This window comes from Aestuariivita sp. (assembly GCF_049276915.1).
Lineage (GTDB): Bacteria > Pseudomonadota > Alphaproteobacteria > Rhodobacterales > Rhodobacteraceae > Aestuariivita.
In genome coordinates this window covers 1-48803 of the sequence record NZ_JBASXK010000106.1, presented here as the reverse complement: position 1 = coordinate 48803, position 48803 = coordinate 1, and the positions used below count along the sequence as shown (strand labels likewise).

The 48803-nt window shown below is 60.6% G+C and carries 64 protein-coding genes and 1 tRNA gene; 50 read left to right on the top strand and 15 right to left on the bottom strand.

The annotated features are described in order from the left end of the window. The 23 genes from WAO69_RS11750 to rpmD all read left to right on the top strand — a co-directional run. On the top strand, window positions 1-76 hold a 76-nt coding region (locus WAO69_RS11750), incomplete at its 5' end, for a hypothetical protein (RefSeq protein ID WP_422177154.1). A 155-nt stretch (window positions 77-231) separates the two neighbouring features. Further along, complete coding sequence (gene rpsJ / locus WAO69_RS11745) at window positions 232-552, top strand: 30S ribosomal protein S10 (protein WP_100164040.1); 321 nt, start codon at window positions 232-234, stop codon at window positions 550-552. 16 nt (window positions 553-568) lie between these two features. Continuing rightward, window positions 569-1435, top strand: coding sequence for a 50S ribosomal protein L3 (gene rplC, locus WAO69_RS11740; protein ID WP_422179287.1), 867 nt, complete (start codon window positions 569-571; stop codon window positions 1433-1435). Beyond that, entirely contained in the window at window positions 1435-2052 is a 618-nt protein-coding gene (gene rplD / locus WAO69_RS11735; RefSeq protein WP_422179285.1) for a 50S ribosomal protein L4, read from the top strand. Before rplC ends, rplD begins: the two co-directional genes overlap by 1 nt. After that, window positions 2049-2345: a 50S ribosomal protein L23 gene (locus tag WAO69_RS11730; protein ID WP_422179283.1), complete on the top strand. Its 297-nt coding sequence runs from the start codon at window positions 2049-2051 to the stop codon at window positions 2343-2345. The genes rplD and WAO69_RS11730 overlap by 4 nt, the downstream gene beginning before the upstream one ends. Before the next feature lie 218 nt (window positions 2346-2563). Continuing rightward, window positions 2564-3481: a DMT family transporter gene (locus tag WAO69_RS11725; protein ID WP_422179281.1), complete on the top strand. Its 918-nt coding sequence runs from the start codon at window positions 2564-2566 to the stop codon at window positions 3479-3481. A 274-nt stretch (window positions 3482-3755) separates the two neighbouring features. Further along, entirely contained in the window at window positions 3756-4598 is an 843-nt protein-coding gene (gene rplB, locus WAO69_RS11720; RefSeq protein ID WP_422179279.1) for a 50S ribosomal protein L2, read from the top strand. A gap of 3 nt (window positions 4599-4601) precedes the next feature. Then, complete coding sequence (gene rpsS / locus WAO69_RS11715; RefSeq protein ID WP_422179277.1) at window positions 4602-4880, top strand: 30S ribosomal protein S19; 279 nt, start codon at window positions 4602-4604, stop codon at window positions 4878-4880. A gap of 3 nt (window positions 4881-4883) precedes the next feature. Further along, a complete protein-coding gene (gene rplV / locus WAO69_RS11710) occupies window positions 4884-5264 on the top strand; it encodes a 50S ribosomal protein L22 (RefSeq protein WP_422179275.1) in 381 nt (126 codons plus the stop codon). Continuing rightward, window positions 5264-5974: a 30S ribosomal protein S3 gene (gene rpsC / locus WAO69_RS11705; protein WP_422179273.1), complete on the top strand. Its 711-nt coding sequence runs from the start codon at window positions 5264-5266 to the stop codon at window positions 5972-5974. The genes rplV and rpsC overlap by 1 nt, the downstream gene beginning before the upstream one ends. Before the next feature lie 12 nt (window positions 5975-5986). Then, on the top strand, window positions 5987-6400 hold the full coding sequence (gene rplP / locus WAO69_RS11700) for a 50S ribosomal protein L16 (RefSeq protein WP_422179271.1): 414 nt from the start codon (window positions 5987-5989) through the stop codon (window positions 6398-6400). 143 nt (window positions 6401-6543) lie between these two features. After that, window positions 6544-7164 (top strand): TIGR02466 family protein, encoded by a 621-nt coding sequence (locus tag WAO69_RS11695; protein WP_422179268.1) that lies wholly within the window; start codon window positions 6544-6546, stop codon window positions 7162-7164. Between the two features lie 157 nt (window positions 7165-7321). Next, window positions 7322-7525 (top strand): 50S ribosomal protein L29, encoded by a 204-nt coding sequence (gene rpmC / locus WAO69_RS11690; RefSeq protein WP_422179266.1) that lies wholly within the window; start codon window positions 7322-7324, stop codon window positions 7523-7525. Window positions 7526-7536: 11 nt separating this feature from the next. Next, window positions 7537-7767 (top strand): 30S ribosomal protein S17, encoded by a 231-nt coding sequence (gene rpsQ / locus WAO69_RS11685; protein WP_422179264.1) that lies wholly within the window; start codon window positions 7537-7539, stop codon window positions 7765-7767. A 76-nt stretch (window positions 7768-7843) separates the two neighbouring features. Continuing rightward, window positions 7844-8212 (top strand): 50S ribosomal protein L14, encoded by a 369-nt coding sequence (rplN, locus tag WAO69_RS11680; protein WP_025045929.1) that lies wholly within the window; start codon window positions 7844-7846, stop codon window positions 8210-8212. Further along, complete coding sequence (gene rplX, locus WAO69_RS11675; protein ID WP_422179262.1) at window positions 8212-8517, top strand: 50S ribosomal protein L24; 306 nt, start codon at window positions 8212-8214, stop codon at window positions 8515-8517. The genes rplN and rplX overlap by 1 nt, the downstream gene beginning before the upstream one ends. Further along, on the top strand, window positions 8517-9080 hold the full coding sequence (rplE, locus tag WAO69_RS11670; RefSeq protein ID WP_422179260.1) for a 50S ribosomal protein L5: 564 nt from the start codon (window positions 8517-8519) through the stop codon (window positions 9078-9080). The genes rplX and rplE overlap by 1 nt, the downstream gene beginning before the upstream one ends. 21 nt (window positions 9081-9101) lie before the next feature. Beyond that, window positions 9102-9407 carry a 30S ribosomal protein S14 gene (rpsN, locus tag WAO69_RS11665; protein ID WP_422179258.1) on the top strand — a complete coding sequence of 102 codons (306 nt, stop codon included), beginning with the start codon at window positions 9102-9104 and terminating at the stop codon, window positions 9405-9407. Window positions 9408-9420: 13 nt separating this feature from the next. Continuing rightward, window positions 9421-9813: a 30S ribosomal protein S8 gene (rpsH, locus tag WAO69_RS11660; RefSeq protein WP_422179257.1), complete on the top strand. Its 393-nt coding sequence runs from the start codon at window positions 9421-9423 to the stop codon at window positions 9811-9813. Window positions 9814-9823: 10 nt separating this feature from the next. After that, window positions 9824-10357 (top strand): 50S ribosomal protein L6, encoded by a 534-nt coding sequence (gene rplF / locus WAO69_RS11655; RefSeq protein ID WP_422179255.1) that lies wholly within the window; start codon window positions 9824-9826, stop codon window positions 10355-10357. Window positions 10358-10368: 11 nt separating this feature from the next. Beyond that, window positions 10369-10728 (top strand): 50S ribosomal protein L18, encoded by a 360-nt coding sequence (rplR, locus tag WAO69_RS11650; RefSeq protein WP_422179252.1) that lies wholly within the window; start codon window positions 10369-10371, stop codon window positions 10726-10728. 179 nt (window positions 10729-10907) lie between these two features. Further along, entirely contained in the window at window positions 10908-11489 is a 582-nt protein-coding gene (rpsE, locus tag WAO69_RS11645) for a 30S ribosomal protein S5 (protein WP_422179250.1), read from the top strand. A 5-nt stretch (window positions 11490-11494) separates the two neighbouring features. Further along, window positions 11495-11683: a 50S ribosomal protein L30 gene (rpmD, locus tag WAO69_RS11640; protein ID WP_422179248.1), complete on the top strand. Its 189-nt coding sequence runs from the start codon at window positions 11495-11497 to the stop codon at window positions 11681-11683. Between the two features lie 162 nt (window positions 11684-11845). Here the strand turns inward: rpmD and WAO69_RS11635 are convergent, their stop codons facing one another. Continuing rightward, window positions 11846-13102: a DEAD/DEAH box helicase gene (locus WAO69_RS11635; RefSeq protein ID WP_422179246.1), complete on the bottom strand. Its 1257-nt coding sequence runs from the start codon at window positions 13100-13102 to the stop codon at window positions 11846-11848. A gap of 330 nt (window positions 13103-13432) precedes the next feature. Between WAO69_RS11635 and WAO69_RS11630 the strand changes: the two genes are divergently transcribed. Further along, window positions 13433-14641, top strand: a complete 1209-nt coding sequence (locus WAO69_RS11630) for a cytochrome P450 (protein ID WP_422179244.1) — start codon at window positions 13433-13435, stop codon at window positions 14639-14641. Continuing rightward, on the top strand, window positions 14641-15282 hold the full coding sequence (locus tag WAO69_RS11625) for a 2-hydroxychromene-2-carboxylate isomerase (RefSeq protein ID WP_422179242.1): 642 nt from the start codon (window positions 14641-14643) through the stop codon (window positions 15280-15282). The genes WAO69_RS11630 and WAO69_RS11625 overlap by 1 nt, the downstream gene beginning before the upstream one ends. 9 nt (window positions 15283-15291) lie before the next feature. On the opposite strand, the gene WAO69_RS11620 is transcribed toward WAO69_RS11625, so the two are convergent. Together WAO69_RS11620 and WAO69_RS11615 are read right to left on the bottom strand one after the other, a co-directional pair. Further along, complete coding sequence (locus WAO69_RS11620) at window positions 15292-16017, bottom strand: vWA domain-containing protein (RefSeq protein WP_422179239.1); 726 nt, start codon at window positions 16015-16017, stop codon at window positions 15292-15294. Between the two features lie 32 nt (window positions 16018-16049). Continuing rightward, a complete protein-coding gene (locus WAO69_RS11615; protein ID WP_422179237.1) occupies window positions 16050-16964 on the bottom strand; it encodes an ABC transporter transmembrane domain-containing protein in 915 nt (304 codons plus the stop codon). A gap of 230 nt (window positions 16965-17194) precedes the next feature. On the opposite strand from WAO69_RS11615, the gene rplO reads away from it, so the two are divergent. From rplO to WAO69_RS11525, 18 genes are all read left to right on the top strand, one after another. After that, window positions 17195-17668, top strand: a complete 474-nt coding sequence (rplO, locus tag WAO69_RS11610) for a 50S ribosomal protein L15 (RefSeq protein ID WP_422179235.1) — start codon at window positions 17195-17197, stop codon at window positions 17666-17668. 109 nt (window positions 17669-17777) lie between these two features. Beyond that, entirely contained in the window at window positions 17778-19145 is a 1368-nt protein-coding gene (gene secY / locus WAO69_RS11605; protein WP_422179233.1) for a preprotein translocase subunit SecY, read from the top strand. Next, window positions 19142-19786, top strand: a complete 645-nt coding sequence (locus WAO69_RS11600; RefSeq protein ID WP_422179231.1) for an adenylate kinase — start codon at window positions 19142-19144, stop codon at window positions 19784-19786. The genes secY and WAO69_RS11600 overlap by 4 nt, the downstream gene beginning before the upstream one ends. Window positions 19787-19790: 4 nt before the next feature. Next, window positions 19791-20156 (top strand): hypothetical protein, encoded by a 366-nt coding sequence (locus tag WAO69_RS11595; protein ID WP_422179229.1) that lies wholly within the window; start codon window positions 19791-19793, stop codon window positions 20154-20156. Between the two features lie 200 nt (window positions 20157-20356). After that, the gene (gene rpsM / locus WAO69_RS11590) at window positions 20357-20725 is read left to right on the top strand and encodes a 30S ribosomal protein S13 (RefSeq protein ID WP_422179227.1); all 369 of its coding nucleotides are present in this window, start codon (window positions 20357-20359) and stop codon (window positions 20723-20725) included. Window positions 20726-20738: 13 nt separating this feature from the next. Further along, window positions 20739-21128, top strand: a complete 390-nt coding sequence (rpsK, locus tag WAO69_RS11585) for a 30S ribosomal protein S11 (protein WP_422179225.1) — start codon at window positions 20739-20741, stop codon at window positions 21126-21128. Window positions 21129-21243: 115 nt separating this feature from the next. Continuing rightward, window positions 21244-22260, top strand: a complete 1017-nt coding sequence (locus WAO69_RS11580; RefSeq protein WP_422179223.1) for a DNA-directed RNA polymerase subunit alpha — start codon at window positions 21244-21246, stop codon at window positions 22258-22260. 148 nt (window positions 22261-22408) lie between these two features. After that, on the top strand, window positions 22409-22837 hold the full coding sequence (rplQ, locus tag WAO69_RS11575; protein WP_422179221.1) for a 50S ribosomal protein L17: 429 nt from the start codon (window positions 22409-22411) through the stop codon (window positions 22835-22837). Between the two features lie 223 nt (window positions 22838-23060). After that, the gene (locus tag WAO69_RS11570; protein ID WP_422179219.1) at window positions 23061-24443 is read left to right on the top strand and encodes a trypsin-like peptidase domain-containing protein; all 1383 of its coding nucleotides are present in this window, start codon (window positions 23061-23063) and stop codon (window positions 24441-24443) included. 3 nt (window positions 24444-24446) lie between these two features. Then, a complete protein-coding gene (locus WAO69_RS11565; protein ID WP_422179217.1) occupies window positions 24447-25754 on the top strand; it encodes a replication-associated recombination protein A in 1308 nt (435 codons plus the stop codon). 31 nt (window positions 25755-25785) lie between these two features. After that, the gene (crcB, locus tag WAO69_RS11560; RefSeq protein WP_422179215.1) at window positions 25786-26166 is read left to right on the top strand and encodes a fluoride efflux transporter CrcB; all 381 of its coding nucleotides are present in this window, start codon (window positions 25786-25788) and stop codon (window positions 26164-26166) included. Beyond that, on the top strand, window positions 26163-27209 hold the full coding sequence (locus tag WAO69_RS11555) for an RluA family pseudouridine synthase (RefSeq protein WP_422179212.1): 1047 nt from the start codon (window positions 26163-26165) through the stop codon (window positions 27207-27209). The genes crcB and WAO69_RS11555 overlap by 4 nt, the downstream gene beginning before the upstream one ends. Then, complete coding sequence (locus WAO69_RS11550; RefSeq protein WP_422179210.1) at window positions 27206-27889, top strand: HAD-IA family hydrolase; 684 nt, start codon at window positions 27206-27208, stop codon at window positions 27887-27889. The genes WAO69_RS11555 and WAO69_RS11550 overlap by 4 nt, the downstream gene beginning before the upstream one ends. Then, window positions 27886-28590 carry an ATP12 family chaperone protein gene (locus WAO69_RS11545; RefSeq protein ID WP_422179208.1) on the top strand — a complete coding sequence of 235 codons (705 nt, stop codon included), beginning with the start codon at window positions 27886-27888 and terminating at the stop codon, window positions 28588-28590. Before WAO69_RS11550 ends, WAO69_RS11545 begins: the two co-directional genes overlap by 4 nt. Before the next feature lie 228 nt (window positions 28591-28818). Then, on the top strand, window positions 28819-29835 hold the full coding sequence (locus WAO69_RS11540) for an amino acid ABC transporter substrate-binding protein (protein WP_422179205.1): 1017 nt from the start codon (window positions 28819-28821) through the stop codon (window positions 29833-29835). A gap of 130 nt (window positions 29836-29965) precedes the next feature. Next, window positions 29966-31180 (top strand): amino acid ABC transporter permease, encoded by a 1215-nt coding sequence (locus tag WAO69_RS11535; protein ID WP_422179203.1) that lies wholly within the window; start codon window positions 29966-29968, stop codon window positions 31178-31180. Window position 31181: 1 nt separating this feature from the next. Continuing rightward, a complete protein-coding gene (locus WAO69_RS11530) occupies window positions 31182-32477 on the top strand; it encodes an amino acid ABC transporter permease (protein WP_422179201.1) in 1296 nt (431 codons plus the stop codon). A gap of 12 nt (window positions 32478-32489) precedes the next feature. Continuing rightward, window positions 32490-33257, top strand: a complete 768-nt coding sequence (locus WAO69_RS11525; RefSeq protein ID WP_422179199.1) for an amino acid ABC transporter ATP-binding protein — start codon at window positions 32490-32492, stop codon at window positions 33255-33257. A 72-nt stretch (window positions 33258-33329) separates the two neighbouring features. Here the strand turns inward: WAO69_RS11525 and WAO69_RS11520 are convergent, their stop codons facing one another. From WAO69_RS11520 to ttcA, 9 genes are all read right to left on the bottom strand, one after another. Then, window positions 33330-33824: a SixA phosphatase family protein gene (locus WAO69_RS11520; RefSeq protein WP_422179197.1), complete on the bottom strand. Its 495-nt coding sequence runs from the start codon at window positions 33822-33824 to the stop codon at window positions 33330-33332. After that, the gene (locus WAO69_RS11515) at window positions 33821-34474 is read right to left on the bottom strand and encodes a ferredoxin (RefSeq protein ID WP_422179195.1); all 654 of its coding nucleotides are present in this window, start codon (window positions 34472-34474) and stop codon (window positions 33821-33823) included. Before WAO69_RS11515 ends, WAO69_RS11520 begins: the two co-directional genes overlap by 4 nt. Beyond that, window positions 34471-35265 (bottom strand): sterol desaturase family protein, encoded by a 795-nt coding sequence (locus WAO69_RS11510; RefSeq protein ID WP_422179193.1) that lies wholly within the window; start codon window positions 35263-35265, stop codon window positions 34471-34473. Before WAO69_RS11510 ends, WAO69_RS11515 begins: the two co-directional genes overlap by 4 nt. 57 nt (window positions 35266-35322) lie before the next feature. Next, on the bottom strand, window positions 35323-36198 hold the full coding sequence (gene argB, locus WAO69_RS11505; RefSeq protein ID WP_422179292.1) for an acetylglutamate kinase: 876 nt from the start codon (window positions 36196-36198) through the stop codon (window positions 35323-35325). Window positions 36199-36277: 79 nt separating this feature from the next. Continuing rightward, window positions 36278-36931, bottom strand: a complete 654-nt coding sequence (gene yihA / locus WAO69_RS11500) for a ribosome biogenesis GTP-binding protein YihA/YsxC (protein WP_422179191.1) — start codon at window positions 36929-36931, stop codon at window positions 36278-36280. Further along, window positions 36928-37680, bottom strand: coding sequence for an MOSC domain-containing protein (locus WAO69_RS11495; RefSeq protein WP_422179189.1), 753 nt, complete (start codon window positions 37678-37680; stop codon window positions 36928-36930). The genes yihA and WAO69_RS11495 overlap by 4 nt, the downstream gene beginning before the upstream one ends. Continuing rightward, window positions 37680-39509, bottom strand: coding sequence for a membrane protein insertase YidC (gene yidC, locus WAO69_RS11490; RefSeq protein WP_422179187.1), 1830 nt, complete (start codon window positions 39507-39509; stop codon window positions 37680-37682). The genes WAO69_RS11495 and yidC overlap by 1 nt, the downstream gene beginning before the upstream one ends. Window positions 39510-39650: 141 nt before the next feature. Continuing rightward, window positions 39651-41186, bottom strand: coding sequence for a putative bifunctional diguanylate cyclase/phosphodiesterase (locus WAO69_RS11485; RefSeq protein ID WP_422179185.1), 1536 nt, complete (start codon window positions 41184-41186; stop codon window positions 39651-39653). 56 nt (window positions 41187-41242) lie between these two features. After that, window positions 41243-42115, bottom strand: coding sequence for a tRNA 2-thiocytidine(32) synthetase TtcA (ttcA, locus tag WAO69_RS11480; protein WP_422179183.1), 873 nt, complete (start codon window positions 42113-42115; stop codon window positions 41243-41245). Between the two features lie 138 nt (window positions 42116-42253). On the opposite strand from ttcA, the gene WAO69_RS11475 reads away from it, so the two are divergent. From WAO69_RS11475 to WAO69_RS11465, 3 genes are all read left to right on the top strand, one after another. Then, on the top strand, window positions 42254-42781 hold the full coding sequence (locus WAO69_RS11475) for a DUF3833 domain-containing protein (protein WP_422179181.1): 528 nt from the start codon (window positions 42254-42256) through the stop codon (window positions 42779-42781). A gap of 153 nt (window positions 42782-42934) precedes the next feature. Next, window positions 42935-43492 carry an alpha/beta hydrolase gene (locus WAO69_RS11470; RefSeq protein WP_422179179.1) on the top strand — a complete coding sequence of 186 codons (558 nt, stop codon included), beginning with the start codon at window positions 42935-42937 and terminating at the stop codon, window positions 43490-43492. Window positions 43493-43507: 15 nt separating this feature from the next. Beyond that, window positions 43508-43903, top strand: a complete 396-nt coding sequence (locus WAO69_RS11465; protein WP_422179177.1) for a hypothetical protein — start codon at window positions 43508-43510, stop codon at window positions 43901-43903. Here the strand turns inward: WAO69_RS11465 and yidD are convergent. The 3 genes from yidD to rpmH are packed head-to-tail and all read right to left on the bottom strand — an operon-like array spanning window position 43900 to window position 44700. Continuing rightward, window positions 43900-44136: a membrane protein insertion efficiency factor YidD gene (yidD, locus tag WAO69_RS11460; protein WP_422179175.1), complete on the bottom strand. Its 237-nt coding sequence runs from the start codon at window positions 44134-44136 to the stop codon at window positions 43900-43902. The two genes, WAO69_RS11465 and yidD, sit on opposite strands and share 4 nt — an antisense overlap. Continuing rightward, window positions 44133-44543, bottom strand: coding sequence for a ribonuclease P protein component (gene rnpA / locus WAO69_RS11455; RefSeq protein WP_422179173.1), 411 nt, complete (start codon window positions 44541-44543; stop codon window positions 44133-44135). Before rnpA ends, yidD begins: the two co-directional genes overlap by 4 nt. A 22-nt stretch (window positions 44544-44565) precedes the next feature. Next, window positions 44566-44700: a 50S ribosomal protein L34 gene (gene rpmH, locus WAO69_RS11450; RefSeq protein ID WP_008554144.1), complete on the bottom strand. Its 135-nt coding sequence runs from the start codon at window positions 44698-44700 to the stop codon at window positions 44566-44568. A 399-nt stretch (window positions 44701-45099) separates the two neighbouring features. Here rpmH and WAO69_RS11445 point away from each other — a divergent pair, with 399 nt between their 5' ends. From WAO69_RS11445 to WAO69_RS11430, 4 genes are all read left to right on the top strand, one after another. Further along, window positions 45100-45765 (top strand): TVP38/TMEM64 family protein, encoded by a 666-nt coding sequence (locus WAO69_RS11445; protein ID WP_422179290.1) that lies wholly within the window; start codon window positions 45100-45102, stop codon window positions 45763-45765. Between the two features lie 3 nt (window positions 45766-45768). Then, complete coding sequence (locus WAO69_RS11440) at window positions 45769-47187, top strand: dihydrolipoyl dehydrogenase family protein (RefSeq protein ID WP_422179169.1); 1419 nt, start codon at window positions 45769-45771, stop codon at window positions 47185-47187. A 16-nt stretch (window positions 47188-47203) separates the two neighbouring features. After that, window positions 47204-48589, top strand: coding sequence for a sensor histidine kinase (locus WAO69_RS11435; protein WP_422179167.1), 1386 nt, complete (start codon window positions 47204-47206; stop codon window positions 48587-48589). Between the two features lie 58 nt (window positions 48590-48647). Then, window positions 48648-48724, top strand: a tRNA-Arg gene (locus WAO69_RS11430). The last annotated feature ends 79 nt before the right edge of the window (window positions 48725-48803 follow it).

Here is a 48803-nt window from a genome sequence, read left to right as displayed (position 1 = left end):
ACAAGGCCTGCGCTTTGCCATCCGCGAAGGTGGCCGCACGGTTGGTGCCGGAGTTGTGTCCAAAATCACCGACTGATTTTGACACCGCAGACGGGCAGGGCGATTTCCCAAAAAATCGCCCGGAGCCCGGCTGGCAAGACATAGGGGCATTTGCCCGAAACGGTTCGATGAAGGGCGGCGGTGGTCGTCGTTCTTCCTCTCAACTGACAGACCCGAAAAGGGAATGAGACCATGGCCGTTCAAAGCCAAAACATCCGTATTCGGCTGAAGGCGTTTGACTACCGTGTGCTGGACGCCAGCACGCAGGAAATCGTCAACACAGCCAAACGGACCGGCGCGCAAGTGCGCGGGCCGATTCCGTTGCCAAACAAGATCGAGAAGTTCACCGTTCTGCGTGGACCTCACGTTGACAAGAAATCCCGTGACCAGTTCGAAATCCGCACGCACAAGCGCCTGCTGGATATCGTTGATCCGACCCCCCAGACCGTGGACGCGCTGATGAAGCTCGACCTGGCCGCTGGTGTGGATGTCGAGATCAAACTGCAATCGTAAATCGGAGGGCTTGGATATGTTGCGCTCTGGTGTGATCGCCAAGAAAGTGGGCATGACCCGCTTGTTCATGGAAGACGGACGGCAGGTGCCCGTGACCGTTCTGCAGCTTGATAAGCTGCAGGTCGTGGCACAACGCACAACCGAAAAGGATGGCTATACAGCTGTTCAGCTTGGTGCCGGTACGTCCAAGGTTAAACGTGTAAGCCAGGCCATGCGGGGGCATTTCGCCGCCGCCAAGGTCGAGCCCAAGCGTAAAATGGCCGAATTCCGCGTTGATCCGGAAAACCTGATCGGTGTGGGTGAGGAAATCACCGCTGACCACTACTTTGCAGGTCAGTATGTTGATGTTGCGGGTACATCGATCGGTAAAGGTTTTGCCGGTGCGATGAAGCGGCACAACTTCGGTGGTCTTCGTGCCTCGCACGGTGTGTCGATTTCACACCGTAGCCACGGCTCGACCGGTCAGTGTCAGGACCCCGGCAAGGTGTTCAAAGGCAAGAAAATGGCCGGCCACATGGGTGCTGCCCGTGTGACCACTCAGAACCTCGAGGTTGTCCGCACGGATGCCGACCGCGGTCTGATCATGGTCAAGGGTGCCGTTCCCGGCTCCAAGGGTGGTTGGGTGACAATCAAGGACGCGGTCAAGAAGCCGTTCCCTGAAAACGCCATCCTGCCCGCTGCTCTGAAATCGGCCGCAGAAGAAGCCGCGAAAGCCGCTGAAGCCGCCGCCGCAGCCGCCGCCGCCGAGGCAGAAGCCGAAGCCAAGCGTCTGGCCGAAGAGCAAGCCGCACAAGAAGCCGCCGCGACCAGCGAGGCCGAGGCACAGATCGAAGCCGATCAGTCGGGCGATGCGCCTGCTGAGAAAAAAGAGGGTGACGAATAATGAAACTCGACGTCATCAATCTGGACGGCGGCAAAGCAGGGTCTGTGGAACTTTCCGATGACCTGTTCGGCCTTGAGCCGCGTGCGGACATCCTGCACCGTGTGGTCCGTTGGCAGCGCAACAACGCGCAGGCCGGTACCCACAAGGTCAAGACCCGCTCCGAAGTCAAATACTCGACCAAGAAGATCTATCGCCAAAAGGGCACAGGTGGCGCACGCCACGGCGCGCGTTCGGCACCGATCTTCCGCGGTGGTGGTGTTTACAAGGGACCGGTTGTCCGCAGCCATGGGCACGACCTGCCGAAGAAATTCCGCAAGTTGGGTCTGAAACACGCTCTGAGCGCCAAGGCGAAAGCCGGTGAACTCGTTGTGATCGAAGCCGCAGAAGCCATGGGTAAAACCTCGGCACTGGCCAAGCAGGTGAAAAACCTGGGCTGGAAGCGCGCGCTGATCATCGACGGTGCAGCCGTGAACGAAGCGTTCGCCCAAGCCGCTCGCAACATCGAAGGCCTGGATATCCTGCCAACGATGGGCGCAAACGTCTATGACATCCTCCGCCGTGACACCCTGGTGATCACCAAAGCGGGTGTCGAAGCACTGGAGGCTCGCTTGAAATGAGTGCCAAGGCAGAACATTACGACGTGATCCGTAAGCCGATCATCACCGAGAAAACCACAATGGCCTCCGAAAACGGTGCCGTGGTCTTCGAAGTGTCGATCGACGCGAACAAACCGCAGATCAAAGAGGCTGTCGAAGCACTCTTCGGTGTCAAGGTGAAGGCCGTGAACACGACCATCACCAAGGGCAAGGTCAAGCGGTTCCGCGGCCAGCTGGGCAAACGCAAAGACGTCAAGAAAGCATATGTGATGCTCGAAGAGGGCAACACGATCGACGTGACCACCGGTCTTTAAGACGGTCACTTCGGATTGAAACAGACCCCGGCTTCGCAAGAGGCCGGGGTTTTTTCTTTGCGCGGGTGCAGGGCGCGCAGCTGTGCCGCCCCCATGCGCGGTCACGGCGAGCCGGGGCGGGCGGGGTTACCCAGCCGACACGAAATGGTCGCAAACGGTCGGCCCGCGGTGTCCTTGGCTTGTTAGGACAGGGCGGTGAACTCTACCGGGAGTGCCCCATGTCCAGCGTCGCCTTTGCCTCTGACACCGATATCAGCCACCGGCGTGGACTGTTTTACGTGTTCTCTGCAGGTGTGCTTTGGTCAACGGTCGGTCTGGGTATCCGCCTGATCGAAGAGGCCAGCGTCTGGCAGATCCTACTCTATCGCTCGATCGCGCTCAGCGTGTTCCTTTATGTCGTGATCCGTCTGCGCAGCGGTATCAGCCCATTTGCCCAGGCCCGCCGGGCCGGTCTGCCATCCGTGGTCGCCGGGCTGGCGCTGGTCGCGGCCTATCTGGGCGGGATCTATTCGATCCAGGTCATTCCCGTGGCCAATGCGCTCTTGCTGTTCGCCACCGCGCCCTTCATGACTGCGATCCTTGGCTGGATCGTTTTGCGCGAACGCGTCCGATCTGCCACATGGATTGCGATTGCGGTGGCTATCGGGGCCATCGGCATCATGGTGTCGGGGCAGACCGCTGCTGCGGCGGCAGACGGCACTCTGGCGGCCCTTGGCTCGGCCTTTGGTTTTTCGGTATTCACCGTGGCGCTGCGTTGGGGCAAATCCGGAGAAATGCTGCCTGCGGTATTCCTGTCCGGGCTGTTTGCGATCGTCATCACCTCGGCCGTCTGCCTCCTTCTGGGGCTGTCGTTTGTGCTGTCGCCGAATGATGGCGGCATCGCCTTGGGTATGGGGGTGTTCCAGGTCGGCGCGGGGCTGGTCTTGTACACGCTTGGATCGCGCACCTTGCCGGCCGCGGAACTGACCCTGCTGTCCCTTGCCGAAGTGATGCTGGGCCCGTTCTGGGTCTGGCTGTTTCTGGGAGAAGAAGCCTCTGCCCGCACGCTGATCGGAGGCTCGTTGCTGCTGGCGGCGATCGCGGGCAATGCCCTGTCCGGCGCGCGGCGCAAACCCCCGCCTGTCAGCCGGGTCTGAACCCCCGGCGTAATCTGCGCGCCGGGGTGCATTGCGCCGCGCGGAATTGGCCGGTTCCTGCGATCCTTTGGCAAAACGCGCGGAACCGCTTGACCTGAACCGTCGGTCTTTATAGGAGACACCATCGGCTTGGCCCCGGATTCGTCCGGGGCTTCGCTTTTGTTCGTATAGAACAGCTAACCCGGGCACCTAAGGGGGCCTATACCATGGGCGGCATTGCCGTCCTCACATATCGGTGGGGAAACCCACCTGAGCTAAACGGAAGACAGAAAGCATGGCACTCAAGTCGTACAAACCTACGACGCCGGGCCAGCGCGGGCTGGTGCTGATCGACCGTTCGGAGCTGTGGAAAGGACGTCCTGTCAAATCCTTGACCGAGGGTTTGACCAAGTCGGGCGGCCGGAACAACACCGGACGGATCACATCACGCAGGCGTGGTGGTGGGGCGAAACGCCTTTACCGGATCGTAGACTTCAAACGGAACAAAATGGATGTGGCGGCGACCGTCGAACGGATCGAATATGACCCGAACCGGACCGCCTTCATCGCTCTGATCAAATACGCGGACGGCGAACAGGCCTATATCCTGGCGCCACAGCGTCTGGCGATCGGCGACCAGGTGATTGCTGCGGCCAAGGCCGACATCAAGCCCGGTAACGCGATGCCCTTCTCGGGCATGCCGATCGGTACCATCGTGCACAACATCGAGATGAAGCCCGGCAAGGGCGGGCAGATCGCACGCGCTGCGGGCACCTATGCCCAGTTCGTGGGTCGTGACGGTGGCTATGCGCAGATCCGTCTGTCCTCGGGCGAACTGCGTCTGGTGCGTCAGGAATGCATGGCTACTGTTGGTGCGGTGTCCAACCCCGACAACAGCAACCAGAACTTCGGCAAAGCCGGCCGCATGCGTCACAAGGGCATCCGCCCGTCTGTGCGTGGTGTGGTCATGAACCCGGTCGACCACCCCCACGGCGGTGGTGAAGGCCGGACCAGTGGCGGCCGTCACCCGGTGACCCCATGGGGCAAGCCGACAAAGGGTGCAAAGACCCGCAACAAGAACAAGGCGTCGTCCAGGCTCATCCTGCGCTCGCGCCATGCCAAGAAGAAAGGGCGCTAACACATGAGCCGCTCTGTTTGGAAAGGCCCCTTCGTCGACGCTTATGTCCTGAAAAAGGCAGAAGCTGCGCGTGAGTCGGGCCGCAATGATGTGATCAAGATCTGGTCGCGCCGCTCAACGATCCTGCCCCAGTTCGTGGGTCTGACGTTTGGCGTGTACAACGGTCAAAAGCACATTCCCGTCAACGTCACCGAAGACATGATCGGTCAGAAGTTTGGTGAATATTCGCCAACTCGGACCTATTACGGTCACGCGGCTGACAAAAAAGCGAAGCGGAAATAAGCCATGAGCAAGGACAAGAATCCCCGGCGCGTGGCAGATAACGAAGCAATGGCGAAACTGCGCATGCTCCGTACATCCCCGCAAAAGCTGAATCTGGTGGCCGCAATGATCCGTGGCAAGAAGGTGGACAAGGCTCTCAATGACCTGACCTTCTCGAAAAAGCGGATCGCGCAGGACGTGAAGAAATGCCTTCAGTCCGCAATTGCGAATGCTGAAAACAACCACAACCTTGATGTGGACGAGCTGATCGTGGCCGAGGCCTGGGTCGGAAAGAACCTGACCATGAAGCGCGGTCGCCCGCGTGCCCGTGGCCGGTTCGGCAAGATCGTCAAGCCGTTTTCCGAGCTTACCATCAAAGTGCGTCAAGTTGAGGAGCAAGCCTAATGGGTCATAAAGTCAATCCAATTGGCATGCGCCTGCAGGTCAACCGCACCTGGGACAGCCGCTGGTATGCCGACACCAAGGATTACGGCGATCTTCTGCTGGAAGATCTCGCGATCCGCGACTTCATCAAGGAAGAATGCAAGCAGGCCGGCGTGGCCCGCGTGATCATCGAACGTCCGCACAAGAAGTGCCGCGTCACGATCCACACGGCGCGCCCCGGCGTCATCATCGGCAAGAAAGGCGCGGATATCGAAACCCTGCGCAAGAAAATCGCCGCGATGACCAAAAGCGAGCTGCACCTCAACATCGTTGAAGTGCGCAAGCCCGAGCTGGACGCGCAACTGGTCGCCGAGTCGATTGCTCAGCAGCTGGAACGCCGGGTGTCCTTCCGTCGCGCCATGAAGCGCGCCGTGCAGAACGCCATGCGTATGGGTGCCCTTGGCATTCGTGTGAACGTTGCGGGCCGTCTTGGTGGTGCCGAGATCGCGCGGACCGAATGGTATCGTGAGGGCCGTGTGCCGCTGCACACGCTTCGCGCGGATATCGACTATGCAACCGCCGAAGGTATGACCGCTTATGGCATCATCGGCATCAAGGTCTGGATCTTCAAAGGCGAGATCATGGAGCACGATCCAAGTGCCCGCGATCGCAAAGCCCAAGAGCTTCAGGATGGCCCGGCACCTCGCGGTGCTATGGGCGGCCGCCGGTAAGGAGACAGACAAATGCTTCAACCAAAGCGTACGAAGTTCCGCAAGCAGTTCAAGGGCCGGATCAAGGGCGAAGCCAAAGGCGGCAGCGACCTGAACTTTGGCACCTACGGACTCAAGGCGACCGAGCCAGAGCGTGTGACCGCGCGTCAGATCGAGGCAGCCCGCCGCGCGATGACCCGCCACATGAAACGGCAAGGCCGCGTCTGGATCCGGATTTTCCCGGATGTACCCGTCACCTCCAAGCCGACCGAAGTGCGGATGGGTAAAGGTAAGGGCTCCGTGGATTACTGGGCCTGCAAGGTCAAACCAGGCCGCGTGATGTTCGAGATCGACGGCGTCAACGAGGACATCGCCCGTGAGGCCCTGCGCCTTGCCGCGATGAAACTGCCGGTGAAAACCCGCGTCGTTGTCCGCGAAGACTGGTAAACGGAGCGCCCGGCGCACCGCACACGGTTACGAACCCATAACCCCCGTCGGGAAACCGGCGGGGGTTATGCCATTGTGATGATATTGCGGCAGCGATCATTCTTTCCTCGCCCGCCGCACAAGAGCAGGGTAAACACAGCCCCATGTCGACAATCTCCTCCCTCTTCGTGACCCGCCTTTACCGTGCGGCCTTGTCTGATCACGGCACGCCGCTTGACCCTGCCGAATTGGAAGCCTCGTGCTATTCCATCGCCGAAGATGATGACGCGGGTCAGACCTGGTCCGAGGAGAACGGCTATCCCGGCTATACCTCCTATGCGTCGCTGACCGACCTGCCGTGGCGCTTCCCGATCTTTGCCGACATGGTCACCGCTCTGGATCAGCATGTGGCCGATTTTGCCGGAGATCTCGAATTCGATCTGGACGGTCGCGCGCTCAAGCTTGAAGACATCTGGATCAATATCCTGCCCGAAGGCGGTTCGCACAGCTCGCACATTCATCCTCATTCGGTGATCTCGGGTACGACATATGTAAAAGTGCCCGATGGGGCAGGGGCGTTGAAACTCGAAGACCCGCGCCACGCGATGATGATGGCCGCCCCCGCGCGCCTCAGAACCGCGCGCGCCGAGTTGAAGCCCTTCATCTATATCACCCCCGAACCGGGTGAGGTGGTAATGTGGGAAAGCTGGCTGCGCCACGAGGTGCCGATGAACCAGTCCGAAGACGACCGCATCAGCATCAGCTTCAACTACCGCTGGGAGTGAGGGCCTCTTCCCCCGGCCAAGCCTGAAACGGCTCGGAAAAACAAAGGGGTTGCTTTCTCACGGACACAGTCGTAAACGGCCCACTCATCATGAACTCCACTGGAATCAGGGTGACGCCTTTTGGCGGCCCGCCAGTGATGTTGAAAGGAAGACGGCAATGAATGCCAAGGAACTGCGTGACAAGACGCCCGATCAACTTCGGGAAGAGCTTGCCAACCTGAAAAAAGAAAGCTTCAACCTGCGTTTCCGTCAGGCCACGGGCCAGATGGAAAACACGGCCGGTATCCGGGCGGCACGCCGCAACGCGGCCCGCGTGAAGACCATTCTGAACGAAAAAGCCGCATCTGCGGCCAGCGAATAAGGAGAGCGACCATGCCAAAGCGTATCCTATCTGGCGTCGTAACCTCTGACGCGAACGAACAGACAGTGACCGTGTCCGTGGAACGCCGTTTCACGCATCCGGTTCTGAAAAAGACCATCCGTAAGTCCAAGAAGTACCGGGCTCACGATGAAAAGAACACATTCAAGGTGGGCGACGCCGTGCGCATCATCGAATGTGCACCAAAGTCGAAAACGAAACGCTGGGAGGTTTTGGAGGCGTAAGCCAACAAAATCTTTCGGTTTGATCGAAACCCTGAGGACAAGGCAATAAAGCCCCTCAAAGGTCGGGAGTAACCTCATGATCCAGATGCAGACCAATCTGGATGTTGCTGACAATAGCGGCGCTCGCCGTGTTCAGTGCATCAAGGTCCTGGGTGGTTCCAAGCGTAAGTACGCATCCGTCGGCGACATTATTGTCGTGTCGGTCAAGGAAGCCATCCCACGCGGCCGCGTAAAGAAGGGTGACGTCCGCAAGGCCGTCGTCGTACGCACCGCCAAAGAAGTCCGTCGTGACGACGGCACAGCGATCCGGTTCGACCGGAATGCCGCTGTTATCCTGAACAACAACAACGAGCCTGTGGGCACCCGTATCTTCGGGCCCGTGGTGCGCGAGCTTCGTGGCAAGAACTTCATGAAGATCATCTCGCTGGCTCCGGAGGTGCTGTGATGGCTGCCAAACTCAAAAAGGGCGACAAGGTCGTCGTGCTTGCCGGCAAGGACAAGGGTAAAGAGGGCGAAATCCTTTCTGTAAACCCCAAGTCCGGCAAAGCCGTCGTGGATGGTATCAACATGGCCATCCGTCACACTCGTCAAAGCCAGGCCAGCCAGGGCGGCCGCATCCCCAAGGCGATGCCGGTCGATCTGTCCAACCTGTCGATTATCGACGCTAACGGCAAACCCACACGCGTTGGCTTCCGCATGGAAGACGACAAGAAAGTGCGTTTCGCCAAGACCACGGGGGACGTGATCTGATGCTTGATGCTGCAACCTATACCCCGCGTCTGAAGGCCCAGTACCGCGACAGCATTCGTCCGGCTCTGAAGGAAGAGTTCGGTTACAAGAACGACATGCAGATCCCGTCGCTGGAAAAGATCGTGCTGAACATCGGCTGTGGCGCCGAAGCGGTCCGTGACTCCAAGAAGGCCAAATCGGCCGTCGAAGATCTCACCAAGATCGCAGGCCAGCAGGCACTGACAACCAAAGCCAAGAAATCCATCGCGGGTTTCCGGGTGCGGGAAGACATGCCTCTAGGTGCCAAGGTAACCCTGCGCGGCGACCGGATGTATGAATTCCTGGACCGTCTCATCACCATCGCAATGCCCCGTATCCGCGACTTCCGCGGCGTTTCGGGCAAAAGCTTTGATGGGCGTGGCAACTATGCCATGGGCATGAAAGAGCACATCGTCTTCCCCGAGATCGACTTCGACAAGGTCGATGAAGTCTGGGGCATGGACATCGTGATCACCACCACAGCGAAAACCGACGCTGAAGCCAAGGCGCTGTTGAAGCTTTTCAACATGCCCTTCAACAGCTGAAGCAGCGGAGAGAGAAGAGATATGGCTAAGAAATCCATGATCGAACGCGAAAAGAAGCGTCAGCGCCTGGTGGAGAAGTATGCTGCCAAACGTGCCGAGCTGAAAGTTATCGCGAATGACGAAACCAAGCCGATGGAAGAGCGTTTCAAGGCGCGCCTGAAGCTGGCGAAACTGCCGCGCAACTCGTCCGCCACCCGGCTGCACAACCGCTGCCAGCTGACCGGTCGTCCGCACGCGTATTATCGCAAACTGAAAATCAGCCGGATTGCACTCCGCGAGCTTGGCTCGTCGGGTCAGATCCCCGGCATGGTGAAATCGAGCTGGTAAGGGAGAGCATGAGATGAACGATCCTATCGGCGATATGCTCACCCGTATCCGTAACGCTCAGATGCGCGGCAAATCCACCGTGATCACACCCGCGTCCAAACTGCGCGGCTGGGTTCTGGATGTGCTGGCGGACGAAGGTTACATCCGCGGCTATGAAGCAACCACAGGCAAGGACGGCCACCCGGCCATCGAAATCAGCCTGAAATATTACGAAGGCACTCCTGTCATTCGCGAAATCAAGCGGGTCTCCAAACCCGGTCGTCGCGTTTACATGGGCGTCAAAGACATCCCCACGGTCCGTCAGGGTCTGGGCGTGTCGATTGTCTCCACCCCCCGGGGTGTGATGTCGGATGCCAGCGCACGGGCCGCCAATGTCGGCGGCGAAGTGCTCTGCACGGTCTTCTAAGGAGGGTATCATGTCTCGTATTGGTAAAAAACCGGTCGAGCTGCCCAGTGGCGTCACCGCCACCGTGTCCGGCCAGACCATCGAAGTAAAAGGGCCCAAGGGCACCCGCAGCTTCAAAGCAACCGACGATGTGACAATCACCGTCGACGGCAATGTCGTCAAAGTTGATCCGCGCGGCAAATCCAAGCGCGCGCGTCAGGAATGGCGCATGTCCCGCACGCAGGTGGCAAACCTTGTCACCGGCGTCACCGATGGCTTCAAGAAAGAGCTTGAGATCACCGGCGTCGGCTACCGGGCTCAGATGCAGGGCAACACCCTGAAGCTGAACCTGGGCTACAGCCACGACGTGGATTTCGAGACTCCGGCTGGTGTCACAATCACAGCGCCCAAGCAGACCGAGATTGTTGTCGAAGGTATCGACCAGCAACAGGTCGGCGAAGTGGCCGCCAACATCCGCAAGTGGCGTGCGCCCGAGCCCTACAAGGGCAAAGGTATCCGCTACAAGGACGAGTATATCTTCCGCAAGGAAGGTAAGAAGAAGTAAGGACCGGACACATGGCAAACAGCAAGAGACAACTGTTTCTGAAGCGCCGTATGCGCGTTCGGAACAAGCTTCGCAAAGTGAACGCAGGGCGCGCGCGCCTCTCGGTTCACCGCTCGAACAAGAACATTTCCGTGCAACTCATCGACGATGTGCGCGGCGTGACGCTGGCTTCGGCCTCGACGCTCGACAAGGACCTCGGTCTTTCGGGCAAGAACAACGTCGAAGCAGCTTCCAAGGTGGGCGCGGCAATTGCCGAGCGTGCCAAGAAAGCAGGCGTGAGCGAAGCGTATTTCGATCGCGGCGGCTTCCTCTTTCACGGCAAGGTCAAGGCTCTGGCCGAAGCCGCGCGTGAAGGCGGTCTGAAAATCTGATGGTCTGCCGGGCCCAGGCCCGGCAGTCCCGGTTACTGGCCGATGCCGGGTTCAGGCCCGGCATTCGTGCTAAGATGCAGGCGGGTGTCACCCTGCCTCGATGATCGAGGGGCCATCAGGCCCACTACGATTGACCTCATCGGCGCAAAAGCGCGCCACCTGAATAAAGGACTGTCCATATGGCAGAACGTGAGAATAACCGCCGTGGTAACCGTCGCGAGCGCGAAGAAACCCCCGAATTCGCCGATCGCCTGGTCGCGATCAACCGCGTGTCCAAGACCGTAAAAGGTGGTAAGCGCTTTGGCTTTGCTGCTCTCGTCGTGGTCGGAGACCAGAAAGGCCGCGTCGGTTTTGGCAAAGGTAAAGCCAAGGAAGTGCCCGAAGCGATCCGCAAGGCCACCGAGCAGGCGAAACGCCAGATGATCCGCGTGCCGCTGCGCGAAGGCCGTACACTGCACCACGATATCGAAGGACGTCACGGCGCTGGCAAAGTCGTCATGCGCACCGCGCCTGAAGGTACCGGGATCATCGCAGGTGGTCCGATGCGTGCCGTGTTCGAAATGCTGGGTCTGAAAGACGTGGTCTCCAAGTCGCAGGGCTCGCAGAACCCCTACAACATGATCCGCGCGACCATGAACGGTCTCACGAAAGAGCAATCGCCCCGTTCGGTCGCTCAGCGTCGCGGCAAGAAAGTCGCCGACATCCTGCCCAAGCGGGAAGACGCGACAAACACATCCACCCAAGTGGCTGAGGAGGCTTGATCCAAATGGCAAAGACAATCGTGGTCAAACAGATCGGCTCGCCGATCCGCCGCCCCGCCAAACAGCGTGCAACGCTGATCGGTCTGGGCCTGAACAAGATGCACAGAACTCGCGAACTGGAAGACACACCTTCCGTGCGCGGCATGGTCGCATCGATCCCGCACATGGTCGAGATCATCGAAGAGAAGGGCTAAGCCCGCCTCTGATCACCCAAAGACACAACGCCTCGGCTGATCGCCGGGGCGTTTTGCGTTTCAGCCCCGCGCTCAGGCCTGCAAGAGGGTCCAAGCGACATCGCCAAATGCAAAACGCCCGAGGCACAGCCCCGGGCGTTTCAGCATTCACTCAGATCTGGCTCAGGCCGCTGCGCGTCCGCCGCCGCCATTGCTGTTGCGACCACCACCCTGATTGCGGCCCCGTCCACCGGGGCGACGCGATCTCTGCTGCGGCTTGCCGCCCTTGCGCTCGGGCTTGGTCTCGGCACCTTCCCAGGGACGACCCGAGGCGATGGGAATGTCGCGCTTGATGGTTTTCTGGATCGCGCGCAATTCGCCGACCTCCGCCGGAGAGCAGAAGGCAATCGCCGCGCCATCCTTGCCAGCCCGCGCCGTGCGCCCGATGCGGTGCACATAGTTGTCCGGCACATTGGGCAGGTCAAAGTTATAGACGTGACGCACATCCGGGATATCCAGGCCGCGCGCCGCCACATCCGTGGCCACCAGCACCTTCAGCTCGCCCGAGCGGAATGCGTTCAACGCACGCTCGCGCTGCCCCTGGCTTTTGTTGCCATGTACCGAGCCTGCCGAGAATCCGGCGCGCTCAAGCGACTTCATCAGCCTTTCCGCACCGTGTTTGGTGCGTGAAAACACCAGCGCCAGCTCATCGCGGTGTTTGCCCAGAAGCTCGATCAACAGACCGGTCTTTTCGGTCTGGGCAATGAAATGCACCGATTGCGTGACCTTGTCGGCCGGTTTGCCCGGAGGGGCCGTTTCCACCCGCACCGGATCCGTCAGATAGGTCGAGGCCAGTTCGTTCATCTGCTTGGGCATGGTGGCCGAGAACAGCATGGTCTGACGCTGTTTGCGCAGAAGCGGCGCGATCTTGCGCAGCGCATGGATAAAGCCCAGGTCCAGCATCTGGTCGGCCTCATCCAGCACCAGGTATTCGGTCTGGTCCAGACGCACGGCCTTGCGGTCCAACAGGTCGATCAGACGGCCCGGCGTCGCCACCAGCACATCCGTGCCTCGTTGCAGCCGGTGGATCTGCGGGTTGATGCCCGCGCCGCCAACCACAAGATTGATGCGCACCGCCGTGCCATCGGCATAGGCACGCAGATTGTCCTGGATCTGTTTTGCCAGCTCCCGAGTGGGTGCCAGGATCAGAGCCCGGACGGATTTCGGATCAGGGCGACCCTCCCGGCGCAACAGCGCCGTCAGCAGAGGCAGGCCAAAGGCCGCTGTCTTGCCTGTGCCGGTCTGTGCCAGCCCCATCAGGTCACGCCCGTTCATCAGATGCGGAATCGCTTTTGTCTGAATGGGTGTGGGTTCGGTAATGCCAAGCTTTTGCATGTTGGCGGAAAGGCGGGGCGTCAGCCCCAGCATGTCAAAATCCAAATCGGATATCCTTTGTGAAAGCGGCACGTCTTCGCGCCGCAAAAACCGGTGACCCGCGTTCGTCATGAACCGGGTGTCGCTTCAGGGTTGCGTCTTCACTCAGATCAGGGCCGGATTGCCCAACAGACCCGTCAAGACGTCTGCCCCCCGCGTGAAATGGGAACTTTGGGAAAGGTAAGGTCGGTACGCGTGCAAACGCGGGCTGCTCACGCGGCAGCGCCGTCCTTGCGGGTCATATGGAGGGATCGACCGGCAAAGTCAACTGTTGTGCAAATATCCTTGCCTCATGGCGGGTGTGCGGTCACAGTGCAGGTGGGAGGATTGATAAGCATGCTTACGGAAATCGAGTCATTCGACCTCAACACGATCGGGCGCGACTTTATCCAGGATCCGCACCCGACGCTGCATTGGCTGCGCGCCAACAGCCCGGTGCACTACAATGCCGACGGGTCCGTCTTTCTGACCCGCCATGCCGATTGCCTCAAGGTCTATCAATCGCGCGACATGCTGTCGGACAAACAGGAAGAGTTCGGCAAGAAATTCGGCCAGTGCCCGCTGCACAGGCATCACACCACCTCGCTGATCTTCAACGATCCGCCCTATCACACCACGGTGCGCAAGCTGATTGCCGGTGCCTTCACGCCGCGCAAACTGGCCGAGATGGAAACCCTGATCGAAGGCATCGTCGATCGCCTTCTGGATGATGTCGAGGACAAGGGCGAACTCGACCTCATTCCCGACTTCGGGATGATCCTGCCGACGGAAATCATCTCCTTCATGCTGGGCATCCCGGAAGAATACCGCACCAAGCTGCGCGGTTTCTCGCTGGCGATCCTTGGAGCGCTGGATCCGGTTGTGCCGCCCGAACGCCTTGAACTGGGCAATGAGGCGGTCACGGAATTCTCCGAGATCCTCACCGAACTGATCGACCACCGCCGCAACAACCCCGAAGGGGCGACACAGGGCGAGGTGCTCGAAGCGCTGATCTTTGGCGAATATAATGGCCGCCGCCTCACCCAGGAGGAGCTGATCCAGAACTGCATCTTCCTGCTGAATGCCGGTCACGAAACCACCACCAGCATGGTCGGCAACTCCATCGGCCTGCTGCTTGATAATCCCGACCAGCATCGCCTGCTGCTGGACGAGCCGGACCATATCGGCACCGCCGTGGAAGAATTCCTGCGGGTTCAAAGCCCGCTGCAGATCGGCAACCGTCTGGCCGGCGAGGATATCGAACTGCCCTCGGGGACGATCCCCAAAGGCACCTATATCCACACCTCCATCGGCGGGGCCAATCGCGACCCCGAGGTGTTTGCCGATCCCGACCAGCTCGACATCACCCGCAAGCCCAACCGCCATATCGCCTTCATCACCGGCATCCACGTCTGCCTCGGAGCCTCTCTGGCGCGGGCCGAGGGGCGCATCGCGCTGGGGCGTTTCATCAGACGCTTTCCCAAGCTGCAGGCCAACGGCCCGCGCGCCGTCATGCCGCTGGCGCGCTTCCGGGGGTTCTCGTCTCTGCCCATCCGGGTCAACTGATGACGCGGATCGACTATTTCTACTCGGCCCATTCGGCCTATGCCTATCTTGGTGCGTGCGCACTCCATGACATCTGCGCGCGACACGGGGCGGTGCTCGTCCACAAACCCTTCGCCCTCAGCCCCGTTGTCGAACAGCAGGGCAGCCTGCCGTTCCGCGCCCGCACCCAAGCCCATGTGGATTACTTCTTTGGCCGGGAAATCGAACGCTGGGCCGAATGGCGCAATGTCGAGATCCTGCGCTTCCGCCCCACCTTTCACGACACAGACTACGGTCTGGCGGCGCGCATGATCCTAGCACTTGGCACGCAGGGGCCGCAGGTGGATGCTTTGTCTTTTGCCATCCTGCAGGCCCATTGGCGCGATGATGCGGATCTGTCGGACCGTCCCACTCTGGCGGGCATTGCGGCACAACTGGGCCATGACGGGGAAAAACTGCTGGAACAGGCCGATAGCGGCGCATGTCGTCAGGCCTATGATGCCAACACCCACGAGGCGACGGGCCTCTGTGTCTTCGGCTCACCCACCTATATCGTAGAGGGCGATCCGTTCTATGGTCAGGACCGGCTTGAGATGGTCGAGCGCGCCCTGACACAGCCGTTCAAGCCGCACAGCTGGCAAAACCCCGGCGTCACCCGGTAAGGGCGCGGCTCAGCCCGCCATCCGCCCTGTGCCCTCAACCCGGCCGATCAGCGCGCAGCCCAGCGTGCTGCGCAGGGCCTCGGCCAGTTCATCCACCGTCTCGGTCGAGACATACATGCCGCCGGTCCGGTCAGCCAGGCATTTGGCCACGGTAATCCCTTCATCATAGGATTGCTGTTCGGGATTGTCCCAGCTGAAGAAATCCACGATCACCTTGAAGCCGATCACATGCACCGTCAGATCCGCCGCCTCCCGCGCCAGCGCGTCACCCAGGGCGCAGGGCCGCCCGCCGCAGGTTTCGTTGCCATCGGTCACCAGCACAACAATGCCGGGCCGGTTGCGGTAATCCAGCGCCTCGACCGCCTGTTCGACCGAGGCCGCAAGCGGGGTCAGACCCTTGGGTATCAGCGCCTCGACCGCGTCGATGATGGGGGTGGCGGCATTTTCGATCGGACCAAAGCGCAGATCGATATTGCTGCAGGCCTCCAGAGGGCCGGGGCCATAGACCAACAGGCCGACCCGGCGATAGGGCGTGATATCGGGCATCGCATCGCGCATCGCTTGGCGCGCCTCCACGATGCGCGTGGGCTTTGAGATGTCGAACTCCACCTCATTCATCGAGGCCGAGCCGTCAAACACCAGCATCGCATCCGCCGCGCAGCCCGGTGCCGCGGGCAGGGCGGTGGCGGACGCAGCAAGGCTCAGGGCCAAGGTAAGCGCGGGCAGGGCTTTCATCGGGGGATCATGCCATCCTTTCATGGCCCGGATCAACGCCCCTCCACCACCAGGCCGCGCAGCAGGTCATACTTGACGCGGTTGGCGCTCACCTGCCGATAGAAGGCGATCAGGAAGGTGGTGGGCCCTTGCAACCGGCTCAGGCCCAAAGTTGCGGCGACAACAGTCCCCACATCGGTCTCGCCGTTGATCACGAACCATCCCCCCAGCATCAGGACCGCAACCGTGCCTGCGCCGTTGATCGCGCTCAGGATGAACTTGGTCGATAGCTTCCACTGAAACATGCGTCGCCGCACCCCGTAGATGCGATCGAAATCCTCGAGGATCCCGGCTTGCAGCGCGCTCAGGTCATCGGTTGCGATCTTGTCGGTTGTGGCGCGCAGCACCCGGACACGTTCGCCGACCAACCGGTTCACCTCATTTTGTGTCAGCAGCACGATGATGACCTGAGGAGCGATGATCCCGACCGCCAGCAGGCCCAACCCCGGCTGCGTGGCGGCGACAAAGGCGATCACGCTGATCAGCGTGCCCACCTGCATCACCGGATCCGAGTAGGCGCTGCCGGCAAACTTGCCCAGATCCTCAGCCTCTGCCGACACCGCGGTCGAGAGCGTTCCGCCATAGATCGGGCGATGCCCCGCGCCTTCGGTGACGACCGCCGTGACCAATCGGCCCCGGATGGTGCGAATGACATCCTCCCCCAGCAGGCTGGCAAGGTATCCATTGAGCCATTTCAGCCCCAGGCTCAGCAGAATCACCGCGATCATGCCCGCGCCCAGCTTCAAGAGCTCGGCATGGCTTGCTCCGCTCGCACTCAGCAGGTTGATGATGTCCTGCTGAAACTTCAGCGGGGCGGCGGCCAGCGCCGCAATCAGAACCGCCAGAATGATCAGCGCTATCTGCCGTTTCGCGCTGACCCGCCATATCGCTGCATAAAGCTGATACATCCCTATTCCTTTTGTGATGCGCCCTGATGGTACACACTGCCGCCCGGTGCCGTGGGAAACAAGCAATCCCGCCCCGCTTTCACGCCAGAGCGCGCAGCGCCCCTTGATCCGCGCGCGCACCCCGTCTATACGCCCCCGGTGGTCCTGTTGGTGCCACAGAATCAACAGCAAGAAACGCCGTGGTTGGCCCATTACGCTTCGGGGGCCACATCCGGCAAAGGAGAAGCGTTATGAGACTCAATGAACTGCACGACAATCCCGGTGCAACCAAGAAACGCAAGCGCGTTGCCCGTGGCCCCGGTTCCGGCACGGGTAAAACCGCCGGCCGTGGTGTAAAAGGTCAGAAATCCCGCTCGGGTGTGGCGATCAACGGGTATGAAGGCGGTCAAATGCCGCTCTACCAACGTCTGCCAAAGCGTGGCTTCAACAAGCCGAACCGCAAGAAATTCGCCGTTGTGAACCTTGGCCTGATCCAGAAATTCGTCGATGCCAAGAAAATCGACGCCTCTGCCGACATCACCGAAGACGCCCTGGTCGCCAGCGGCCTCGTGCGCCGCAAACTCGACGGGATTCGCGTTCTGGCAAAGGGCGATGTGACGTCCAAGCTGACCATCGCGGTCTCCGGTGCTTCCAAGTCCGCGATCGACGCGGTTGCGAAAGCGGGCGGCTCACTGACGGTCACAAACACGGTCGCGGCCGAGTAACAGCTTGTGACGGGCGGCTTGCCCGCCTACATAGGCATCAGTTTTCCATAGTCGCCGCCCGTGCCGGAAAACGGCTCAGGGCGGCGTTCGCATAAGAGAGACCTCGTTCATGGTATCAGCCGCCGAACAAATGGCCGCGAATACAAGCTGGTCGGCCCTGGGCAAAGCCACCGACCTGCGCAATCGCATCCTGTTCACCCTGGGCCTTCTGATCGTCTATCGCCTCGGCACCTTTATCCCGGTGCCCGGTATCGACGGCGTCGCGCTGCAGGAATTCATGGAGCAGGCGGGCCAGGGTATCGGCGGCATGGTCTCGATGTTCACCGGCGGCGCTTTGGGCCGCATGGGGATCTTTGCCCTTGGCATCATGCCCTATATCTCGGCCTCAATCATCGTTCAGCTTCTCACCGCCATGGTGCCGGCGCTTGAACAGCTCAAGAAAGAGGGCGAGCAGGGCCGCAAGAAGATCAACCAGTATACCCGCTACGGCACGGTGGCCCTGGCCACGGTTCAGGCCTATGGCCTTGCGATATCGCTCGAAGCGGGCGATCTGGCCACCGATCCGGGCCTCTATTTCCGCCTCAGCTGCATGATCACGCTGGTGGGCGGCACCATGTTCCTGATGTGGCTGGGTGAACAGATCACCGCGCGCGGCGTCGGCAACGGTATCTCGCTGATCATCTTCGTCGGCATCATCGCCGAACTGCCCGCCTCGCTGGCGCAGTTCCTGGCCTCCGGTCGCTCCGGTGCCCTGAGCCCCGCCGTGATCATCGGTGTGATCGTGATGGTCATCGTGGCGATCACCTTCGTGGTCTTCATGGAGCGCGCCCTGCGCAAGATCCATATCCAGTATCCGCGCCGACAGGTCGGCATGAAAGTCTATGACGGCGGCTCCTCGCACCTGCCGGTCAAGGTGAACCCCGCATCGGTGATCCCGGCGATCTTCGCCTCTTCGCTGCTGCTTTTGCCGATCACGATCTCGACCTTCTCGGGCGACAGCTCGGGCCCGATCATGTCGACCCTGCTGGCCTATTTCGGGCCGGGACAGCCGCTCTATCTGCTGTTCTTCGCGGCGATGATCGTGTTCTTCACCTATTTCTACACGTTCAACGTCTCGTTCAAACCCGATGATGTGGCCGACAACCTCAAGAAGCAGAACGGCTTTGTTCCGGGTATCCGTCCGGGCAAGAAGACGGCGGAATATCTCGAATATGTGGTCAACCGCATCCTCGTTCTGGGCTCGGGCTATCTGGCGCTGATCTGTGTGCTGCCGGAAATCGTGCGCGCCGAACTGGGCATTCCGTTCTTCTTTGGAGGTACATCGGTGCTGATCGTGGTTTCGGTCACGATGGACACGATCCAACAGGTTCAAAGCCACCTGCTGGCCCATCAATACGAAGGCCTGATCGAGAAAAGCCAATTGCGCGGTAAACGCGACGGCACCAGGAAAAAGAAGAAGGCTCCGACGCGTCGATGAATATCATTCTGCTGGGCCCTCCGGGGGCCGGAAAAGGCACCCAGGCGCGGCGTCTCGTCGATGAACGCAACATGATCCAGCTAAGCACTGGAGACATGCTGCGCGAGGCCCGCACCAGCGGAACCGAAATGGGCAAGATCGTCGCCGACGTGATGGATCGCGGAGATCTTGTGACCGATGAAATCGTCATCGGCCTCATCCGCGAAAAGCTCACCACGGGGCAGGCTGGCGGGGGCTATATCTTCGACGGCTTTCCCCGCACGCTGGCCCAGGCCGACGCATTGGGCACCCTGCTGGGCGAGCTGGGCGAAACCCTCGACGCGGTGATCGAAATGTCCGTGGATGATGACGCGCTGGTCAGCCGCATCACCGCGCGCTCGACCTGCGCGGCCTGCGGTGAGGTCTATAATGACATCACCAAACCGATCCCCGCTGACGGCAGATGCTCCAACTGCGGTCAGACCACTTTCACCCGCCGCGCGGATGATAACGCCGACAGCCTGCGCACCCGGCTCATGGCCTATTACAAGCAGACCTCACCGCTGATCGGCTATTACTATGCCAAGGGCGACCTGACGTCGGTGAACGGTCTGGGCGAGATCGAGGATGTTGCCGCCGAGATCAGGACTGTCCTCGGGTAAAATCATGTTGCGCGCCGCCGTCCTTCTTGCGCTCATCGCATCCCCTGCCACGGCCGAGGTCTTTGTGAACAATCCCGGCTTCTGCAACGCAACGGATGGCGAACAAGAGCTTGCCGGCACCGCCTATCTCACTGCGCAGGGCATCGAGGCGCATTGGGCCTCGTGTTATTGGACCGAAGGCGGTCAGACCTATGCCAAGGGCCTTGATACCCGCCTGACAGCAACATGTGACGATGGTGCCCGGCAATGGACGATGACCGCATCGGTCAGCGTGAATAATCAGGGCCGGGTGCAAATCTGGGCTGATGGGGTCAACCCGCTGCCCGAGTATTATTTCCCGTGTTCGGCCTGGGGATACAAAAACCCTTGACGCCCTTGCCTATGGGTTGACGCCCCGCACGATCCCCCATAAGTAGCCCCATCTTGGCAACAAGAATCAAACTGCAGGCGTGGGTCGCTCCCGCATCCTGCTGACCACCTCAAATCGCGGCCCGGCGGCATATGCCCACCGGGCCATAGTTGTGAAAAAAGGGCCCGGCGTAACGGGCCCGCGACGAAAGGATACTCCACGTGGCACGTATTGCCGGCGTAAACATCCCCACTGCAAAGCGGGTGCCAATCGCCCTTACCTATATCACCGGCATCGGCAACACCTCCGCGCGCGCGATCTGCGACGCCGTCGGTATTGACCAGACCCGCCGGGTCAACGAATTGTCTGACGCCGAAGTGCTCTCGATCCGGGAACATATCGACGCCAACTACACTGTCGAAGGCGACCTGCGCCGCGACACGCAGATGAACATCAAACGCCTGATGGACCTGGGCTGCTACCGTGGCCTGCGCCACCGTCGCAACCTGCCAGTCCGTGGTCAGCGCACCCACACCAACGCTCGCACCCGCAAAGGCCCCGCAAAGGCCATTGCCGGCAAGAAGAAATAAGGGGGTCTGACCGATGGCACGCGATAAGAAAACCGTCAAGAAGAAGGCCCGCAAGAACATCGCCGCTGGTGTGGCGCATGTGAACTCGACCTTCAACAACACCAAGATCCTGATTTCCGACGTGCAGGGCAACGCGATCTCGTGGTCGTCCGCCGGTACGATGGGCTTCAAGGGCTCGCGCAAATCGACACCCTATGCCGCGCAGCTGGCCGCAGAAGATGCGGGCCGCAAGGCACAGGATCACGGCGTGAAAACGCTCGAAGTCGAAGTGCAGGGCCCGGGCTCCGGCCGTGAAAGCGCCCTGCGCGCTCTGGCCGCTGTCGGCTTCAACATCACCTCGATCCGTGATGTCACCCCGATGGCGCACAATGGCTGCCGCCCGCCCAAACGCCGCCGCGTCTAAGGCACTGATTTACTGCTGGGGCCGCGTGTTTTTGCACGGCCCCAGTCCGCATTTTTGATCCCTCGGGAGTCTTGTTCTTACGGACATGGGAACAAGACAGGAATGGAGGCTCTACATGATCCACAAGAATTGGGCTGAACTGATCAAACCGACCCAGCTTGACGTCAAGCCAGGCAACAACCCCGCACAGACAGCCACGGTCGTCGCAGAACCGCTTGAGCGCGGCTTTGGTCTGACACTGGGTAACGCCCTGCGCCGCGTGCTGATGAGCTCGCTGCAAGGTGCCGCGATCACATCCGTTCAGATCGACAACGTTCTGCACGAGTTCTCCAGCGTGGCCGGTGTGCGTGAAGACGTCACCGACATCGTTCTGAACCTCAAGGGCGTGCGCATCCGCATGGAGGTCGAAGGCCCCAAGCGCGTATCGATCAACGCCAAGGGCCCCGCGGTCGTCACCGCCGGTGACATCTCGGAATCCGCAGGTATCGAGATCCTCAACAAGGATCACGTGATCTGTCACCTGGATGATGGTGCCGAAGTCTACATGGAACTGACGGTCAACACCGGCAAAGGCTATGTCTCTGCCGACAAGAACAAGCCGGAAGACGCGCCCATCGGCCTGATCCCGATCGACGCGATCTATTCGCCTGTGACCAAGGTCTCCTATGACGTCCAGCCGACCCGCGAGGGCCAGGTTCTGGACTATGACAAGCTGACCATGAAAGTCACCACGGACGGCTCGCTGACACCGGATGATGCCGTGGCATTCGCCGCCCGCATCCTGCAGGACCAGCTGTCGATCTTCGTGAACTTCGATGAGCCCGAAAGCGCCTCCCGTCAGGACGATGACGACGGCCTGGAATTCAACCCGCTCCTGCTCAAGAAAGTCGACGAGCTGGAACTGTCGGTCCGCTCTGCCAACTGTCTCAAGAACGACAACATCGTCTATATCGGCGATCTCATTCAGAAAACCGAAGCCGAGATGCTGCGCACCCCGAACTTCGGCCGCAAGTCGCTCAACGAGATCAAAGAGGTTCTCAGCGGCATGGGTCTGCATCTGGGCATGGACGTCGAAGACTGGCCGCCCGACAATATCGAAGACCTGGCCAAGAAATTCGAAGACGCGTTCTGACGCGTCTTCGTATGTACAGGGTGTGTACGTGTTGTGTACGCCCTGTGCATACCCCAATCGGGCACCACCGCCCCAAGGAGAGCAGCTGACACGCATCGGCTGCCGGACAAAGCAAAACCGCCCGTAGAGGGCAATAGGAGATAAGAAAATGCGTCACGCACGTGGTTACCGCCGCCTCAATCGTACTCATGAACACCGCAAGGCGCTGTTCTCGAACATGGCCGGCTCGCTCATCGAACATGAGCAGATCAAGACAACTCTGCCCAAGGCAAAAGAACTGCGCCCGATCATCGAAAAGATGATCACGCTGGCCAAGCGCGGCGACCTGCACGCGCGCCGTCAGGCAGCCTCGAAACTCAAGGAAGATCAGTACGTTACGAAACTCTTCGACGTGCTTGGTCCACGCTACAAGGACCGCCAGGGCGGCTATGTCCGCGTGCTCAAGGCCGGGTTCCGCTATGGCGACATGGCGCCCATGGCCATCATCGAATTCGTCGACCGCGACGTTGATGCCAAAGGGGCGGCCGACAAGGCCCGCCACGCCGCCGCCCAGGAGATGGGCGCAGAGGCAGAATAAGACCGGCCACCGGACCAAGTCATTGAAACCCCGTCAGAAATGGCGGGGTTTTTCTTTGTTCCAACGCAAACCCGCCGCCCCGCTCAGCTGATCATTCTTCTTGCCGCAAATACGGCGGGGGAGCGCGCAGCGCGCGGGCAGAGCCCCCGAAATGCGCCACGCTTGCATTCTGCCCGCACCCTCCGCATATCCTCAACCACCGATCGCCAACAGAAAGCCCGACATGCTGCGCGCCCTCATCTTCGTCGTTGTCCTGCTCTTTCCCGCCCTGTCTTGGGCCGAAACCCGCGTGCCGCAAAGCCAGGCCGAGATCTCCATCGGCTTTGCCCCACTGGTCAGGCAAGCCGCCCCGGCCGTGGTCAACATCTATGCCAGGATCGTGCGCCCCGGCCGCGCCAGCCCGTTTCAGGGCGATCCGTTTTTCGAGGAGTTTTTCCGCGGCTTCGGCTCCACCCAGCCGCGCGTCCAAAATTCGCTTGGGTCTGGCGTGATCCTGTCAAGGGACGGGATTGTCGTGTCCAATTTTCACGTGGTCGGGCAGGCTACGGATATCCGCGTCGTGCTTTCGGATCGACGGGAATACTCCGCCCGGGTCCTCCTGGGGGACCAGGAAAGCGACCTTGCCATCCTGCAGCTCGAAGGGGGGCAGGACCTGCCCTACCTGTCTTTGCGCGACAGCGACCGCGTCGAAGTGGGAGAGCTGGTTCTCGCCATCGGCAACCCTTTCGGTGTGGGCCAGACGGTGTCTTCGGGCATCATCTCGGGCCTTGCGCGCTCGGGGGCGGCCTCGGGAACGGGCCGGGGCTATTTCATCCAGACCGACGCGCCGATCAATCCCGGCAATTCGGGCGGTGCGCTGATCGATATGAACGGAGATCTGATCGGCATCAACACCTCGATCCTCAGCCGTTCGGGCGGCTCCAACGGCATCGGCTTTGCGATTCCGGCAAATCTGGTGGCGCAATTCGTCAAACAGGCCGCCCTGGGTTCAGACAGCTTTCAGCGCCCATGGGCCGGCATGGCCGGTCAACCGGTCGATGCGGATCTGGCGGCCTCGCTGGGTCTGGGGCTGCCGCAGGGCATCCTGATTTCCGACCTGCATGCGCTCAGCCCCTTTGCCCTAGCCGGTTTTCAGGTCGGCGACGTGATTACGCATGTCGACGGGCGCGAGGTGAATTCCCCGTCCGAGATGGTGTTCCGGATGTCTGTCGCGGGTCTTGATGCCACGGCCCGGGTCACCCGTCTGCGCATGGGCGAGGTTGGTGATATCGACGTGAGAATGATCGTCGCGCCGGATGATCCACCCAGCGATCCACGCCGCCTGGGAGAAGATACGGTGCTGCCCGGCCTTGCGATTGCGCGGGTCAACCCCGCGGTCATGGCGCGCTACAACCTGCCGCTGTCGGCGCAGGGCGTTGTCGTGATTGATCTGGGCCAGTTCGGTGCCCGGATCGGTCTGCGTCAGGGTGATGTGGTTCTGGCCATCAATGACACCCGGATCGAGGCACCGCGCGACACCGAACGCGCGCTGACACGGCCGGGGCGCAGCGTGCGGATCGAGGTCCTGCGCCAGGGCCAGCGCGTCTCGCTGCGGTTCCGGACCTGAGCCATGGATCTCTTCGATCAGACCCCGCCCCCAGATGGGCCAGAACCGTCTCGCCCGCTGGCGGACAGGTTGAGACCGGGAACTCTGGGCGAGGTCATCGGACAGGATCATATCCTTGGCCCGGAAGCCCCCATGGGCGTGATGCTGGCCTCGGGGTCTCTGGGGTCCTTGATCCTCTGGGGACCGCCCGGCGTGGGCAAGACGACCATTGCGCGGCTTCTGGCAGATGAAACCGATCTGCATTTCGTTCAGATCAGTGCGATCTTCACCGGGGTGCCGGATCTCAGGAAGGTGTTCGAGGCTGCCCGCCTGCGACGTCGTCAGGGGCAGGGGACCTTGTTGTTTGTCGATGAGATCCACCGCTTCAACAAGGCCCAGCAGGACGGGTTCCTGCCTCATATGGAGGATGGCACGATCCTTCTGGTCGGAGCCACGACCGAGAACCCATCGTTTGAATTGAACGCCGCCGTGCTGAGCCGGGCGCAGGTCATGGTTCTGGAACGTCTGACGCTGGCGCATCTGGAACTGATGACCCAGCGCGCCGAACGCGAATTGGGCCGCAAGCTGCCTCTGACGCCGCAGGCCCGCGATGCGCTGCAAGAGATGGCCGACGGGGATGGCCGCGCTCTGCTCAACATGATCGAACAGGTGGCTGCATGGGCCGTGGACAGCCCTTTGGATACAGATGCGCTGACCACCCGTCTGATGCGACGGGCGGCGCTTTATGACAAGTCGGGGGATGCGCATTACAACCTGATTTCGGCGCTGCACAAATCGGTGCGCGGTTCTGATCCTGATGCCGCGCTCTACTGGCTGGCGCGCATGTTGCAGGGCGGCGAAGACCCCCGCTATCTGGCGCGCCGCATCACCCGGATGGCGGTCGAGGATATCGGCCTCGCTGATCCGCAGGCCCAGCGTGTCTGTCTGGACGCCTGGCAAACCTATGAGCGTCTGGGGTCTCCCGAAGGCGAATTGGCGCTGGCGCAGGCCGTGGCGTATCTGGCGCTCGCACCCAAGTCCAACGCGGCCTATGTCGGCTACAAGGCGGCCATGAAGCTGGCCAAACAGACCGGCAGCACACCGCCGCCCAAACATATCCTGAATGCACCGACGGCGATGATGAAGGAGCAGGGCTATGGCGCGGGATATGATTACGACCACGACGCCGAGGACGGCTTTTCCGGCCAGAACTATTTCCCCGACGGGGTAAAGCGCCCGGTGCTGTATCAACCGGTTGAACGCGGCTTTGAGCGCGAGCTGAAGAAGCGGCTGGATTACTTTGCCAAGCTTCGCACCAAGCGCGAAACTTGACACGGACGGGCCAAAGCGCGACAGACCGCGCATGTTCATGACAGTTCTTCAGGTGGCCATCGGTGGCGCAATCGGCGCGGCCCTGCGATTCCTCGCAGGTGTCTGGGTCTTGCGCGTCTTCGGGATGCAGGCGATCCCTCTTGGTGTGCTTGGTATCAATATCCTCGGCTCGTTCCTGATGGGGGTGTTTGTCGTCTTTGCCGCACAGCGCGGATTGACCCATCTGAATCCGTTGATTGCGACCGGCATTCTGGGTGGTTTTACCACGTTCTCGGCGTTTTCGCTTGAGACAGTGGATCTGATTGAACGCGGAGATATCGGGCTTGCCGGCTTGTATGTCGGCCTTTCGGTGGTCTGTTCCGTGGTTGGTTTAATGCTGGGCCTTTGGCTGGCACGAGGGGTCTTGGCATGAGTTATTCGGTTCAGCTTGTCACGGTGGGTGAAGGCGAGGGGGATCAGCGTCTGGATCGCTGGCTCAAGCGCCGCTATCCCCAGCTGGGTCAGGGGGGCATCGAAAAGATGTGCCGCAAGGGTGAGCTGCGCGTGAATGGCGGGCGGGTCAAAGCTTCGACCCGTCTGGAAGAGGGGCAGGAGGTGCGCGTGCCGCCACTCCCGACAGGTGACACCAAGCCGGAACATACGAAATCAAAGGTCTCGGCCGCGGACGCCAGGATGATTCAGGCCACGGTGATCTATCGCGATGACCACATTATCGCTCTGAACAAACCGCCGGGCCTGCCGGTACAGGGCGGCAGCGGGCAAACACGCCATGTGGATGGTCTGGCCGAAGCGCTGTGCTTTGGCCTGGATGAAAAACCCCGGCTTGTGCATCGCCTGGACAAGGACACATCCGGCGTTCTGGTTCTGGCGCGCACCCGGCAGGTCGCGGCCGATTTGACCGCGGCTTTCCGCCATCGTGAGACCCGCAAGATTTACTGGGCACTGGTGGCCGGTGTGCCCACGCCCTACCTGGGTGAGATCAAGACCGGGTTGCTCAAGGCACCCGGCCACGGATCCAAGGGCGAGGGCGAAAAGATGATCGCCATCCACCCCCGTGATATCGACAGCACCCCGGGGGCCAAGCGGTCGCGCACGCTCTATGCCACGCTCTATCGGGTGGGGAGCCGCGCCGCATGGGTCGCGCTTGAACCTGTGACGGGGCGGACGCACCAACTGCGCGTCCATATGGCCGAGATGGGCCATCCGATTGCAGGCGATGGAAAATACGGTGGGTCGAGCCAGGAAAATCTGGGCGATGGCTGGGGCGCGCAGGTCGGTGGCATCATCAGCAAGAAGCTGCATCTGCATGCCCGCACCCTGAGCTTCGAGCATCCGGTGACCCGCAAGACGCTCACCATAACCGCGCCCTTGCCTGAACATATGAAAGAAAGTTGGGAGACATTTGGCTGGACCGAAGATCTGGCCAAGGACGATCCCTTCGAAGAGCTGCAATGAGCGCAGACCTGCGCCTCATTATCTTTGATGTCGACGGAACGCTGGTGGATAGCCAGGGCGATATCACGGCGTCGATGATATTGGCCTTCGAATCAGTTGGCCTGACCGCACCGGATCGCGGCCGGATTCTTTCGATCGTCGGCCTGTCCTTGCCGCGCGCCATGGCAGAGCTGGCACCAGAGGCGGATGTGGCCACGCAGCACGCCATGGTGCAGGCTTATAAGGACAGCTATGCGCATCTGCGCGCGACCGCAGGATCGCAGGCGTCATCCCCCCTTTATCCCGGAGCGCGCCAGGTGTTGGAGGGGTTGGCGAGCGTGCCGGACAACCTTTTGGGTGTGGCGACCGGCAAGTCCCAGCGCGGGCTGGATGCACTGATTTCCGGGCATGGGCTTGAGGGGATGTTCCTGACGCGGCAATGTGCGGATCATCACCCCTCTAAACCGCATCCTTCGATGATCCTGCGTGCAATGGACGAGATGGGCGTGACCCCGGCGCAAACGGTGATGATCGGTGATACCAGCTTTGATATGGAGATGGCGCGCGCCGCCGGCGTCTTTGCGCTTGGCGTGAGTTGGGGGTATCACGGCCGCGAAAAACTGACTGCGGCGCAGCGGATTGTCGATGAGATGAGCGCCTTGCCGCGCGCCCTTGATGAGATCTGGAGAGTTGTCCGATGAGCGAATGGGCCCTCAAACGCTTTTGGAAAAGCGCAACCGCGCAGGAAACACCGGATGGTTTCGCTGTGCTGCTGGATGGCCGCCCGGTCAAGACGCCTGCAAAGGCCACCCTTACGGTGCCCACATTGGCCATGGGAGAGGCGATTGCCGCCGAGTGGGATGCGCAGGAAGCCCTGGTGAACCCGATCAACATGCCCTTCACCCGCAGCGCAAATGCCGCAATCGACAAGGTCGCGATCCAGCATGCCGAAGTGGCTCAGATGCTGGCGGACTATGGCGACGCGGATCTGCTTTGCTACCGCGCGGATGCCCCAGAGGAGTTGATCGCGCGACAACGCGAGATTTGGGACCCGGCTCTGGACTGGGCGGCCGATGCACTGGGTGCACGGCTTGAAACACGCACCGGAGTGATTCACGCCCCCCAGAATGCTGAAAGTTTGAGCACCCTCTCGCGACGGGTTCATGCGCTGGACCATTTCCGGCTGGCGGCCTTCCATGATCTTGTCAGTCTGAGCGGTTCTCTGGTGCTTGGATTTGCCGCTGCCGAAAACTGGCGCGACCCCGATACCCTTTGGAATATGTCCCGACTGGACGATCTCTGGCAGGAAGAACAGTGGGGCCGCGATGACGAAGCCCATGACATGGCCGAGATCAAACGGGCCGCTTTTGTGCATGCCAAGGCGTTTTTTGACTGCTGCTAGGTTGCCGAATTGCTGCTGAGTCCTTACTTTACCAGATGTTAACTGGACTAATGCCTGAATTTTGATCACGCCGGTCTTGACCTTTGTGGATGGATTTGGGCACACTCAGGACCACTTAAAGCTTGACCACCAAAAAAGAGGGCAATCCGTCTTTTGTCAGTAATTCTGGTTAAAAGGGAACCGGGTTAACTGTCCTCGAATGGGATAGAAAATTAGGAAGAGGTAGCTATGAACAAATCAGTACTCTTTGGCGCACTCACGATTGCCGGTCTGGCAGCCGGTGCTGCCGCAGCGGGAACGCTGGATGACGTGAAAGAACGCGGCAAACTGAACTGCGGCGTGACAACCGGGCTGGTGGGCTTTGCCGCTCCGGACGCGAATGGCGAATGGAACGGCTTTGACGTTGCTGTCTGCCGCGCCGTTGCCGCCGCTGCGTTGGGTGACCCCACGGCTGTCGAATTCGTCCCCACAACCGGTAAGACACGTTTTACCGCTCTGGCCTCTGGCGAGATCGACATGCTGGCGCGTAACACCACATGGACCTTCAGCCGCGACGTCGACCTGAAGTTCGAATTCGTCGGTATCAACTACTATGACGGTCAGGGCTTCATGGTTCCCAAGGAACTGGGCGTGTCCTCGGCCAAGGAACTCGATGGTGCCACGGTTTGCATTCAGACCGGTACAACGACCGAGCTGAACCTGGCGGATTTCTTCCGTGCCAACAACATCAGCTACGAGCCTGTGCCAATCGAAACCAACGCTGAAGCACAGCAGCAATATCTTGCTGGTGCCTGTGACGTGTATACAACCGACGCATCCGGTCTGGCCGCAACACGCGCCACATTCGAAGCACCCGGCGATCACGTTCTGCTGCCGGAAATCATCTCGAAAGAGCCGCTGGGCCCGCTGGTCCGTCACGGCGACAACGAATGGGCTGACATTGTCCGCTGGACTCTGAACGCGCTGATCACTGCAGAAGAGCTGGGCGTGACCTCGGCAAACATCGCCGAGCTGTCAAGCGGCACCAACAACCCTGAAATCAACCGTCTGCTGGGTACCGAAGGTACTCTGGGCGAGATGCTGGGTCTGGACGCCGAGTGGGCCAAGCGCGCGATCATGGTCAATGGCAACTATGGTGAAATCTTCGCTCAGAACATCGGTGAAAGCACACCGATCGGTCTGGCGCGCGGTCTGAACGCGCAGTGGACAGATGGTGGTCTGCTCTACTCGCCGCCGTTCCGCTAAGAACACAACTTCGGAAGGGCGCAGAGACATCTCTGCGCCCTTCCACATTATAAGGGAGCGATCCGGAACCCGGGCAACATAGCCCAACTTGATCAACAGCCGGACGCAGGACAGACAGGGGACCACCCAAATGACAAGCGTCACGGACCCTCCACAGGGGTCGTTCAAGCTGTCGATGCTGCTCAACGACACGCGGTATCGGTCATACACATTTCAGTTCATTGCGCTTCTTCTGTTGATAGGGGCATTTGCCTATCTGGGCAGCAACCTTGCGCAGAACCTCGCAGATGCCGGGCTCAATATCTCCTATGCATTCCTTGGTGAGCCTGCCGGTTACGACATCAACCAGCGCCTCATAGAATACGACAGCCAGTCAACCCATTGGCGCGCGACGATCGTCGGCGTGCTCAACACGCTGCTGGTGGCCGTCCTGGCCTGTGTCTCTGCAACCATCCTTGGCGTCATCGCCGGGGTGCTGCGCCTGTCCAACAACTGGCTGATATCGAAACTGATGTCGGTCTATGTCGAGGCATTCCGCAACGTGCCGGTGCTGATCTGGATCATCATTATCTTCACCATCATGACTGCCGTCCTGCCCTCCCCGCGCGAGTTCCGGGGCGATGATGCGACCGCGTCCATGGTGCTGGATGCCTTCGCCTTTACCAATCGCGGCGTTTACACGCCCGGGCCAGTATTCGGACCCGGCTCGTTGGTGGTCATACTGACGTTTCTGGCCTCGATTGTCGGGGTGATCTGGTATCGCCGCTATACGACAAAGCTGCTGTATGACACCGGCAAACTGCTGCCGCGCGGCTGGCCGTCGCTGGTGATCCTGTTTGTCCCCTCCATCGTTGTCTTCTTCATCATGGGGCGTCCAATCACATTGGACTACCCGTCGTTGCAGGGCTTCAACTTTCAGGGCGGCATCACGATCCGCGGCTCTCTGATCGCGCTGTGGTTCGCTCTGGCGATCTATACCGGGGCCTTCATCGCGGAAAACGTGCGCGCCGGTATTCAGGCGATCTCGAAGGGGCAGACCGAAGCGGCGGCCTCGCTGGGACTGCGCCCCAACCGGGTCATGAACCTTGTCATTCTGCCCCAGGCGCTGCGGGTGATCATTCCGCCGCTGATTTCCCAGTATCTCAACATCACCAAGAACAGCTCACTTGCGATTGCTGTGGGCTATATGGACATCACCGGCACCCTGGGCGGCATTACCCTGAACCAGACCGGCCGCGCGATTGAATCCGTGCTGTTGCTGATGCTGTTCTACCTGGTGATCAGCCTGAGCATCTCGGCTGTCATGAACGTCTATAACCAGGCTGTAAGCCTGAAGGAGCGCTGATATGTCGGATACGCAATCACACTCCGTTTCTTTCGTGCGTGAAACCACGATCCCCCAGCAAGCGCCGCCTGCGGTCGAGACCGGGGCGATCAAATGGGTGCGCGAGAATCTGTTCAACGGTGTTGCGGGCTCGATCCTGACACTGTTGTCGATCTTTGTGATCTACAAGATACTGGTTGGCACCGTGCCGTGGCTTGTGAACGGTGTCTGGGACACCGATAACATCCGCGAATGTCGCGAAGTGCTGGAAGGTGCAACGGGAGGCTGTTTCTCGGTCATCACGGAGCGCTGGAACCAGCTCCTGTTCGGGATCGCCTATCCAAGCGATCAATACTGGCGTCCGACGCTGGCCTTTGTGCTCTTGATCGTAGCGCTTTTGCCGGTGCTTTTCATGACCCTGCCGCGCGCGCTTTTGATTGTGACTGGTCTTTATCCCTTCCTGGCCTTCTGGCTGATCTGGGGGGGCACGATCATGGTGCCGATCATGGCCATGGTGGGCTTTGGCATCGGTTATCTGGTCTATCGGCGCTTTGTGGTCGACAGCTTTGCCATGGGCTTTTTCGGAGGTGTCCTTGCCGCCCTGATCGCCTGGTGGGTTGGCGGTTTCCTCAGCGGTGCCATGTCGGGTTTTCTTGCTCTGGAAGCGGTGCCCTCACGGGATATGGGTGGCTTTATGCTGAACATGATCCTGGGTGTGGTCTGCGTATCCCTGTCGCTGCCCCTGGGCATCGTTCTGGCGCTGGGTCGGCAAAGCTCCATGCCGATCATCAAATGGATTTGCGTGATCTTCATCGAGTTCATCCGGGGCGTGCCTCTGATCACTTTGTTGTTCGTGGCGAACGTGGTTCTGGCCTATTTCCTGCCGCCGGGAACCAACTTTGACCTGATCCTGCGGGTGATCATCATGATCACCATGTTCGCAGCCGCCTATATCGCCGAAGTGATCCGGGGCGGCCTTGCGGCCTTGCCACGGGGGCAATACGAAGCGGCGGACAGTCTTGGTCTGGATTATGCGCAGGCGATGCGCCTGATCATCCTGCCCCAGGCGCTGAAGATCTCGATCCCCGGAATCGTGAATGTGGCCGTGGGTCTGTTCAAGGATACCACGCTGGTGTCGGTCATTTCGATGTTCGACCTGGTTGGCATGATCCGCGGGCCGATCTTGGCTTCGACCGACTGGAATGGCGTCTACTGGGAACTTTGGGGCTTTGCGTCTCTTTTGTTCTTCGTCGTCTGCTACGGCATTTCTCAATACTCGCAATGGCTGGAACGCCAGCTTGCGACCGACCACCGATAAGGAGTCGCCAATATGACTGACAACGCTCAAATGAAAGTCTCGGATGAGGTCGCGATCTCGATTGAGGCCATGAACAAGTGGTATGGCACCTTCCATGTGCTGCGCGACATTGACCTGACAGTGTATCGTGGCGAAAGGATCGTGATCTGTGGCCCTTCCGGTTCGGGTAAATCCACGCTGATCCGCTGCATCAACGCGCTGGAAGAACATCAGGCCGGCAAGATCACGGTGGATGGTACGATCCTGTCGTCGGATGTGAAAAACATCGACCGGATCCGCTCGGAAGTGGGGATGTGCTTTCAACACTTCAACCTGTTCCCGCATCTGACGATTCTTGAGAACTGCACGCTTGCTCCGATCTGGGTGCGCAAGACACCCAAGAAGGAAGCTGAAGAAACGGCGATGCACTTCCTCAGGAAGGTGAAGATCCCCGAACAGGCCGACAAGTATCCCGGCCAGTTGTCCGGCGGTCAGCAACAGCGTGTGGCGATTGCCCGTTCGCTTTGCATGCGCCCGCGCATCATGTTGTTTGACGAACCCACATCGGCGCTTGACCCCGAGATGATCGCCGAAGTGCTGGATACCATGATCGAACTGGCCGAAGAGGGCATGACCATGCTTTGTGTGACCCATGAAATGGGCTTTGCGCGCAAGGTGGCCAACCGGGTGATCTTCATGGATGAAGGGCAGATCGTGGAACAGAACGAACCCGAAGCGTTCTTCAACAACCCGCAGTCGCCGCGCACACAGTTGTTCCTGAGCCAGATTCTGGGTCACTGAAGGTCGGCCCGGGGCAATGCCCCTCGGTATCGTGCCAATCACAGGAAAGGGCGGGGTTTCCCCCGCCTTTTTCTATTCCGTCAGCTCGCGCGGAGTGATGAACTGCAGCACCCGCCCGGTATGGGGGCGCACATCCGTCCACCTTTGTGCATCGAACTCGGCCACCAGTGTAGCGCCCGTGGGATAATCCCAGAACCGTTCATGATCGGGTGGTGTTGAAACGATACGTTCGCCAAATTCCGCGATCCCCGGATTGTGGCCCAGCATCAATACCCGCTGTCCGCTGGCTTCGGACAAAACCGTCCACATTTGCGCCGGTCCGGCGTGATAGAGGGCACTGGTGAACCTGGGGCGCAGATCCAGCGCCAGCCCTTCAAAGGTTTGCCGGGTGCGGATGGAGGATGATGAAATCACCTCATCCGGCACCAGCTCATTGGCCCGAAGCCAGTCGCCAAGGGCGCGCGCCGATCTCTGGCCGCGCGCGTTCAGCACACGGTCATGGTCGGGAACAAGGGGGTCGTCCCAACTGGATTTGGCATGGCGCATCAGGATGAGGGTCAGTGTCATGGTTTCAAGAAGCTTTCCATGTGATGTGCTGACTGTGCAGGCAATCGCCCAAAGTTTTGTGACACCGGACAGGCCCGCCGCGCCGCACAGCCCTGGGACATGCAACCGGCACTGTCTGTGCCTGTAATATGCGACTTGCACCCGGGGACGTCATAGCCCTGAGGCGTGAGCGCACCAACAGGGCAGGCGGTGAGACAGGGACGCCCGGCGCAGCTTTCACAGGGGTTGGCCGGGTTGGAGGGCAGGTCGATACGCCGGGGCAGGGCGAGCGCTCCGCGAAACGACACGAACAGCCCTGCGCGGTCATGCACAAGAAGCAGCACGGGTGATGCATGGATGCGCCCGGTGCGCGTGGCCCAGCGGAAGAACGGCTTGTGAGGCGGGCCGCCAAACGGAAACAGCGCCTGCGCTCCGATATCGCCGGCCCACTCTCCGATGACGCGGGCGGACCAACGGTCGATCGGGTCCGGGCGTTTGTCCTGCCACTCCGGGCTGGAAAGGACAGCAGGCCAGAAACCCGGCTCGTCCGGCCCCAGCATCACGACGCTGCGCGTGCCTTCGGGTAAATCCTTGTCATCGGTTGCGTGAAACGCACCCAGAACGCTCAGATGGCGCGCACGGGCACCGTCACAGATCGCGTCATAGCTCATTTGCGCCGGAACGGCAGGGCAAGGCTCCAGCCCAAGGCGCTTGGGCGATCGTCCTGCCATTCAAGGCCCACGGTCATGTCGTCATGCCCCTTGGCCGGTTGAGCGATATAGGTGCGAAAGGCCCGGTCCCATATCGACAGCGCAAAGCCATAGTTGCTGTCATGCTCATGGCGATGCACCGAATGGTGAACCCGGTGCATGTCGGGGGTGACCAGCACCATGCGCAAGGCCCGGTCCAAGGCCAGAGGCAGACGGATATTGGCATGGTTGAACATGGCCGTGCCATTGAGCAGGATCTCGAAGACAATCACCGCCAGTGCGGCAGGCCCCAGCAGATAGACCAGACCGATCTTCAGGATCATCGACAGAGCGATTTCTACCGGGTGGAACCGGATGGCGGTAGTGACGTCCATATCGCGATCTGCATGATGCACGCGGTGCAACCGCCACAGAAGCGGGACCTTGTGCGTGATCAGATGTTGCAGCCAGATCGCGAAATCAAGGATCAGCACAGCCAGCAGAAACTCGACCCATAGCGGCCATTCAACGATGTTGAACAGGCCCCAGCCATTGTTGGCGGCGTCCATCGCCGCTCCGACCGCCAAAAGAGGCAGGCCGATTGCCAACACGCGTAGCGCCAGCGTGTTCACAAGGGTGATCGACCAGTTGGTCAGCCACCGATGCCTGCGCGGTTGCACGCGCGCACGGCAGGGTACGAGCGTTTCGGCCAGTGCAAAAAGGCTGAACAGACCAAGGAAGATACCAAGACGAATGATGGTTTCGTGTTCCATGGGTCTCAGACTATGGGTTGCGGGCGCAACGGCAAGGCCGAGCCGCACACAAACCCGTCATTGAGGGGCGATATCGGGCCGGATGATCGAGCCCGCGCCATGTTCCGTGAACAATTCCAGCAACACCGCATTCGGCGCGCGCCCGTCCAGAATGACCACGGCGCGCACACCGCCATCAATGGCATCCAGCGCGGTTTCGGTCTTGGGAATCATGCCGCCTGCAATCACGCCATCCCGCGTGAGTTGGCGGATCTGTTCCGCCTTGAGCTCCGTCAGAACCTCACCATCGGCGTTTTTCACGCCGGATACATCCGTCAGCAACAACAGCCGATCTGCCTTGAGCGCTGCGGCGATTGCCCCGGCGGCTGTATCGCCGTTGATGTTGAAGGTCTCACCCTCAACCCCGGTACCGATGGGGGCGATAACCGGGATGATGTCCTGTTCGAACAACCCGCGCAGAATCTTGGTGTCTACATGCGAGGGCGTGCCGACAAAGCCCAGATCAGGATGCGTCTGCGTGCATGTGATCAACCGCGCGTCCTTGCCGGACAGGCCGACGGCCCGCCCGCCCTGCCGGCCAATGGCCTGCGCAATGCGCTTGTTGACCACGCCGGACAGCACCATCTCGACCACTTCGACAGTGGCGGCGTCGGTGACGCGTTTGCCGTTCACGAATTCGGACTGGATGTTCAGCTTGTCCAGCATGGCGTTGATCATGGGTCCGCCGCCATGCACGATCACCGGGTTCACGCCGACCTGGCGCATCAGAACAACATCGCGCGCAAAGCTGTCCATGGCCGCGTCGCTGCCCATGGCGTGACCGCCCAGCTTGATCACGACGGTTGCCCCCGCATAGCGCTGCAGGTACGGCAAGGCGCGCGAGAGGGTTTCAGCAGTGGCGATCCAGTCCCGGTTCATGTCCTGAGTCTTCATTTTCATACCATTTTGCGCCTTTTTGCGCGCGATAGCGGCTGGCGGCAATGTCTTTTCGCAGGGGCCGGTTGCGGACCGATCACTCCAAACCGGTAATCAGCGCGCGCAATGTGGCGATCCCGTCGCCCTTTTCACTCGAGGTCATGACGATTTCGGGGAAAGCGGCTGGGTGTTTGGACAGGGCTCCGCGCACCTGTGTCAGGATGCGCTCCCGGTCCTGATCCTTGACCTTGTCGGCCTTGGTCAGCACGCATTGAAAGGTCACGGCGGCGCTGTCCAGCAGGGACATGATTTCTTCGTCCACGGGTTTGATCCCATGGCGCGTGTCCACCAGCACGAAGGCACGGCGCAGGGTCTGACGGCCGGACAGATAGGATTTCAGCAGCCTTTGCCATTTCTCAACCACCGCAACCGGTGCATTGGCGAAACCATAGCCGGGCAGGTCAACGAGGTAGTGGCTGTCGGCCAGGGCAAAAAAGTTGATCTCTTGCGTGCGCCCTGGTGTGTTGGACGCCCGCGCCAGCCCTTTGCGCCCCGTCAGGGCATTGATCAATGAAGATTTGCCAACGTTCGAGCGTCCCGCAAAACAGACCTCCATCCGATCTGCTGGCGGCAGGCCCGACATGGCGACCACCCCTTTGACGAAATCACAGGGACCTGCAAACAGCTTTCGGCCTCTTTCAGCCGAGGCCGCGTCAGGCACTTCGGCCAAGGGGAAGGGAAGCTGGTTCACAGGACCTGTGCCTTGTCTCCGAGGGCGATGTCGCCGCCCTCGATCACCTCGGCATACATGCCGAAATCCTGATGATCCCAACCGTTCCTCAGCGCACCCAGCGTGTCGGCGTCTCGCAGGCCGGTCTTTGGATTCGCAGTCGTATGCATGCAGCGTTCGATCCGCTCATGAACCGCCAGAACTGCGCCGCCGATCCGTATCTTCTTGTCGATCCAGTCGAATTCTTCCCACGGGGCAAGCCCATCCAGCCAGATGTTCCCGCGCCAGCGCTCGGGTTCCAGCGGGCGGCCAAGCTTTTGCGCAACCGCCCGGTGCGAGGATTCGTTCATGATCGAGACCGAGGCGTAATTCGTATCCGTCATGCCCCGCGTGCCTGCCGTCACGATGCGGCGTGGTTGCGCGCGGTTCTCGGGAAGCAACGGGGCGATCCAGGCCAGAAACTGGCTGGCCTCAAGGTAGTCATCCGGGTGAAACTGAAACGCGCCCAGTTTTTCATGCCGAAGACTGACCTTGCGCGCGCCCTCATCCAGTTCGGCCCACAGACCGGCCAGACCCGGCGTCCGTGTGCCGATCATGAAGTTCTGGTACGAGGCCCAGCCGTCCCCCTCATGTTTGGACTGATCGTGCTGAACGGCCCAGAAGCGATCCCATGGCAGGGCTTGCCCAGGGGTCAGCGTCACCGCTTTGAGCGCTTCACGCCCATGGCTTTTGATCGGATGGCGCCAAAGCTGGGTGACGGTGCCCGTCATCAGGATTTATCCTTGCCACCGGTCTTGGGTTTGGTGGCCGCGTCAGCCTTGCGATTAAAGCTTCCGCGGATGTTGCCGAACACGTCGGGTTTGTAACCCTGGCTGCGCATGATCGAATACTGCTGGATGAACGTGATCGTGTTGTTGGCAATCCAGTAGATGACCAGACCGCTGGCGAACCCGCCCAGCATGAACATGAACACCCAAGGCAACCAGGCAAACACCATCTTTTGCGTCGGATCCGTTGGTGCGGGGTTCAGCTTTTGCTGGAGCCACATCGAGATACCCAGCAGCAAAGGCAGGATCCCGATGAACACCAGCGCCATGATCGACCCCGGCTCGGGCGATGCGTTGCCAAGCAAGCCAAACAGGTTCAGGATCGAGGTCGGGTCCGGTGCGCTGAGATCCTGAAACGGACCCAGCCAGGGGGCATGGCGCAGTTCGATCGTGACAAAGATCACCTTGTAGAGCGAAAAGAAGATCGGGATCTGCAACAGGATCGGCAAACAGCCCGCAGCCGGGTTCACCTTTTCCTTCTTGTAGAGCTCCATCATGCCTTGCTGCAGCTTCTGGCGATCATCGCCAGCACGCTCTTTGAGCGCTTCCATCTGCGGCTGCAATTCTTTCATCTTGGCCATGGAGACATAGGATTTATAGGCCAGCGGAAACAGCACGGCCTTGATGATCAGCGTCAGCGCAATGATCGACCAGCCCATGTTCCCGATCAGGATGTTCAGCTCATGCAAGAGCCAGAAGATCGGCTTCGTCAGGAAAAAGAACCAGCCCCAGTCGATGGAATCGATGAACCCTTCGATCCCGTTCCTCTGGTAATCGCGCACGGCTTCCCATTCCTTGGCCCCGGCGAACAACTGCGTGGTGAAGGATGCGGTTTCACCAGCGGCCAACGTGACCGTCTGCAGCTTTGTGGTCGTCTGATAGATATCGCGCGCGGTGTCGTGGAAAGTGCTGAATTCGAACGGCGAACCGGGTTGCGGGATCAGCGTGGTCATCCAGTAGTGATCGGTGAATCCGGTCCAGCCATTCCCGGTCACATTGGTGGTCTCGTGATCGGCGGCGGTTTCGAAATCATCATAGTCGGTTTCGAACAGCTCACCGTCGGCCATGGCGACCGCGCCTTCATGCAGGATGAAGAAATTCTTGAGGTCTTCGGGCTCGCCGTGGCGCGCAATGATACCATAGGGGGCCAGGGAAACGGTTTCGCCGCCGGTGTTCTGCACCTCTTGGGTGATGTCGAACATGTAATCGTCATCGACCGAAATTTGCCGTGTGAAGGTCAGGCCGGTGCCGTTGTTCCAGCTCAATGTCACAGGGTTTTCGGGCGTCAGCGTTTCGCCGGATGTCACAGTCCAGACGGTGTTCGGTCCGGGCACAAGGTCAGCCGTCAATCCTGCCCCTGCGGCCCAGCCATAGAGCGCATAATACGCATGAGGGCCGTCCACGGGCGAAAGCATCGTGACGATGGGCGCATCTGGCGAAAGCTCGGTGCGGTAATCCTTGAGCGAAAGATCATCAATCCTGCCACCCAGAACCGAGACCGAGCCCGTCAGGCGTGGCGTGTCGATCGCCACGCGGGGGGCTGCAGCCAGCGCATCTTCGCGGGTTTCGGCCTGGGGGGCCTCGGTATCGATCGTTGTCCCGGCCGCCTGCGGAACGGTGGCAACACCGTTTTCGTCCACCGATGAAGAGACCGACGCGGTCTGATCCACGCGGGGTTCCGGTTCGGGCGGTGGGAACAGGACGAACCACACCAGGATCACTATAAAGCTCAGCGCTGTCGCCAGGATGAGATTCTTGTTCTGATCGTCCATTGGGGGCCGTTACCTCATGCGTTTCCGACAGGTGGGTTCAACAGAGTGGCGGACGAAAGGTCAAGCAGAAAGCGGCGATATGGGCGGGTGCGCCGCGCCCTTCGCGCAGCGCGGCGGACAATATTGCGGGATGGCTGCGATTCAACCGGTCTGTCGTCCGATCCGGGGCAGGTCGGTGAGCTTGGCCTCATGCTGGCGCAACCATACCAGAGTCTGCTCGAACGGCATCGGCTTGCCGATTCCGAAACCCTGGACATGATCACATCCCATCTGCGCCAGAAACGCGTGTTCGCCGACGGTTTCGACCCCCTCGGCCAGGGTATCCAGCCTCAGGCTTTCTGCCATGGTCAGCACGGCGCGGATCATGCGTTGCTGTTCGGGGTCCTGATCGGCCTTCATCACGAACGAGCGGTCGATCTTGATGCGGTTGACCGGAAATCGTTTCAACGCCGCGATCGAGGCATGGCCGGTGCCATAGTCATCCAGATCAATCGCACAGCCCAGCGCGCTCAGCGCGTCGATGTTGCGAACCACAACGTCATCTGGGGCGTTGGAGACCACTGTTTCAAGGATCTCGACACACAGCCGTTCGGGTGCCAGATCATAACGATCAAGTTCCCATCCAATCCGTTCGAAAAGCCGTGGGTCGTTCAGATCCTGTTGCGACAGGTTTACCGAGATACGGGGGATATCATGGCCCGCGTGATCCCAGGCCCGCAATGCGTCCAATGATTGGTGCAGAATGACATCGCACAATCTGCCCATCATGCCTTGTTCTTCAAGGGCCGGCAGGAATTGATCCGGCGCGATGGTGCCGTTTACCGGATGCATCCATCGCGCGAGCGCCTCAAAGCCGGAAACGCGTCCGGTTTGCGTGGACAATTGCGGCTGGAACCAGGCCTGCACCTCTCCGTTATCGAGGGCGCGCAGCACGTCTTGATGCAAGGTGCGCCGGCTTACCCTGCGCTGCTCCATATCCGCCGAGAAGACACGGATCGAGGACGGGCCGTTCTGGCGCGCTTCATCCAGAGCTGTTTGCGCGGCCGTCAGCCATGCCTGCGCCGGACCTTTCGGTGCGCGGCTGCGCAGGCAGAGGCCGATCGAACAGGAGACATAAAGCGTCAGCCCCCCGGCGCGCAGCGGTTCTTCGATCGCGCCTTGGCATCGTCCGGCGATCTGAAGGCACAGCTCAAGATCGAGCTGGCGCACAGGCTCAAGGCAGAGTCCGAAACGGGTGTCGCCCAGCCGCGCCACGCTGTCACCTGCGCGCAGGGTGCCAATCAGCCGGTCGGCGATGGCCCGGGCGATCTGACCCACGATGGCCTGACCATGCCTTGCGGCAAGTTCCTCGGCATCGTCGAGTTCGATCAGGAAACAGGCGGATTTGCGATCCCCCGCGCGGGTGGTTTCGAACACCTGGGCGAGGACCTCATCAAATCCATGCGCCAGCATCAGGCCCGTGACACTGTCGCGCGGAACCATCATGCGTTGCGTGGACGGGGCGACAAGCCAGGCAAGGCAGACGACACAAGGCAGGCCCAAAGCCCAGGCGATCAACGCGGTTTCACCCATAGCCCAGAATGTCGCGAGCATGGCGGTCGGCATCACGGCAAGGGCCAGCGGGATCATTGCTGATGCACCGGTCACAGCCGGGATGGACAGACGGCGCAGGGGCATTTCGAACCCTCCTTGGCAAGGTCAAGGAAAGCTAGCCCATCAAAGTGTCCGGATGATTAATCCAGGAGCGGTGGCGCGTCGCCGTTTTGTTCAAACTTTTCCGAACTGCGCATAAGCCCTGCAAAATCAAAGAGTTTGGGGTCCAGAAGATGCGAGGGGCGCGCATTCATCAACGCGCGGAACATGACCTGACGGCGGCCGGGGCTGTTCTTTTCCCAGCCATCCAGGATCTGCTTGACCTGCTGGCGCTGCAATCCGTCCTGACTGCCGCAGAGGTCACAGGGGATGATCGGATAGTTCATGGCCCGCGCGAATCTCTCGCAATCCTCTTCGGCCACATGGGCCAGCGGTCGATAGACAAACAGATCGCCCTCTTCATTCACCAGTTTCGGCGGCATCGTGGCCAGTCGTCCGCCGTGAAACAGGTTCATGAAAAACGTCTCGAGAATATCGTCGCGGTGATGGCCCAGAACGACCGCCGAGCAGCCTTCCTCGCGCGCGATGCGATAGAGATTTCCACGCCGCAGACGTGAGCACAAGGCGCAATATGTCCGGCCCTGAGGGACTTTGTCCACCACGATGGAATAGGTGTCCTGATACTCGATCCGGTGCGGAACCCCCATGTTTTCAAGGAATTCAGGCAAGACGGTCGCGGGGAAACCCGGCTGTCCCTGATCCAGATTGCAGGCCAGAATATCCACCGGCAACAGGCCGCGCCACTGCAACTCGTGCAGCACAGCAAGCAGGGTATAGCTGTCCTTGCCGCCAGACAGGCAGACAAGCCAGCGCGCGCCGCGTTCGATCATGCCGTATTGCTCGATCGCCTCGCGGGTGTGGCGCACGATGCGCTTGCGCAGCTTTCGGAACTCGGTGCTCGAGGGAGCGCCGGCGAAAAGCGGGTGGATATCGTCATCAGGTGTATCGCGCATAAGCACAGGCCTTACTGCGGAACCGCGGGGCGGGCAAGAAATCCGACGGGCTTGCGCGTATTTTCTCGGCTCTGATCTGGACACTGCGCGATGTTGCGCCACTTCATAGGGCATGCCGATTCCCAAAAGGCGCATCAGATGATCCGTGTTCTTTCAGCTCTCATGCTGGTCTTTGTGCTTACCGCCTGCACTGGAAAACCCTCACTTGATGATGCGCCGCTGTCGTCGCAGAAGCTGGAACTTGAGGTTTTCTTTGCCGGAAAATCAAAGGCTTATGGACAGTTTCAGGATGTGTTCGGCACGGTCCGCCGGCGCTTTGAGGTGGATATCACAGGGACCTGGGACGGTGAGCGCCTCACGTTGGTCGAGGATTTTCTGTATGAAGACGGCAGCACCGAGCAGCGTGTCTGGACCTTGATCAAGACCGGGCCGGACAGTTGGACGGGCACGGCTCCGGGCGTGATCGGGACGGCGACCGGAGAAGAGCGGGGCGATACGTTCAACTGGAAATACACCATTGATCTGCCCGTGCCGGATGGCACTTTGCGGGTCACATTTGACGACTGGATGTGGCTGTTGTCGGAAGATCGCCTGCTGAACCGTGCCTATATGAAACGCTTTGGCGTGGATATCGGCGAAGTCATCATCACCTTCGAAAAGCTATGATCCGAACTGGGTAGGGTCAGGGAAACCTGACTTTGCACGGCGCCCGTTGATCTGCAAACTGACCGGTACACACCGCGTACACACCGCGTACACAGGTCGTGCATACACACAGGCGTCCGGACCGGTCCCGCTGGTCTGCCGAAAGGAGGGTTCATGGATTACATTTTCTCAGTCAGACGCGTCAAGAAAGGTGCCTTTACCAACGAGCTGGGCAGCACCTATTTCCTGAAAGTCCCCGAGACCGCCCCCGATATTTCTCCCAGTCACCAGATCGGCTCGGCTGGAACCGGGATGCCGGACAAATGGGCCAAGGAGGTCATGGCCGCCGCCAAGTCCGGGGTGAACCCGCGCAGCGGGGTGCCCAAGGGCGATATCCTGATCTATGTGCACGGGTTCAACACGCCCACGGCCACGATGCTGGAGCGTCACCGGCTGGTCCGGGCCGGGGTGGAAAAGCACGGGTTCGAGGGGGTGGTGGTGAGCTTTGACTGGCCCTCGGCCTCGTCGGCGCTGAACTATCTCGAGGATCGCTCGGATGCCAAGCAGACGGCGCGTCTGTTGGTGGATGCCGGGATCGCGGCCTTTGCGGCGCGCCAGACCCCGGATTGCGAGATCAATCTGCACCTGCTGGCGCATTCGATGGGGGCATACGTGGTGCGCGAGGCCTTTGACGATGCCGATGACCGTCCGGGGGTCGCGGCGACAAGCTGATCGGTCAGCCAGGTCATGCTGGTGTCGGGGGATATCTCGTCCAGTTCACTGGCGGATAACAATCCGAAATCCAGCTCGCTCTATCGCCATTGCGTGCGGCTGACCAATTACTTCAATCCCTATGACGCGGCGCTGTCCCTGTCCAATATCAAGCGCATTGGCGTGAGCCCGCGCGCGGGGCGCGTGGGCCTGCCCGACACGCTGCCCGGCAAGGCGGTGGAGGTGGATACCGGAACCTATTACGCGGCCAATGCCCACAAGTTCGATCATATCCCCAATGACAGCCACACCTGGTACTTTTTTGACGAGGTGTTCATGCGCGATGTGTACGAGACCGTGAAAGGCGATGTCGATCGCAACCGGATATCCACGCGTGTGGGCACGCATAACCGGCTGAGCCTGTCGACCTAGGGGTCGTCGCGCTGATCGGGGACCGGGTCATAGCCGGACCCGCCCCAGGGATGGCAGCGCCCGATCCGGCGCGCTGTCATCAGGCTGCCCTTGATGGCACCGTGTTTTTCCAGCGCCTCGAGCGCATAGACGCTGCAGGTCGGCTGATAGCGGCAGTTGAACCCGACCCAGGGCGAAAACACCAGCCGATAGACCCGGACGGGCAGGGCGACGATATGGGCAAGCGGGCTCATGGCGTGTCGTGAATCTTGCGCAGGGCATAGCGCAGATCGTCCTGCAGGGCTGTAAAGGGGCGTTGGGATGTCGCCTCGGCGCGACCGATCAGGACATAGTCCCACCCGTCGCGCCCCAGTTCGGGCAGGACCAGGCGGGCGGCTTCACGCATGCGCCGTTTGGCATGGTTGCGCGCAACGGCGTTGCCGACCTTCCGCGAGCAGGTAAAGCCCACGCGAATCCCTTCGGCCTCATCAGGGTGGCGTTTGCGTCCCTGTACCATGAGGCCCTTTGTGCCCTGTCTGCGGGCGCGGGCTGCTCGCAGAAAATCCGAGCGGTTCTTGAGAACCGTCAGACAAACGGATACCGCCGGGGGCGTAATCCCTTTGGTGGCTGTGCCATCCTCGGGGGCCTCCGGCGGTGTCATAACGGCAATACGGGCTGAGAGCTTACGCGCTCAGCTCTTTGCGGCCACGTGCACGACGTGCATTCAGGATCTTGCGTCCGGCCTTGGTGGCCATGCGGGCGCGAAAACCGTGGCGGCGCTTGCGTACCAGGTTCGAGGGTTGATAGGTGCGTTTCATCGCTCCGTCTCCAAATTTCGGGCCAGGCGGCGCGGATTCGCCCCCGGTCATGTATTCGAAGCCCGTCCTCTAAAGCGCCTTTCGAGACAAGTCAAACCCCGTGAAGCGGGATTTTGACCCTTTTGTTGCAACAATCCCTGCCCCTGCCGCAGCGGCAAATGTTTCAATGCCGTTGCAGTCATGCTGAAATCGTCACGCCTGCTGTCACCCCAGATCAAGCGGGCGTGATCGGGCTATCACATTCCGGCCCGGAGGCGCATGTTATGGCCAGATGTCAGGCAGGAGACCAGTATGACCATCGATGAGGTCCGCAACGCAGATGCCCATGCCAAGGTGGCGGGCGAGTCGCGCCCGGCAAAGACCGGCATTGCGCGCCATCTGCCGTTGATCGTGATCGTGATGGTGGCGGCGCTGGGTGCGTTCTTGTTGCGCGATGCGCTGAGCTTTGAGACGCTGCGCGAGAATCGTGAGTCGCTGCTGGCGTTTCGCGATGCCAATTTCACAGGTCTCGCGGCGATCTTCATCGCGGTTTACGTGCTGATCGTGGCCTTTTCGCTGCCGGGGGCCGCGGTGGCGTCGGTGACCGGGGGGTTCCTGTTCGGATTGTGGGTCGGGACGGCGTTCAACGTCTTTGCCGCGACAATCGGGGCCTGCCTGATCTTTGTCGCCGCGCGCGCCGGTCTGGGCGAGATGCTGATGGCGCGGATCGAAGCCTCGAACGGGAAGCTGAAGAAGCTGCAGGCCGGTTTGCGCGAGAACGAAATCAGCGTTCTGTTCCTGTTGCGCCTTGTGCCGGCGGTTCCGTTCTTTGTGGCCAATCTGGTACCAGCGCTGGTGGGCGTCCGCTTTGTCAATTTCGTCTGGACGACCGCCCTGGGGATCATACCCGGAGCGCTGGTGTTCACATGGATCGGCGTGGGTGTCGGTGAGGTCTTTGATCAGGGCGGCACGCCGGATCTGTCGATCCTGTGGTCGCCGCAGATCATCGGGCCCATTCTTGGGCTGGCCGGGCTGGCTGCGCTTCCCATCCTCATCAAGGCCCTGCGAGGCAAGAAAGAGATCTGAACCATGACGCGTATCAAGACCGACATCCTGGTGATCGGAGCCGGGTCGGGCGGCCTGTCCCTTGCCGCCGGAGCCAGCCAGATGGGGGCCGATGTGGTCCTTCTGGAAGGCCATGAGATGGGCGGGGATTGTCTGAACTATGGCTGTGTGCCCTCCAAGGCGCTGATCGCCAGTGCCAAGGCCGCATATGGGCAGGCCCATGCGGCGCAGTTCGGTGTGGCCGATGTGCGGCCCGAAGTGGATTACGCCACTGCTCAGGCGCATGTGCATGCGGTGATCGCGCAGATTGCGCCGGTTGACAGTCAGGAGCGGTTCGAGGGTCTGGGCGTGCGGGTGATCCGTGAATTCGGCCAGTTCATTTCGCCCCATGAGGTGCAGGCGGGGGATCATGTGATCTCGGCGCGCCGGGTGGTGATTGCCACCGGGTCGTCTCCGCTGGTGCCGCCGATCCCGGGGCTGGAAACGGTGCCCTATCTGACCAATGAAACCCTCTGGCAGTTGCGCGCAAGGCCCGAGCACCTGCTGATCGTGGGCGGTGGCCCGATCGGGATGGAGATGGCGCAGGCGCATATCCGGCTGGGCTGCAAGGTCACGGTGATCGAAGGGGCCAGCGCGCTGGGCCGGGATGATCCGGAACTGGCGGGTATCGTCCTGGAAAGCCTGCGGGCAGAGGGTGTCGAGATCGCCGAGCACGCCATGGTCGAAAAGATCGCCGGCACGGCGGGGGCCATCGAGATCCATGCGCAGGACGGCCGCGTGTTCAAGGGCTCGCATCTGCTGATGGCGGTCGGCCGCGTGGCCAATACCGAAAAGCTGAACCTTGAGGCGGCGGGGATCAAGACCACCAGGACCGGGATCAAGGTGGATGCGGCGCTGCGCACCACCAACAGGAAGGTCTATGCCATAGGCGATGTGGCCGGCGGGCTGCAGTTCACCCATGTGGCGGGTTATCATGCCGGGGTGATCATCCGCTCGATCCTGTTCGCCCTGCCCTCCAGGGCAAAGACCGCGCATATCCCCTGGGCCACCTATACCGATCCCGAGTTGTCGCAGGTCGGGTTGAGCGAAGCCCAGGCCAGGAAGACACATGGTCCCATCGTCGAGGTCGTGCGTTTTGAATACGCCCATAACGACCGGGCGATTGCCGAGCGAAAGACCAAGGGCCTGATCAAGGTGATGGTGGTCAAGGGACGTCCGGTGGGTGTGTCCATCGTCGGGCATCAGGCGGGGGAACTGATCAACCTCTGGTCAATGGCGCTGGCCAATAATCTAAAGATGAGCCAGATCGCGGCCATGGTCAGCCCCTATCCGACGATCGGAGAGGTTAACAAACGCGCTGCCGGCGCTTATTTCACCCCAAGATTATTCGATAACCCTATGGTAAAGCGGATCGTACGCGCTGTGCAGCGCTGGATACCGTAAAGGCAAGAGAGGCCGCATGCTCAATTCGCTGTCGGGGCGATTTCTGATCCTGACCATCATCTTCGTGATGTTGGCCGAGGTTCTGATCTTTGTCCCGTCAATTGCCCGGTTTCGCGAGGATTACATGCTCGACCGGCTGGAGCGTGCACAGATCGCGTCCCTGGCCTTGCTGGCCGATGACATGATCACGACCGATCTTGAAGCCGAACTGCTGGAGAATGCCGAAGTCCTGAACGTGGTTCTGCGCCGCGATGAGGCGCGCCAGCTGGTTCTGTCCTCGCCCTTGCAGCGCCCGATCGAAATGACGGTCGATCTGCGCGACCCTAGCGCGCTTGTTCTGATCCGGGACGCGATGATGCGGCTGATCACGCCGGAAAACCAGGTGATCCGCGTGATCGGAGCGCCCGTGCGCGAGGCCGGCCTGCTGATCGAAGTAGCGATGGAAACCGAAAAGATGCGCGAGGCCATGATCGAATATGGTATCCGCATTCTGATCCTCTCGGCGGTGATCTCGATCTTCACGGCGGTGTTGCTGTTCGTGGCTGTGCGGATTTTCCTCGTCAAACCGATCAAGGGCGTGGTCGGCTCGATGCAGCGATATGCCAGCGCGCCCGAGGATGCGCGCCGGATCATCAAACCTTCGGCCGGAGTGACCGAACTGCGCGAGGCCGAAGAGGCGCTGTATAAATTGCAGACCGAACTGACCCATGCGCTGAAACAGAAGGAACGCCTGGCCCAGCTGGGCGGTGCGGTGGCCAAGGTCAGCCATGATCTGCGCAACATCCTTACATCGGCGCAGTTGTTCACCGACCGCATCGAATCCAGCGAAGACCCGTTGGTGCGGCGCATGGCCCCCAAGCTGGTGAACTCGATTCGTCGGGCGGTGTCCTTGTGTGAAAGCACTCTGGCCTTTGGGCGCGTGGAAGAACCGGCCCCGACGCTGGCGCTGTTTCAACTGATCGACATCGTGTCGGATGTGCTGGACAGCGAACGGCTGACCGAAGGCAGCGATGACATCAGCTTTTCCGAAGATATCCCGTCCATGCTGACATTGCGCGCCGATCCCGAGCAACTGTTTCGCGTGATCTCGAACCTGGTGCGCAACGCGCGTCAGGCCATCGCCAGTTCCGGCCAGCCAGGTGAGATCAGGGTAAGCGCGCGCGAGGATGACGACGCCTGGTGGATCGAGGTGGCAGACACCGGCCCCGGCCTGCCCCCCAAGGCCCTTGAGCATCTGTTCAGGCCCTTCCAGGGGGGCGCGCGCAAGGGCGGATCGGGACTTGGTCTGGCGATCTCGGCCGAGCTGGTGCGCGGTCATGGCGGCACGCTTGAGTTGAAGGCATCCGATGCGGTGGGCACAATGTTCGAGATCCGTCTGCCCAAAGGAGACGGGACGCTCTGAGTGTCGAAATTGAGGGGTTGCAATGCCCATGCTCAAAGTCTACATCACCGGCCTTAGTGGACCGATAGCTCAGCTGGATAGAGTACTTGACTACGAATCAAGGGGTCGGGGGTTCGAATCCTCCTCGGTCCGCCAGCTACCCATCCAGACCAATCTCAAAATGTACACATGTGCCGGTTTTTACTGGCAAAAATAGACGTGCGCTGTCTCATCT

Excerpts from the sequence above, each read along its gene's own strand:
- rpsJ (WP_100164040.1), top strand. The coding sequence starts at position 232 with ATGGCCGTTCAAAGCCAAAACATCCGTATTCGGCTGAAGGCGTTTGAC.
- WAO69_RS11620 (WP_422179239.1), bottom strand. The coding sequence starts at position 16,017 with ATGAAAGCCCTGCCCGCGCTTACCTTGGCCCTGAGCCTTGCTGCGTCC.
- WAO69_RS11615 (WP_422179237.1), bottom strand. The coding sequence starts at position 16,964 with ATGTATCAGCTTTATGCAGCGATATGGCGGGTCAGCGCGAAACGGCAG.
- rplQ (WP_422179221.1), top strand. The coding sequence starts at position 22,409 with ATGCGTCACGCACGTGGTTACCGCCGCCTCAATCGTACTCATGAACAC.
- rplR (WP_422179252.1), top strand. The coding sequence starts at position 10,369 with ATGGCAAACAGCAAGAGACAACTGTTTCTGAAGCGCCGTATGCGCGTT.
- WAO69_RS11465 (WP_422179177.1), top strand. The coding sequence starts at position 43,508 with ATGCTGGTGTCGGGGGATATCTCGTCCAGTTCACTGGCGGATAACAAT.
- rpsQ (WP_422179264.1), top strand. The coding sequence starts at position 7,537 with ATGCCAAAGCGTATCCTATCTGGCGTCGTAACCTCTGACGCGAACGAA.
- yidD (WP_422179175.1), bottom strand. The coding sequence starts at position 44,136 with ATGAGCCCGCTTGCCCATATCGTCGCCCTGCCCGTCCGGGTCTATCGG.
- WAO69_RS11475 (WP_422179181.1), top strand. The coding sequence starts at position 42,254 with ATGATCCGTGTTCTTTCAGCTCTCATGCTGGTCTTTGTGCTTACCGCC.
- secY (WP_422179233.1), top strand. The coding sequence starts at position 17,778 with ATGGTATCAGCCGCCGAACAAATGGCCGCGAATACAAGCTGGTCGGCC.
- WAO69_RS11470 (WP_422179179.1), top strand. The coding sequence starts at position 42,935 with ATGGATTACATTTTCTCAGTCAGACGCGTCAAGAAAGGTGCCTTTACC.
- rpmD (WP_422179248.1), top strand. The coding sequence starts at position 11,495 with ATGGCAAAGACAATCGTGGTCAAACAGATCGGCTCGCCGATCCGCCGC.
- WAO69_RS11530 (WP_422179201.1), top strand. The coding sequence starts at position 31,182 with ATGTCGGATACGCAATCACACTCCGTTTCTTTCGTGCGTGAAACCACG.
- rplF (WP_422179255.1), top strand. The coding sequence starts at position 9,824 with ATGTCTCGTATTGGTAAAAAACCGGTCGAGCTGCCCAGTGGCGTCACC.
- WAO69_RS11630 (WP_422179244.1), top strand. The coding sequence starts at position 13,433 with ATGCTTACGGAAATCGAGTCATTCGACCTCAACACGATCGGGCGCGAC.
- WAO69_RS11485 (WP_422179185.1), bottom strand. The coding sequence starts at position 41,186 with ATGCCCCTGCGCCGTCTGTCCATCCCGGCTGTGACCGGTGCATCAGCA.
- WAO69_RS11515 (WP_422179195.1), bottom strand. The coding sequence starts at position 34,474 with ATGAGCTATGACGCGATCTGTGACGGTGCCCGTGCGCGCCATCTGAGC.
- rpsC (WP_422179273.1), top strand. The coding sequence starts at position 5,264 with ATGGGTCATAAAGTCAATCCAATTGGCATGCGCCTGCAGGTCAACCGC.
- yidC (WP_422179187.1), bottom strand. The coding sequence starts at position 39,509 with ATGGACGATCAGAACAAGAATCTCATCCTGGCGACAGCGCTGAGCTTT.
- WAO69_RS11695 (WP_422179268.1), top strand. The coding sequence starts at position 6,544 with ATGTCGACAATCTCCTCCCTCTTCGTGACCCGCCTTTACCGTGCGGCC.
- rplN (WP_025045929.1), top strand. The coding sequence starts at position 7,844 with ATGATCCAGATGCAGACCAATCTGGATGTTGCTGACAATAGCGGCGCT.
- WAO69_RS11525 (WP_422179199.1), top strand. The coding sequence starts at position 32,490 with ATGACTGACAACGCTCAAATGAAAGTCTCGGATGAGGTCGCGATCTCG.
- rpmH (WP_008554144.1), bottom strand. The coding sequence starts at position 44,700 with ATGAAACGCACCTATCAACCCTCGAACCTGGTACGCAAGCGCCGCCAC.
- rpsS (WP_422179277.1), top strand. The coding sequence starts at position 4,602 with ATGAGCCGCTCTGTTTGGAAAGGCCCCTTCGTCGACGCTTATGTCCTG.
- rplD (WP_422179285.1), top strand. The coding sequence starts at position 1,435 with ATGAAACTCGACGTCATCAATCTGGACGGCGGCAAAGCAGGGTCTGTG.
- WAO69_RS11595 (WP_422179229.1), top strand. The coding sequence starts at position 19,791 with ATGTTGCGCGCCGCCGTCCTTCTTGCGCTCATCGCATCCCCTGCCACG.
- rplO (WP_422179235.1), top strand. The coding sequence starts at position 17,195 with ATGAGACTCAATGAACTGCACGACAATCCCGGTGCAACCAAGAAACGC.
- WAO69_RS11435 (WP_422179167.1), top strand. The coding sequence starts at position 47,204 with ATGCTCAATTCGCTGTCGGGGCGATTTCTGATCCTGACCATCATCTTC.
- WAO69_RS11520 (WP_422179197.1), bottom strand. The coding sequence starts at position 33,824 with ATGACACTGACCCTCATCCTGATGCGCCATGCCAAATCCAGTTGGGAC.
- rplX (WP_422179262.1), top strand. The coding sequence starts at position 8,212 with ATGGCTGCCAAACTCAAAAAGGGCGACAAGGTCGTCGTGCTTGCCGGC.
- WAO69_RS11495 (WP_422179189.1), bottom strand. The coding sequence starts at position 37,680 with ATGACGGGCACCGTCACCCAGCTTTGGCGCCATCCGATCAAAAGCCAT.
- WAO69_RS11440 (WP_422179169.1), top strand. The coding sequence starts at position 45,769 with ATGACGCGTATCAAGACCGACATCCTGGTGATCGGAGCCGGGTCGGGC.
- rplE (WP_422179260.1), top strand. The coding sequence starts at position 8,517 with ATGCTTGATGCTGCAACCTATACCCCGCGTCTGAAGGCCCAGTACCGC.
- WAO69_RS11540 (WP_422179205.1), top strand. The coding sequence starts at position 28,819 with ATGAACAAATCAGTACTCTTTGGCGCACTCACGATTGCCGGTCTGGCA.
- WAO69_RS11600 (WP_422179231.1), top strand. The coding sequence starts at position 19,142 with ATGAATATCATTCTGCTGGGCCCTCCGGGGGCCGGAAAAGGCACCCAG.
- rplP (WP_422179271.1), top strand. The coding sequence starts at position 5,987 with ATGCTTCAACCAAAGCGTACGAAGTTCCGCAAGCAGTTCAAGGGCCGG.
- WAO69_RS11730 (WP_422179283.1), top strand. The coding sequence starts at position 2,049 with ATGAGTGCCAAGGCAGAACATTACGACGTGATCCGTAAGCCGATCATC.
- WAO69_RS11565 (WP_422179217.1), top strand. The coding sequence starts at position 24,447 with ATGGATCTCTTCGATCAGACCCCGCCCCCAGATGGGCCAGAACCGTCT.
- WAO69_RS11570 (WP_422179219.1), top strand. The coding sequence starts at position 23,061 with ATGCTGCGCGCCCTCATCTTCGTCGTTGTCCTGCTCTTTCCCGCCCTG.
- WAO69_RS11725 (WP_422179281.1), top strand. The coding sequence starts at position 2,564 with ATGTCCAGCGTCGCCTTTGCCTCTGACACCGATATCAGCCACCGGCGT.
- ttcA (WP_422179183.1), bottom strand. The coding sequence starts at position 42,115 with ATGCGCGATACACCTGATGACGATATCCACCCGCTTTTCGCCGGCGCT.
- WAO69_RS11510 (WP_422179193.1), bottom strand. The coding sequence starts at position 35,265 with ATGGAACACGAAACCATCATTCGTCTTGGTATCTTCCTTGGTCTGTTC.
- rpsE (WP_422179250.1), top strand. The coding sequence starts at position 10,908 with ATGGCAGAACGTGAGAATAACCGCCGTGGTAACCGTCGCGAGCGCGAA.
- WAO69_RS11580 (WP_422179223.1), top strand. The coding sequence starts at position 21,244 with ATGATCCACAAGAATTGGGCTGAACTGATCAAACCGACCCAGCTTGAC.
- rpsH (WP_422179257.1), top strand. The coding sequence starts at position 9,421 with ATGAACGATCCTATCGGCGATATGCTCACCCGTATCCGTAACGCTCAG.
- WAO69_RS11625 (WP_422179242.1), top strand. The coding sequence starts at position 14,641 with ATGACGCGGATCGACTATTTCTACTCGGCCCATTCGGCCTATGCCTAT.
- rpmC (WP_422179266.1), top strand. The coding sequence starts at position 7,322 with ATGAATGCCAAGGAACTGCGTGACAAGACGCCCGATCAACTTCGGGAA.
- WAO69_RS11555 (WP_422179212.1), top strand. The coding sequence starts at position 26,163 with ATGAGTTATTCGGTTCAGCTTGTCACGGTGGGTGAAGGCGAGGGGGAT.
- rpsK (WP_422179225.1), top strand. The coding sequence starts at position 20,739 with ATGGCACGCGATAAGAAAACCGTCAAGAAGAAGGCCCGCAAGAACATC.
- rpsN (WP_422179258.1), top strand. The coding sequence starts at position 9,102 with ATGGCTAAGAAATCCATGATCGAACGCGAAAAGAAGCGTCAGCGCCTG.
- rplC (WP_422179287.1), top strand. The coding sequence starts at position 569 with ATGTTGCGCTCTGGTGTGATCGCCAAGAAAGTGGGCATGACCCGCTTG.
- WAO69_RS11445 (WP_422179290.1), top strand. The coding sequence starts at position 45,100 with ATGGTGGCGGCGCTGGGTGCGTTCTTGTTGCGCGATGCGCTGAGCTTT.
- crcB (WP_422179215.1), top strand. The coding sequence starts at position 25,786 with ATGTTCATGACAGTTCTTCAGGTGGCCATCGGTGGCGCAATCGGCGCG.
- rnpA (WP_422179173.1), bottom strand. The coding sequence starts at position 44,543 with ATGACACCGCCGGAGGCCCCCGAGGATGGCACAGCCACCAAAGGGATT.
- WAO69_RS11545 (WP_422179208.1), top strand. The coding sequence starts at position 27,886 with ATGAGCGAATGGGCCCTCAAACGCTTTTGGAAAAGCGCAACCGCGCAG.
- rplB (WP_422179279.1), top strand. The coding sequence starts at position 3,756 with ATGGCACTCAAGTCGTACAAACCTACGACGCCGGGCCAGCGCGGGCTG.
- WAO69_RS11550 (WP_422179210.1), top strand. The coding sequence starts at position 27,206 with ATGAGCGCAGACCTGCGCCTCATTATCTTTGATGTCGACGGAACGCTG.
- rplV (WP_422179275.1), top strand. The coding sequence starts at position 4,884 with ATGAGCAAGGACAAGAATCCCCGGCGCGTGGCAGATAACGAAGCAATG.
- argB (WP_422179292.1), bottom strand. The coding sequence starts at position 36,198 with ATGAAGACTCAGGACATGAACCGGGACTGGATCGCCACTGCTGAAACC.
- WAO69_RS11535 (WP_422179203.1), top strand. The coding sequence starts at position 29,966 with ATGACAAGCGTCACGGACCCTCCACAGGGGTCGTTCAAGCTGTCGATG.